General features: G+C 44.4%; 53 protein-coding genes and 1 tRNA gene (1 of these 54 running past the window's edge). 21 read left to right on the top strand and 33 right to left on the bottom strand.

The features are described from left to right. The 4 genes from F0261_RS13795 to F0261_RS13780 all read left to right on the top strand — a co-directional run. A protein-coding gene (locus F0261_RS13795) for a BapA/Bap/LapF family large adhesin (RefSeq protein ID WP_367613866.1) crosses the window boundary here: on the top strand, positions 1 to 203 show its final stretch. Its footprint begins 15,742 nt before the window's first position; the window shows 203 of its 15,945 coding nt (coding positions 15,743–15,945); the start codon falls outside the window, past its left edge; its stop codon occupies positions 201 to 203. A 332-nt stretch (positions 204 to 535) separates the two neighbouring features. Next, a complete protein-coding gene (locus F0261_RS13790; RefSeq protein ID WP_171338249.1) occupies positions 536 to 1,291 on the top strand; it encodes a hypothetical protein in 756 nt (251 codons plus the stop codon). A gap of 211 nt (positions 1,292 to 1,502) precedes the next feature. After that, the gene (locus F0261_RS13785) at positions 1,503 to 1,775 is read left to right on the top strand and encodes a hypothetical protein (RefSeq protein WP_171338248.1); all 273 of its coding nucleotides are present in this window, start codon (positions 1,503 to 1,505) and stop codon (positions 1,773 to 1,775) included. A 98-nt stretch (positions 1,776 to 1,873) separates the two neighbouring features. Then, positions 1,874 to 2,638, top strand: coding sequence for a phosphoribosyltransferase (locus F0261_RS13780; protein ID WP_171338247.1), 765 nt, complete (start codon positions 1,874 to 1,876; stop codon positions 2,636 to 2,638). A 394-nt stretch (positions 2,639 to 3,032) separates the two neighbouring features. On the opposite strand, the gene F0261_RS13775 is transcribed toward F0261_RS13780, so the two are convergent. The 3 genes from F0261_RS13775 to F0261_RS13765 all read right to left on the bottom strand — a co-directional run bounded on the left by F0261_RS13775 (position 3,033) and on the right by F0261_RS13765 (position 5,762). Continuing rightward, positions 3,033 to 3,108, bottom strand: a tRNA-Arg gene (locus tag F0261_RS13775). 294 nt (positions 3,109 to 3,402) lie between these two features. After that, on the bottom strand, positions 3,403 to 4,524 hold the full coding sequence (locus F0261_RS13770) for a beta family protein (RefSeq protein WP_171338246.1): 1,122 nt from the start codon (positions 4,522 to 4,524) through the stop codon (positions 3,403 to 3,405). After that, a complete protein-coding gene (locus tag F0261_RS13765) occupies positions 4,521 to 5,762 on the bottom strand; it encodes an ImmA/IrrE family metallo-endopeptidase (protein ID WP_171338245.1) in 1,242 nt (413 codons plus the stop codon). Before F0261_RS13765 ends, F0261_RS13770 begins: the two co-directional genes overlap by 4 nt. A gap of 671 nt (positions 5,763 to 6,433) precedes the next feature. Here F0261_RS13765 and F0261_RS20135 point away from each other — a divergent pair. Then, positions 6,434 to 6,559 (top strand): hypothetical protein, encoded by a 126-nt coding sequence (locus tag F0261_RS20135; protein WP_301338817.1) that lies wholly within the window; start codon positions 6,434 to 6,436, stop codon positions 6,557 to 6,559. A gap of 161 nt (positions 6,560 to 6,720) precedes the next feature. Then, positions 6,721 to 7,308: a DNA endonuclease SmrA gene (gene smrA, locus F0261_RS13760; RefSeq protein WP_171338244.1), complete on the top strand. Its 588-nt coding sequence runs from the start codon at positions 6,721 to 6,723 to the stop codon at positions 7,306 to 7,308. Between the two features lie 170 nt (positions 7,309 to 7,478). On the opposite strand, the gene F0261_RS13755 is transcribed toward smrA, so the two are convergent. Then, the gene (locus F0261_RS13755) at positions 7,479 to 7,619 is read right to left on the bottom strand and encodes a hypothetical protein (RefSeq protein ID WP_162889815.1); all 141 of its coding nucleotides are present in this window, start codon (positions 7,617 to 7,619) and stop codon (positions 7,479 to 7,481) included. 259 nt (positions 7,620 to 7,878) lie between these two features. Next, positions 7,879 to 11,766: a phosphoribosylformylglycinamidine synthase gene (gene purL, locus F0261_RS13750; protein ID WP_171338243.1), complete on the bottom strand. Its 3,888-nt coding sequence runs from the start codon at positions 11,764 to 11,766 to the stop codon at positions 7,879 to 7,881. A gap of 176 nt (positions 11,767 to 11,942) precedes the next feature. Here purL and mltF point away from each other — a divergent pair, with 176 nt between their 5' ends. Both mltF and F0261_RS13740 read left to right on the top strand, forming a co-directional pair. Further along, complete coding sequence (gene mltF, locus F0261_RS13745) at positions 11,943 to 13,346, top strand: membrane-bound lytic murein transglycosylase MltF (protein ID WP_171338242.1); 1,404 nt, start codon at positions 11,943 to 11,945, stop codon at positions 13,344 to 13,346. A 162-nt stretch (positions 13,347 to 13,508) separates the two neighbouring features. Next, the gene (locus tag F0261_RS13740) at positions 13,509 to 13,664 is read left to right on the top strand and encodes a hypothetical protein (protein ID WP_014975860.1); all 156 of its coding nucleotides are present in this window, start codon (positions 13,509 to 13,511) and stop codon (positions 13,662 to 13,664) included. 101 nt (positions 13,665 to 13,765) lie between these two features. On the opposite strand, the gene tadA is transcribed toward F0261_RS13740, so the two are convergent. Then, entirely contained in the window at positions 13,766 to 14,389 is a 624-nt protein-coding gene (gene tadA / locus F0261_RS13735; RefSeq protein WP_014948572.1) for a tRNA adenosine(34) deaminase TadA, read from the bottom strand. Between the two features lie 323 nt (positions 14,390 to 14,712). Here tadA and F0261_RS13730 point away from each other — a divergent pair, with 323 nt between their 5' ends. Further along, the gene (locus F0261_RS13730) at positions 14,713 to 14,940 is read left to right on the top strand and encodes a hypothetical protein (protein ID WP_014975858.1); all 228 of its coding nucleotides are present in this window, start codon (positions 14,713 to 14,715) and stop codon (positions 14,938 to 14,940) included. A gap of 75 nt (positions 14,941 to 15,015) precedes the next feature. On the opposite strand, the gene F0261_RS13725 is transcribed toward F0261_RS13730, so the two are convergent. Further along, a complete protein-coding gene (locus tag F0261_RS13725) occupies positions 15,016 to 16,983 on the bottom strand; it encodes a cation:proton antiporter (protein ID WP_171338241.1) in 1,968 nt (655 codons plus the stop codon). A 263-nt stretch (positions 16,984 to 17,246) separates the two neighbouring features. On the opposite strand from F0261_RS13725, the gene F0261_RS20235 reads away from it, so the two are divergent. Continuing rightward, a complete protein-coding gene (locus F0261_RS20235; protein ID WP_171338240.1) occupies positions 17,247 to 18,146 on the top strand; it encodes a GGDEF domain-containing protein in 900 nt (299 codons plus the stop codon). A 126-nt stretch (positions 18,147 to 18,272) separates the two neighbouring features. On the opposite strand, the gene tilS is transcribed toward F0261_RS20235, so the two are convergent. The 17 genes from tilS to rpsB all read right to left on the bottom strand — a co-directional run bounded on the left by tilS (position 18,273) and on the right by rpsB (position 38,144). Further along, positions 18,273 to 19,598, bottom strand: a complete 1,326-nt coding sequence (gene tilS, locus F0261_RS20230; protein WP_171338239.1) for a tRNA lysidine(34) synthetase TilS — start codon at positions 19,596 to 19,598, stop codon at positions 18,273 to 18,275. A gap of 282 nt (positions 19,599 to 19,880) precedes the next feature. After that, positions 19,881 to 20,837 (bottom strand): acetyl-CoA carboxylase carboxyl transferase subunit alpha, encoded by a 957-nt coding sequence (gene accA / locus F0261_RS13710; RefSeq protein ID WP_014948567.1) that lies wholly within the window; start codon positions 20,835 to 20,837, stop codon positions 19,881 to 19,883. Positions 20,838 to 20,905: 68 nt separating this feature from the next. Continuing rightward, entirely contained in the window at positions 20,906 to 24,370 is a 3,465-nt protein-coding gene (gene dnaE / locus F0261_RS13705) for a DNA polymerase III subunit alpha (RefSeq protein ID WP_171338238.1), read from the bottom strand. 4 nt (positions 24,371 to 24,374) lie between these two features. Beyond that, on the bottom strand, positions 24,375 to 24,947 hold the full coding sequence (gene rnhB / locus F0261_RS13700; protein ID WP_014997575.1) for a ribonuclease HII: 573 nt from the start codon (positions 24,945 to 24,947) through the stop codon (positions 24,375 to 24,377). Further along, positions 24,940 to 26,088, bottom strand: a complete 1,149-nt coding sequence (gene lpxB / locus F0261_RS13695) for a lipid-A-disaccharide synthase (protein ID WP_171338237.1) — start codon at positions 26,086 to 26,088, stop codon at positions 24,940 to 24,942. Before lpxB ends, rnhB begins: the two co-directional genes overlap by 8 nt. A 2-nt stretch (positions 26,089 to 26,090) precedes the next feature. Then, positions 26,091 to 26,861, bottom strand: a complete 771-nt coding sequence (gene lpxA / locus F0261_RS13690; protein ID WP_014948563.1) for an acyl-ACP--UDP-N-acetylglucosamine O-acyltransferase — start codon at positions 26,859 to 26,861, stop codon at positions 26,091 to 26,093. 1 nt (position 26,862) lies between these two features. Then, positions 26,863 to 27,312: a 3-hydroxyacyl-ACP dehydratase FabZ gene (fabZ, locus tag F0261_RS13685; RefSeq protein WP_014948562.1), complete on the bottom strand. Its 450-nt coding sequence runs from the start codon at positions 27,310 to 27,312 to the stop codon at positions 26,863 to 26,865. Positions 27,313 to 27,505: 193 nt separating this feature from the next. Beyond that, positions 27,506 to 28,021, bottom strand: coding sequence for an OmpH family outer membrane protein (locus F0261_RS13680; protein WP_039230508.1), 516 nt, complete (start codon positions 28,019 to 28,021; stop codon positions 27,506 to 27,508). 62 nt (positions 28,022 to 28,083) lie between these two features. Further along, positions 28,084 to 30,561 (bottom strand): outer membrane protein assembly factor BamA, encoded by a 2,478-nt coding sequence (gene bamA / locus F0261_RS13675; RefSeq protein ID WP_171338236.1) that lies wholly within the window; start codon positions 30,559 to 30,561, stop codon positions 28,084 to 28,086. Positions 30,562 to 30,619: 58 nt separating this feature from the next. Next, entirely contained in the window at positions 30,620 to 31,972 is a 1,353-nt protein-coding gene (gene rseP, locus F0261_RS13670) for a sigma E protease regulator RseP (RefSeq protein ID WP_171338235.1), read from the bottom strand. After that, positions 31,966 to 33,153: a 1-deoxy-D-xylulose-5-phosphate reductoisomerase gene (gene ispC / locus F0261_RS13665; protein ID WP_171338234.1), complete on the bottom strand. Its 1,188-nt coding sequence runs from the start codon at positions 33,151 to 33,153 to the stop codon at positions 31,966 to 31,968. The genes rseP and ispC overlap by 7 nt, the downstream gene beginning before the upstream one ends. Then, positions 33,153 to 34,016: a phosphatidate cytidylyltransferase gene (locus F0261_RS13660; RefSeq protein WP_014948557.1), complete on the bottom strand. Its 864-nt coding sequence runs from the start codon at positions 34,014 to 34,016 to the stop codon at positions 33,153 to 33,155. Before F0261_RS13660 ends, ispC begins: the two co-directional genes overlap by 1 nt. Positions 34,017 to 34,070: 54 nt before the next feature. After that, on the bottom strand, positions 34,071 to 34,853 hold the full coding sequence (gene uppS, locus F0261_RS13655) for a polyprenyl diphosphate synthase (RefSeq protein ID WP_014948556.1): 783 nt from the start codon (positions 34,851 to 34,853) through the stop codon (positions 34,071 to 34,073). A 9-nt stretch (positions 34,854 to 34,862) separates the two neighbouring features. After that, positions 34,863 to 35,420 (bottom strand): ribosome recycling factor, encoded by a 558-nt coding sequence (gene frr, locus F0261_RS13650; RefSeq protein WP_014948555.1) that lies wholly within the window; start codon positions 35,418 to 35,420, stop codon positions 34,863 to 34,865. Positions 35,421 to 35,443: 23 nt separating this feature from the next. Then, on the bottom strand, positions 35,444 to 36,181 hold the full coding sequence (pyrH, locus tag F0261_RS13645) for a UMP kinase (RefSeq protein ID WP_014948554.1): 738 nt from the start codon (positions 36,179 to 36,181) through the stop codon (positions 35,444 to 35,446). A gap of 237 nt (positions 36,182 to 36,418) precedes the next feature. Next, positions 36,419 to 37,291, bottom strand: coding sequence for a translation elongation factor Ts (gene tsf / locus F0261_RS13640; protein ID WP_014978551.1), 873 nt, complete (start codon positions 37,289 to 37,291; stop codon positions 36,419 to 36,421). A gap of 121 nt (positions 37,292 to 37,412) precedes the next feature. Continuing rightward, a complete protein-coding gene (gene rpsB / locus F0261_RS13635; RefSeq protein ID WP_014948552.1) occupies positions 37,413 to 38,144 on the bottom strand; it encodes a 30S ribosomal protein S2 in 732 nt (243 codons plus the stop codon). Positions 38,145 to 38,556: 412 nt separating this feature from the next. Here rpsB and map point away from each other — a divergent pair, with 412 nt between their 5' ends. From map to dapD, 3 genes are all read left to right on the top strand, one after another. After that, the gene (map, locus tag F0261_RS13630; RefSeq protein WP_014948551.1) at positions 38,557 to 39,351 is read left to right on the top strand and encodes a type I methionyl aminopeptidase; all 795 of its coding nucleotides are present in this window, start codon (positions 38,557 to 38,559) and stop codon (positions 39,349 to 39,351) included. 320 nt (positions 39,352 to 39,671) lie between these two features. Next, entirely contained in the window at positions 39,672 to 42,323 is a 2,652-nt protein-coding gene (gene glnD, locus F0261_RS13625) for a [protein-PII] uridylyltransferase (protein ID WP_171338233.1), read from the top strand. Next, complete coding sequence (dapD, locus tag F0261_RS13620; RefSeq protein ID WP_171338232.1) at positions 42,320 to 43,144, top strand: 2,3,4,5-tetrahydropyridine-2,6-dicarboxylate N-succinyltransferase; 825 nt, start codon at positions 42,320 to 42,322, stop codon at positions 43,142 to 43,144. The genes glnD and dapD overlap by 4 nt, the downstream gene beginning before the upstream one ends. A gap of 131 nt (positions 43,145 to 43,275) precedes the next feature. Here dapD and F0261_RS13615 read toward each other — a convergent pair whose 3' ends face one another. The 3 genes from F0261_RS13615 to F0261_RS13605 form a co-directional block, all read right to left on the bottom strand. Continuing rightward, positions 43,276 to 43,725 carry a flavodoxin domain-containing protein gene (locus tag F0261_RS13615; protein ID WP_014978549.1) on the bottom strand — a complete coding sequence of 150 codons (450 nt, stop codon included), beginning with the start codon at positions 43,723 to 43,725 and terminating at the stop codon, positions 43,276 to 43,278. 66 nt (positions 43,726 to 43,791) lie between these two features. Then, the gene (gene truC, locus F0261_RS13610; protein ID WP_171338252.1) at positions 43,792 to 44,631 is read right to left on the bottom strand and encodes a tRNA pseudouridine(65) synthase TruC; all 840 of its coding nucleotides are present in this window, start codon (positions 44,629 to 44,631) and stop codon (positions 43,792 to 43,794) included. After that, positions 44,624 to 44,968 (bottom strand): YqcC family protein, encoded by a 345-nt coding sequence (locus F0261_RS13605; RefSeq protein ID WP_014978547.1) that lies wholly within the window; start codon positions 44,966 to 44,968, stop codon positions 44,624 to 44,626. Before F0261_RS13605 ends, truC begins: the two co-directional genes overlap by 8 nt. Before the next feature lie 210 nt (positions 44,969 to 45,178). Between F0261_RS13605 and F0261_RS13600 the strand changes: the two genes are divergently transcribed. After that, positions 45,179 to 46,228 (top strand): DUF3549 family protein, encoded by a 1,050-nt coding sequence (locus F0261_RS13600; protein WP_014978546.1) that lies wholly within the window; start codon positions 45,179 to 45,181, stop codon positions 46,226 to 46,228. After that, positions 46,229 to 46,531: a DUF3301 domain-containing protein gene (locus F0261_RS13595; protein WP_171338231.1), complete on the top strand. Its 303-nt coding sequence runs from the start codon at positions 46,229 to 46,231 to the stop codon at positions 46,529 to 46,531. Positions 46,532 to 46,654: 123 nt separating this feature from the next. Here the strand turns inward: F0261_RS13595 and F0261_RS13590 are convergent, their stop codons facing one another. After that, positions 46,655 to 47,053: a response regulator gene (locus F0261_RS13590; RefSeq protein WP_014950500.1), complete on the bottom strand. Its 399-nt coding sequence runs from the start codon at positions 47,051 to 47,053 to the stop codon at positions 46,655 to 46,657. 179 nt (positions 47,054 to 47,232) lie between these two features. Between F0261_RS13590 and aceK the strand changes: the two genes are divergently transcribed. The 3 genes from aceK to F0261_RS13575 all read left to right on the top strand — a co-directional run bounded on the left by aceK (position 47,233) and on the right by F0261_RS13575 (position 51,366). Then, positions 47,233 to 48,963: a bifunctional isocitrate dehydrogenase kinase/phosphatase gene (aceK, locus tag F0261_RS13585; protein WP_171338230.1), complete on the top strand. Its 1,731-nt coding sequence runs from the start codon at positions 47,233 to 47,235 to the stop codon at positions 48,961 to 48,963. 325 nt (positions 48,964 to 49,288) lie between these two features. After that, positions 49,289 to 49,969: a response regulator transcription factor gene (locus F0261_RS13580; protein WP_014950502.1), complete on the top strand. Its 681-nt coding sequence runs from the start codon at positions 49,289 to 49,291 to the stop codon at positions 49,967 to 49,969. Next, complete coding sequence (locus tag F0261_RS13575) at positions 49,966 to 51,366, top strand: HAMP domain-containing sensor histidine kinase (protein ID WP_101565649.1); 1,401 nt, start codon at positions 49,966 to 49,968, stop codon at positions 51,364 to 51,366. The genes F0261_RS13580 and F0261_RS13575 overlap by 4 nt, the downstream gene beginning before the upstream one ends. A 107-nt stretch (positions 51,367 to 51,473) precedes the next feature. Here F0261_RS13575 and F0261_RS13570 read toward each other — a convergent pair whose 3' ends face one another. The 3 genes from F0261_RS13570 to F0261_RS13560 form a co-directional block, all read right to left on the bottom strand. After that, complete coding sequence (locus F0261_RS13570; protein WP_171338229.1) at positions 51,474 to 52,112, bottom strand: RpiB/LacA/LacB family sugar-phosphate isomerase; 639 nt, start codon at positions 52,110 to 52,112, stop codon at positions 51,474 to 51,476. Positions 52,113 to 52,325: 213 nt separating this feature from the next. Then, positions 52,326 to 52,886, bottom strand: a complete 561-nt coding sequence (locus F0261_RS13565; RefSeq protein WP_014950505.1) for a DUF3833 domain-containing protein — start codon at positions 52,884 to 52,886, stop codon at positions 52,326 to 52,328. Positions 52,887 to 52,946: 60 nt separating this feature from the next. Next, the gene (locus F0261_RS13560) at positions 52,947 to 53,603 is read right to left on the bottom strand and encodes a chalcone isomerase family protein (RefSeq protein ID WP_171338228.1); all 657 of its coding nucleotides are present in this window, start codon (positions 53,601 to 53,603) and stop codon (positions 52,947 to 52,949) included. A gap of 107 nt (positions 53,604 to 53,710) precedes the next feature. Here F0261_RS13560 and F0261_RS13555 point away from each other — a divergent pair, with 107 nt between their 5' ends. Together F0261_RS13555 and F0261_RS13550 are read left to right on the top strand one after the other, a co-directional pair. Continuing rightward, positions 53,711 to 54,640 (top strand): 1-aminocyclopropane-1-carboxylate deaminase/D-cysteine desulfhydrase, encoded by a 930-nt coding sequence (locus F0261_RS13555; protein ID WP_014980120.1) that lies wholly within the window; start codon positions 53,711 to 53,713, stop codon positions 54,638 to 54,640. Between the two features lie 172 nt (positions 54,641 to 54,812). Next, positions 54,813 to 55,058 carry a DUF4282 domain-containing protein gene (locus F0261_RS13550; RefSeq protein ID WP_014980121.1) on the top strand — a complete coding sequence of 82 codons (246 nt, stop codon included), beginning with the start codon at positions 54,813 to 54,815 and terminating at the stop codon, positions 55,056 to 55,058. A gap of 77 nt (positions 55,059 to 55,135) precedes the next feature. On the opposite strand, the gene F0261_RS13545 is transcribed toward F0261_RS13550, so the two are convergent. Together F0261_RS13545 and F0261_RS13540 are read right to left on the bottom strand one after the other, a co-directional pair. Continuing rightward, a complete protein-coding gene (locus tag F0261_RS13545; protein ID WP_049586010.1) occupies positions 55,136 to 55,948 on the bottom strand; it encodes a sterol desaturase family protein in 813 nt (270 codons plus the stop codon). Further along, the gene (locus F0261_RS13540; RefSeq protein ID WP_171338227.1) at positions 55,935 to 56,363 is read right to left on the bottom strand and encodes an SRPBCC family protein; all 429 of its coding nucleotides are present in this window, start codon (positions 56,361 to 56,363) and stop codon (positions 55,935 to 55,937) included. The genes F0261_RS13545 and F0261_RS13540 overlap by 14 nt, the downstream gene beginning before the upstream one ends. A 99-nt stretch (positions 56,364 to 56,462) precedes the next feature. Between F0261_RS13540 and F0261_RS13535 the strand changes: the two genes are divergently transcribed. Further along, positions 56,463 to 57,497, top strand: coding sequence for an AraC family transcriptional regulator (locus F0261_RS13535; protein WP_216600813.1), 1,035 nt, complete (start codon positions 56,463 to 56,465; stop codon positions 57,495 to 57,497). The last annotated feature ends 174 nt before the right edge of the window (positions 57,498 to 57,671 follow it).

Here is a 57,671-nt window from a genome sequence, read left to right as displayed (position 1 = left end):
ATCTTCCTCCAGAAGATTTAATTCTCCCCTCTACTGAGCCAACATCGCCTGACTCTGATAGCGAGAGTATTTCCACTACCAGTTCAAGCGACTCAGCAGTTGACGCAACTAAAGAAAGCGGAAGTGACGTGGGCGCGACATCTCCTACCGAGTCAGAGGTACTGAAAACGGCGATTGATAAACTTCCACCTACGGATATTTAAAAAATACGCTGACCATAGCCAAAGCCCTCGTATCTACGAGGGCTTTTTATATGCATTAGAAAAGCAGGCCATGGGCTCATTACTTTCACGTCAATGACAGAGACGTTCTTCTCATAGCGCTGCACCTTGTTAACAAAGGGTTTCGTATTTTCCCGAACTACGTATAATAAAACTCCCTACGCATTAGGTCCCCATAGTTTAATGGATAAAACAAGGCCCTCCTAAGCTTCATATCCATCTAAAATTTTATATTAGCAAACTAATTAAACACAGTCACAGCAACACTTTCAGGCACCATCCGCCCTCCTAGAAAGCTCAAAATATTTGCAACAATGAATATTAAAACGACTATAATTAATAAAATCGACTACAATTATATGCCACATCGCAGTTTTAATGACGCATCCATCCGTACTATCCCACTTTCGAAGAACGGAGTAACTGACTACACTGACAAATCGAGGAAATATAGAGGATTAGTGCTTAGAGTTGGTAAACGGTCGAAAGTTTTTTATTACAAAGTGCACACTGCAACCCCAACTATCAATAGAGGGTTTCATTTTATTGCCGACGTAACGAACTATCTTAGTTTTGAGAAGTTTGTTGTTCCTGAATACGATAAATTTAGAGCTAAGATTAACACGTCCAAAACGGTTACTGCTGGTTTCGCAAGCGTCACAATGAGGGATTATCTTGAAAACCAGTATAAGTTTGATGCTACCTCTTACGAAAAAACAGTAAGCGATTCAAATATTGAGAAACTAAAGCGTTATTATGCCCATTGCTTAGATGAAAAATGTATACGGTTGTCAGATGAGGACTATGTAAAATACATTAAAGCTTGGCCCCACCATTCAAAATCCACGAGACGTAAAATCTACTATGCGTTTAGTGCGATGTTAAATATCCTCGTTTTATGTAATAGACTCCCCTCCTCTCCTTTGAAAAAGCGGAAATTTAAGAAAGAACAGTCAAAAGGAAAAATAAACACACACGAATTGTCCTACTCAAAGTTGTACGAAGAAATTTTTGATGAAACTTTTGGTAAGAGAACCAAATATTCTCGTGGATATTCATTTGCAACATAACTGATGTTTTGCCTTATTGTCGACTCTGGTGCTCGTCCAAGCGAAGTTAGGCTGAATAAACAATCTAGTTATATATTAGAAGAAGGCAAAGAGTCTATAGTATTTGAGGAATGTACCGTCAAAACTCTTAAGTATAGAAAAGTACCTCTGAGGTCAGATTTTCTTATCTGTAAATTAAGGGAATATATGCAAAGTAATCACCTTATTCCTAATGAACAAAACTACCTTTTTTTTTAATAAGTCTACACAAAAACCATATGCGATGGGCTGCTGGAGAGCATTATTTAAAGAGGTCTGTACCCAGTTTGAGCTGAAGGGGCGATACTATGATTTCAGACACACCTTTGCTTCTAAAATTTACGCTGCTACTGGTGACATCAAACTAGTTGCTGACTTAATTGGCGATTCGGTGACAACTGCCGCTGAATACTATGCAAACAATATTATTGACGAAAACAGAAAAGCTCTAAAAGTCATTGATTAGCGCATATTTGTTAAAAAGAAAGCGTTATGTACCCGAATGTATGCATCAAACGTACTTTTTAGTAGAATGCCGAAAGATTTGATGTAGTAGAAGTTTGAATGCCTAGTAAAGTTGTATCTCTCGCAGAATACCGGGAACGATTAAAAAAAGAAGAGACTAGAGTTGCATGGGCTAATTTTCCACCAGTTTTCACCTTTTGTCCTCTTGGTTCGGCTAAGGAGCATGAAAGGTATGAGGATGCAAAGAAAAATGGCAGCAATGACGCAGCATTGCAACTAGTTAAAGATATTGTTCCTAAAGAAAAAATTGCAGAACTACGAGCTATTGTTCAGGAAAGTAATGCCTTGATACTCCCTGTTCATGCTATCGAAGAGTTTGGCACCAATAAAATTCCAGCGGCTCTAGCTTATTATTTAGCCGTAACTCTAAAGCTTGAATTGTGCGATGATATCGTTCAAGCGAATAAGCCACAGAGAACAGGTAAAGGTGCATTTTATCGTCTGTCTCAATATCCTTTCTTCGATGGGGCTGTACAGCAAGGTCGTAATTATGTTATCTTGGACGATACTTTATCAATGGGTGGAACTTTAGCTTCACTTAGAGGTTACATAGAGAATAAGGGTGGTCACGTTATATTGGCAGTTGCCTTGACGGGACACGAAGGAGCTGCTTCACTTAACATTAAAGAAGCGATGCTCAAAGCAATACAAAACAAGCACGGAGACGAACTTGATGAATGGTGGAAGAGTGAAGTTGGCTTTGGTGTGGACAAACTCACACAAGGTGAAGCAGGACACCTCAAGAAAGCCCCAAGCGTTGAAGAAATTCGAAATAGAATCCTTGCGGACAGACCTGAAGAATAGTTTTTCAGATTTTGCACAACTCGACTCTGAGTTAGCAGAAGCTTAATAGAGTTATGTTTATCTAAAGCCCACTTTTGCACGTGGGCTTTTTTGTATTAAAAATATACATAACAAGTAAGGATTAAGATGCTGTAAAGCCAACACTGAATCCCTAGTGTTGAACAAGCCCGAAACTCATTCCTGTCCAGAAACGAGCTACAGCGAGCGTCGTTTGTTCGCTCGTAACTCCATGTCATGTGAGATATTAACCTAATCATCAAGACTGTAAGCTCAGGTTTGAGCTAACTTTAGGGCATTATTGGTTCTTTAGCTTTCTGATTAGCTTCAAATAAATCATCTCACTTGGGATGGCTAAGCATGGTGAAATTATTTTACGAAAAAATGTATACTTCAATGGCGTCCCCACGAGGACTCGAACCTCGATTAGCGGCTTAGGAGGCCACGGTTTTATCCGGTTAAACTATAGGGACCAAGAATCAAAGCTATTGTATTCACTTAGTGAGTCATTGTTAAGAGCTTCAACTACATCATTTCTACTTTGAGTTGAGATCTGTAGCTTGACACTCTCAAGCTCTAAGACTTCTTTTGGAGTTAGCGGGGTGAAATCGAAAAAACGCACGGCCCCTTAAAAGGTGATAAGTTTCGCATAGCATGTATGCTTACCAAGTTTTCTATCCCTAATGAAGTCTTATCCAACATGTAATCTTCCCCCCACAAGTGATGTGGGGGAGTTATCTATAGTTACCCAAGAGTAGATTGCAGAGTTACGAATGTTCCTCCTCGTTACGAACAAGTAGCTCTCTTTCAAACTCAGTCACACTCATTGTGACAAACTGCAAGTGGTGGGAAGTATCGATAGCAACCCAATCCTTCAAGTTACCCTTCATTTTTCGGTTAGCGCAGTCGTCTATGCGGCCGTCACCCCAGCTGAATGGAGGAAGTAAATAGTGCCCCGAATCAATCACAGCCTGAGAAAGGTCGTACATCTGCGCACCTTTGTTACCATGCATTCGAGAATGCCCTCGCGCAACAAAATAGTTGTCTGGTATCGTATAACGAATTTTACCATTCGCGTGTGGAGTTCTAATTTCGGCAGAGTTTGGATTCACCACTCCATAGTCGGAAAACCCTATATCCATAGAGTCCCGAAGACTTTTCCATGCCACATACTCTCTTCTTAAAATCACCTCGTTTGTATCCGGCTCTGGAACCATATCGGTTATAAATGAAGTCAGCGAGCAACCTGACATTGAAATGTGATCAAACTGAAATGGCAGCAATAATCTATTCGCCATCTCTACTTTCTCACAAATATCAACTACGGAAGTATTGGAGACATCCCCTAAATCCAGAATCACGTTGCATTTTTTTGGATTTAATTGCAAAGTTTCTAATATCTCAGTTACTACTTCCTCAAAGTGTTCCCCGTCATACATATCCTCAAATGCGTATGATTCAAGGCGAAGACAAAACGAATCAGATCGAAGTCTAATCGCTTCAAGGGCTTTTACGTACTCGATATCTTCCCATCTGTCATATCCGACTACGGTCGTGACTCTTGCGCCCCGTGAAACCAGATAATTATAGGAAAAGTTCAGTATATGCTCGCCACTTTCGATTGTTGAATCAGGCGACCATTTGAAAATATCGATCATAAGAGGCTGACTTCCTCGTACAGCCGAAATCTTACCCAAAGTGTCAGTCAAATATAACCGCTTTGGCATCGGCTCATTTTCATACTTCTTTCTTTTTAACAACTCATCTGAAAAAACCGGTAACTCAAAGAGTGGAAAAATGGCTCCATTTGTCTGAGGTTTTATATGCGTAAGAGCATCAAACTCACCTTGCTTCGCATTCAATATTGGTATGTACTTTGGTTTACTCACGACTTTTCCTCCACAGAAAATTTAGAAAAGTGTTTTCTAACCTCACCATAACCGACTAAATCAGCAAACACTTTGTAATTACCAGTTTCTCTCCTGATTCTACCTGCGACTATCGCAGGATGAATTTTCAAGTCTTTAGCAAAGGCTTCAATACTATCTCGCGTTGGCTTTAAGTAAGCTTCGCTTCTTTTCCAAGCAGCCCTAGGGATAAACGTATCACGCGCAATTCTATTAGCCTCAGATTCGATTTTGTCTTCTGTGGATCGCTCTAAATCATCTACGAAGGTGGAGCCTGTGTCCATGTGTTTCCAGATGTGAACCATCTCGTGCAACAGAGTAAACCAAAAATTATCTAGTCGGTCTTCTCTTAATGTAAGACCAATAACCGGATTGCCAGATGGAGTTGTTAATGCTGCTCCATCTAGGCTCATTCCCTTCAAAGCTGGTTCAATAACTACTTTGACGCCATGCCTTTCAACAAATTGTACGGCCAGCTTTGGGCCTTCTTCAAACCAACTTAAGTGGGCCAATTCTTTGAGTGTTTCCTTACCAAAACTCTCCCTTTTAAACTGCGTTGTAACTGGAGTGTTACCTGCTTCTTGCACTACCTTCGAAAGCCAAGCAAATATACTGTACTTTTTATTCGGTGAATAAGCTTCGCCATGTAGTGTTCTTTTGAATGCAGCTGTTGGACGGTGATTTTCTGAACTCAAAATCCCTATAAATTGTTTCAGCCTATCCTCAACACTGCTTTCGCCTTTTGATTTTTTGCGAATATTAGAAATCCATCCCCTAGAAATCATTTCACTCAATGGAAAAAGTTTCCAATCCACAGAATCAGAAGTTTTTGCAGATTGGTTTTCATTAACGTGCAATCCAACTAACGTTTCAACAGAAATTCCAAGCCCTATCGCTAATGCTTTTATCATTTGCACTGTTAGAGGACGCTTTCCAGAAAGCACCTCCGATACACGACTCTTAGTACCAAAGTAAGGAGCAAGATCTACCTGCTTAAGACCTTGTTGGTCCATTCTAAATTTTATCGCGTCGATTGGATGAACAGGCTCAATAGCGATATTTTGTTCTTCATACTTTTCGATAAGAAGAGACAGCATGTCTATTCTGTCACTCTCCGGCGAATTTGGTGCAGGGGCTTTCTCAATTAACCGCTCACATTCTTGAAGATAGGAGTCATACTGCTCCTCTGTTCTAATAAGCTTTAAAGGTTGCTCATTCATACGAATTAATCACATCCGAAATTACAGCGACGCGCTTTGTGAAACAAAGGGTTAAGCGAATTGAACTACCTGAATCGCTAACAGCAAAAATAAATACACTCGGTTCAAGATACTGAGCTGATGGATAACTCTTAATTATTCGCTGTGCGTCAAGCCAAGTGTTGGTTTTCATTTCATTAATCCATGCTGACAACCAAATGTCAGTTTCAGGGGTCTTGCCCAAAAGGCAATTTATCCGTTTCAATCCAATTAGTCGCATAACTTGTTCTCGAATTGGGAACATTATTCAGTTAACACAATTGCATGTCAACAAAAAAGTTCCCAAATATGGAATTTGTGTAATTTTCGTTCTAGCTATTAGGTAGGGTCTCAGATACAAGAATTAAAGCTAAAAATTAAATTAATAGTAAAAATGAATATTAAAACAACTACAAAACAACTATACACGTAAATAAACACTTAACAGTCAGAACGATAGAATAATAGATCTTGCGCCTCCTAAGGCTTAGATGTTGGTTCGATTCCAGCTGGGGACGCCATTAATTGCGCAACGTTTCTGCTTTTTAGTAAAGATGCTTATACACACCGTCGCCTGTAATATTGAAGAATTTATTATACTTTGGTTGTAATTTAGCCAATTTAAGTAATACTCTTCAAAACAGGAGAGCATTATGACTTTCGATTTCCCCCCACCCGAAAACGCTGATAGTTGTGCCGAAACAGCTGAGCAGTGCCCATTTTCTGAAGAAGAGTGGGATGCTATTGAAGCTTTAGCGGAACCCGGTGCCATTTACTAAACGATGATTTTTAGAATTTAATCCCCACTTTATAATTACACTGCAATCGACGGTGCTGCTGTTCGTTGCGCCCGGTGATATATCGAGCGGTTATGCTCCATAGACCAACGGGGCAGAAATAGCGTATAAAAGATAGAGAAGTAGCTTATACGGGGATTAATATGAGCCAATTTGAAAACGACGATATCGATTCGTTTTTTGCAGAAATGCAAGATGTAAAACCAATCGCTTCAGATGATAAGGCTTTATTACACGATCCTGTAAAGGCGCTCGCTGAAAAACAAAAAAGAGCAGCTATAAAGTTAAGTGTTCGCGAGAAACTCGCTAATCCACTGAGCATGGAAGGTGTAAAGCCGGTACCCCCTGATGATTTCATACACTTCCAGCAGCCCGGTATTCAAGACGGCGTTTTTAAAAAACTTCGCCTTGGTAAGTACCCTCTAGAGGCCAACATAACACTTTCAGGGAAAACCTTAGAACAAAGCCGAGACCTGGTTTATAGCACCATTAAATCTAGTCACGAACGCGGGGTTCGCGCACTGCTCATAAAACATGGAACAGGTGAAAATAGCAAACCCTTTCCCGCTTTGAAAAAAAGTTATGTTAACCATTGGCTAAGAGAACTAGACGAAGTCATTGCCTACCATACGGCTCAACCGATGCACGGAGGCTTTGGTGCTACATATGTGCTTTTGAAAAAGCATCCGCAGCAGAAATTAATTAACAGAGAAAAAAATAAGAAAGGATAAAATGAGGGGCAAGAACTCGTTGAGTCAGCTTTGCTTTTTTGGGCTTGTCTTCAGGTGTAGCTTTTAGGCTTTTCTCATGAAGCGCTATATGCTGAACGTTTTTGTTGTCCCCTAATGATTAACGCCCGTATCAAGCAACTTGATACGGGCGTTAGAATTTTTCTTTCAGACTACTTAACTGAAGACTGCACACTTAGCGTTGTTGGAGCTTCGGCAGACTTCGCAGATGTGCTAAAAACAGCAGTTACGAACATCAGCACTACAGCTACAGCCACTCCGGTTAAGCCAAACCCTTTAGAAGAACGATTCATCGGTCGTCTCTTATTATTTAAACCAGCTGGCACATGCCTTTCACTGGTACAACCCTAACTCAACTCCTGTAACCTAATCGCATTCCTTGCTTGCACTACAATAGATCAGTGACAAACTGATGACAAGGGCAAAAATCAGATTTTTGACACTTTGCCAAAGCTTTGACACCTATTTATGGTATGAACGTTTATTAAACAGTATTTTTTCGAAAGATAAACAGGGGTTTCCCCCTGTTTTTATCGAACTAACAGTGCTTTGTTACCCAACAAATTTACGGGCATTTCTGAAGATACGCATCCACGCACCATCTTCTTGCCAATCGTCTGGACGCCACGAGTTTGCCACGGCTCTGAATACACGTTCAGGGTGCGGCATCATGATGGTGCTGCGTCCGTCTAGTGAAGTTAGACCTGTGATCCCCTGCGGTGAACCATTCGGATTTGCCGGATATTGCATGGTTGGCTTGCCGTAGTTGTCTACGTAACGCATCGCCACCTGCGCGCCTACTTGTGACAGCGCGTTGTCATTGGCAAATTCAGCCTGACCTTCACCGTGCGACACTGCAATAGGCATACGCGAACCTGCCATGCCATCAAGCAGCACAGACTTAGACTCCATCACTTCGACCATTGCAACACGAGCTTCAAATCGCGCCGACTGGTTGGTCACGAAATGTGGCCAATGCTCAGTACCTGGAATCAGTGATTTAAGGTTCGATAGCATCTGACAGCCGTTACACACACCTAAGCTGAACGTATCGTTACGGTTGAAGAAGCCTTCAAACTGGTCGCGAGCCATGCTGTTGAACAATATAGATTTAGCCCAACCTTCACCTGCACCTAATACATCGCCGTAAGAGAAACCGCCACAAGCCGCAAGGCCCGCAAACTGTTCAAGGGTAATGCGGCCAGCCAACACGTCACTCATGTGCACATCGATAGCATCAAAGCCTGCACGGGTAAATGCAGCCGCCATTTCTAGATGCGAGTTTACGCCCTGCTCTCTTAATATCGCCACTTTTGGCTTAACGCCTTTGGCAATATAGGGCGCTGCTACGTCTTCGTTTACATCATAAGACAACGCAGCATGCAAACCTGGGTCGGCAGCATCTTGCTTTGCCGCGTGTTCTTGTTCAGCACACTCAGGGTTATCGCGAAGCTTTTGCATTTCAAACGTGGTTTGTGCCCACGTTGTACGCATTGATACGCGGCTATCTGCAAGTACAGCAACGCCACCGCGACTAAACTCAATCATGTCGGTGCTATTAAGCGTACCGATATCGTGAGTCAATTCAGTTAAACCGAATTCAGTCAGTACTGCGTTAACGGCATCCATATCCCATTCAAGCACTTGGATTACGCCACCTAGTTCTTCATTGAACAATACGGCAATGTCGTTTCCAACTAGGCTATCAAGGTTAATGCTTACACCTGTTTTACCAGCAAAGGCCATTTCAGCAACGGTGGTAAACAGGCCACCGTCTGAACGGTCGTGATAAGCACACACCAAGCCTTTTTCAATTAACGTCTGCATTGCGTCAAAGAAGGCTTTAAGGCGAGTTGCAGAGACCACATCTGCTGGGCTATCACCAAGCTGAGTATAGACTTGTGCCAGGCAGCTCGCGCCCAAGCGATTTTTACCTTCGCCCAAATCGAGTAGCAGCAAGCGGCTTGCGCCTTTGTCTGTACGTAGCTGAGGCGTTAGGGTCTTGCGAATATCTTTTACTGCGCCAAAGGCAGAGATAACGAGTGATAGCGGAGAAGTCACCGCTTTATCTTCACCGTTTTCATTCCATGCCGTTTTCATCGACATAGAGTCTTTACCCACAGGAATGGTTAGGCCTAGCTCTGGGCAAAGCTCCTCACCCACGGCTTTAACCGCTTCATATAGACCTGCATCTTCACCGGGGTGTCCGGCTGCTGCCATCCAGTTTGCAGACAGTTTAATGCGCTTAATATCGCCGATGTTTGCTGCGGCAATATTGGTTAACGCTTCACCCACAGCAAGACGCGCAGACGCGCCGTGCGATAGTAACGCGACAGGCGTACGCTCACCCATCGACATCGCTTCACCGTGGTAGGTGTCAAACGCTGTTGCAGTAACCGCCACATCTGCCACTGGCACCTGCCATGGGCCCACCATTTGATCACGACTTACAAGGCCGGTAACTGAGCGGTCGCCAATGGTGATAAGGAAGGTTTTCTCTGCCACAGTAGGCAAAGATAAAATGCGATTTGCTGCATCACTTAAGGTAATGCCTGCCTCGTTTAGCGCTGGCGAGCTAACCTTGGTCGAGCTTACGTCGCGGTGCATTTTAGGCGGCTTGCCTAAAAGTACATCAAGAGGCATATCGATTGGTTTGTTGTCAAACTGGCTGTCGTTCAGGTTGAGGTGCTGCTCGGCAGTGGCTTCACCAACCACAGCAAACGGCGCACGTTCGCGGGCACAAATTGCTTCGAACACTGGCATATTTTCAGGCGCAACAGATAAAACATAGCGCTCTTGGGATTCGTTACACCATAGCTCCAGAGGTGTCATACCTGGCTCATCTGACAATACTTTTCTAAGCTCAAAGTTACCGCCACGACCACCGTCATTAACCAGTTCAGGCAGTGCATTTGAAAGACCACCTGCGCCCACATCGTGGATAAACTGGATAGGGTTGTTATCCCCTAGCTGCCAACATGCATCAATCACTTCCTGACAGCGACGCTCCATTTCAGGGTTGTCTCGCTGTACTGAAGCAAAATCTAAGTCTTCGTTTGATTGGCCAGACGCCATAGATGATGCTGCACCGCCGCCAAGACCAATATTCATTGCAGGGCCACCAAGCACAATAAGCTTAGCGCCTACCGTGATTTCGCCTTTTTCAATATGCTCGCGACGAATGTTACCTAAACCACCAGCTAACATAATAGGTTTGTGATAGCCGCGCACTTCAACACCGTTGAAGCTATTTACTTCTTGCTCAAAGGTACGGAAATAACCCAGTAGAGCAGGACGACCAAACTCGTTGTTAAACGCAGCGCCACCTAGTGGGCCTTCAAGCATAATATCAAGAGCGCTTACAATACGCTGTGGCTTGCCGTATTCAAATTCCCAAGGCTGTTCAGCACCAGGAATACGCAAGTTAGATACGGTAAAACCAACCAAACCCGCTTTAGGTTTTGAACCACGACCAGTAGCACCTTCATCACGGATTTCACCACCAGAGCCTGTTGCCGCACCTGGGAAAGGTGAAATTGCCGTTGGGTGGTTATGGGTTTCTACCTTCATCAAAATATCAATATTTTCATGATGGTATTCGTATTGGTGTGACTGCGGGTTCGGGAAGAAGCGACCTGCTTGCCATCCTTCCATTACCGCTGCGTTATCTTTGTAAGCTGAATACACGTGATCAGGTAACAACTCGTAGGTGTTTTTGATCATTTTAAACAGCGACTTCTCTTGGTCCTCGCCGTCAATGGTCCAGCTAGCGTTAAAAATTTTGTGACGACAGTGTTCAGAGTTTGCTTGCGCAAACATGTAAAGTTCAACGTCAGTCGGGTTTCTGCCTAGCTTCGTAAAGCTATCAAACAGATAGTCAATCTCATCATCAGCTAAAGCAAGGCCTAACGACACATTTGCATTAACTAGCGCGTTTTTGCCTTCGCCTAATACATCTACACTGTTAAAAGTATTAGCTTCGGTGTGAGCAAATAAAACCGCCGCATCTTCAGTATTCGTAAACACTGACTCTGTCATTCTGTCGTGTAAGAAGCTGGCAACAAGCGCAAAGTCATCTTCGCTCAGAGCGTTGTCTGTTTCGATATAAAACGCGCATCCACGCTCTATGCGATTAATACTTTTTAAACTACAGTTGTGAGCGATGTCGGTGGCTTTAGAAGACCAGGGAGAGATAGTGCCGGGGCGAGGAGTAATAAGGAAGAAGGTTCCAGAAGGGGTTTGTGCTTGCCTCGCGGGGCCGTAAGTGAGCAGCTTCTCGAGTATCTCTATTTGCTGCTTAGACAAGTCACCTTGGGAATCGACTAGGTGAACATATTCGCTATATAGGTTTTTAACCCTAACGCCGGATTGACCCAGCTTTGCAATCAGTTTAGTTTGGTTAAACTCTGATAGTGCAGGAGCGCCTCGAAGGACCAACATATTGATTTACCTGGTTTGTTAGAAACAACGACCACCAATGCGACGCGTTGCCTCTTGGATTGATGAGTATTTCGGCGCGGATTATAGAGTAATTATGCGCAGTAAGTAACCTCATAACGCGCTTACATGAACTTTTTTTTAAACTTAGATGGTTTAATGACAATAAGTAAAGGTCTATGCAGTCACAAGACTATAAAAAACGATTAAAACTACAATTAATAATCATATTATCTATTGCTGTTATAAGTTGTGGTGTTCCTTCCGTACCCACTGCCCTTTCTTCATTATTGGAACGAGAATCTATTCGGGTGGGAACCGTTTATGGTGCAGGGACATTTTATAACGGCGCAGGAGGCCCACAAGGTTTTGAATATGAATTACTGGCAGGATTTGCCGATTACCTTGGCGTGACGCTCGACCTTTACCCCTTCTACAGCTATGAAGTCATGTTAGAACAGTTAGAAGAAGGTAATCTGGACATTGTCGCGACAGGCGATGCGGTAACGCCTTCACTTAAAAGTCGTTTTGCTTACGGTCCAGCCTATCAACACGTTCAACAAGAGCTCGTCTTCCAAGCAGGGACATCGAGACCTAGAGACTTATTAGAACTTGATGCCCCTATTGTTACTGTGGCGGGTAGCAGCCAAGCTCACTTACTGTCTAGTTTATTAGGCCAGGTAACCGACCAAGCAAGTGATAGTGAAAGCCCAATAATAAAAACCCAACTTGTTACCACCGAAGATTCTGACTCCGAAGAACTGTTACAACAAGTTGCCAATGGCGACATTGCTTATACGGTAGCAGACAGTAACCGTCTAGCCCTTCAACGCAGGCGATATCCTAACTTAGCCGTGGCAAAAACCCTTAATGAAGATATGCCGATGGCGTGGGCGCTCCCATTACATCAAGATGACTCAGTGAAAGCAGCGCTGATTGAATATTTTGGTACTGTACATCAGTCAGGCTGGTTTACGGTGTTAGAAGACAAGTACTTTGGCCATATTCGCCAGTTTGATTACGTCGACAGTCGTGCGTTTAATTATGCCGCCGAGACAGCACTTGCCCAATACAAACCCTTATTTCAACAGTATGCAGGTGAATTAGACTGGCGACTGCTTGCGGCCATGAGTTATCAAGAAAGTCACTGGGACAGTGACGCTATTTCAAGAACTGGCGTTCGCGGTCTAATGATGCTCACCATGGATACGGCAAGTGACTGGAACGTAGATGACAGAACCGATCCTGAACAAAGCATTCGCGGAGGCTCTCGTTATTTTGCCAGTTTGCTCAATCGCATACCTGCGCGAATTAGCGAGCCAGATAGAACCTGGATGGCTATGGCGTCGTATAATATTGGTATGGGCCATTTGGAGGACGCACGCATTCTTACCGAGCAACAAGGTGGCAATCCAGACCTTTGGGTAGATGTAAAGCGTCGCTTGCCACAGCTTAGGCAAAAGAAATATTACCGTACTACTCGCTATGGCTATGCAAGAGGCGATGAAGCGTTACAGTATGTGGAAAATATTCGTCGTTATTATGACAGCTTAGTATGGTTGGACGAACAAGGAAAAATTTAGAGTAACTCGTTATTCACTGTCTTGAAAATTGTCATTTCGATGTCATCTTTGTACCGTACCCTTAGAAACAGTTAGCCAAATGCTGGCTCACTTTCTCAAAGACAAAAAAGAGCACTCAACGTGAATACGTGTCTACGACAGGAAAAAGAGAAAGGAGAACAAATGAAAAAAAATCGATTTATGAAAAAAGGAATAAAATTGAAAAACAACAACAGACGCAGACTTATGCTCAAGCGTTGTCACCAAAAAGTACTTCAGCGCCGCAAGCTATTTGTTACCAGCGATATGTTCACTCAGTTAACCCGTACGCCTGGCTAAGTCACCTCTATGCCATCTGGTTCACAATGATTGACCATGTAACCGGTACATACCAAATGGGCGAAAACACGAATAAGCACAACTTCAGGCAACGCTATAAATTAGCTTGAAGCATCACCCTCTAGCAGTCTTTTCGCCTTTTTGGCAGCCTTTATTTCTTTCCTGCGCTTGCGAAAAAAATCTGACAATTTGTTAGCACATTCGTCAGCTAATACGCCAGATACAACCTCAAGTTGATGATTAAGCGCAGGATGTTGCAATAAGTTCATGACCGAGCCCGCAGCGCCTGTCTTCGCATCCTTTGCGCCAAACACCACCCGCTTTACCCGTGCATGTACCAGCATACCTGCGCACATAGAGCAGGGCTCTAATGTCACATACAACGTAGCATCAATAAGTCGGTAGTTTTGCACCGCAGCTGCTGCTTCTTTAACAGCGCGTAGCTCTGCATGCGCAGATGGGTCATTATCCGTTATCGGCGTATTGAAGCCTTCACCGATAAGCTCACCGTTTAATACTACGCAGGCGCCGACTGGCACCTCACCAATCGACTCAGCCTTATCGGCAAGCGTTAACGCATGCCTCATCCACATTATGTCTTCTTCTGTCGCGATGTCTTCCATTGCGATTTCAGTCAACGGCTCCTGCACAGCCTCTTTTTCTTGCGTTTGCTTGTTTGCAAGGTCGAAATTTGGTGTTGGACGGTTGCTATTTTGGTCACTCATTCGTCAATTTTGCTACTTTACTTGGTGAAATTCATTAACATTTATTTTGTATTAGCTTAGGTAAACATTCTAACTTCTTAGAAAGTAATGACTTTTGTCACTTGGCAACCTACTTGCAATCTCTCATTATAACACTGCTAGTGTGATGGACTTAACAGGTTACATTTTTTACTAAAAAGTATGTTAGATAACCGCTATAGTACCTGAAGCGAAGCAGTAATTTTACCGATAAGTATTTAACTAAATACGGGGTGAATTAGGCAACAGGCCAAATTTTCACCTACACTGTTTTAAAGCCATTTGTGAGGGATACCACCGTGAATATGACCGCGATTGCAATAGTAGCCATTTGTGCCTGGGCCTTAGTTACCATTGTCGAAAGTGCAAAAGACAAAAGTAAGAAGAAACTTAGCAGCAAAGAAACCGATGCTTATAAAGCCGAAATTGCAGAGCTTAAGGAACGAGTTTCTGTGCTTGAGAAGATAGTGACAGACGAGCGCTACGACCTAAAAAAGCAATTTGCAGACTTAGAAAGCGACCGCGTAGCGTAGGCTTAAACTCACGTAATTCAACACACGTTCCATGGCAAGCGCGCTAGATTAAACAACGCTAAGTTTAACTGCGTGCTAGCTCCCTTCTAATAGTTTTCGCTCAGCTCGCTCTACACGCCGGGGTTTACCCGCAATCACTAGCACGTCATGGGCTTGCAAAATAGCGTCTTGGTCTGGGTCTTTAACTTCATTTCCATCCCGTCTTAGGCCCTTAATCGCTACTCGCATTCTCGAGAAATCGATATCTTTTATGGCTTTGCCAATACAGGAAGCGTGTTCGGACAACACTACAGCATGGATAAATTCTAACTTGTCTTCTGTGCCATAGGTGATCTCTGTTGTTTCTCCCGGGTAAAAGCCGTGCATATGATCGTAGCGACCTTTTCTCTCAGCACGAACCCGTTTCAAAATGCGAGACATCGGCACGCCGGCGTAATGCAGCACCTGCGATACCAACATCAAGCTCCCCTCTTGCAGCTCTGGCACGACTTGATTGGCACCCGCGCTGTATAGGCTTTCAAGCTGGTAGTCTCGTTTGGTACGCACCATAACATCTGTGGTGCTCGTAATGCTTCGGGTCTGCGTTATCACCTGCTTGGCCTTATCGACTTGATCAAACGTAACAAGCACAAGCTTGGCACCTTCTACATTGGCAGTAATCAATATATCTTTTTGACTCGCATCACCGAAGATGACGGGCTCTCCCGCGTTTCGACTCTCGTGTACTCTGACAGGATCCATATCTATGGCAACAAAATGAATGCCTTCCATTTTCAGCATGCGAGCTACCGACTGTCCAACGCGGCCAAACCCACAAATAATGACGTGGTTGGTTAACGGCTCTGCATTACCAAAGCTCACATTGTCATCGAACGAGATATCCTTGTTAACAATACGCCTTGCTATAGTGACGCTGTTATTCATAAGCCACGGGGTTAACGCCATACTGATTACACCCATACACACAATCAGCGATGACTGCTCTGACGTTAACACGCCGTGTGTCGTAGCAAGCGCAGCAATTACAAAACTAAACTCGCCAATCTGACAAAGTTTAACCCCAGCAGACCAGCCATCTATTGCATCGGTTTTAACTAATAGAGATGCGCCTCTTACTAAAATGACTTTAACTATCATCAAAGCAAAAACGCCAAAAATAATCTCAAACAGGCTGTTCCACAGTACAGTGAGTTCTAACTGCATACCCACGGTAACAAAAAATAACCCCATTAAAATATCTCGAAACGGACGAATGTCGGCTTCAAGTTGATACTTGTATTGGCTTTCCCCCAACATCATACCCGCCAAGAAAGCGCCTAGCGCCATGGATAGCCCGAAGTAATAAGTTAGCCCTCCTGCCAATAGGGCAATCAATATAGTGGTCAGAACAAACAGTTCGTCAGTCCTTGTTCTTGCTACCTCTCTAAACACCCAAGGTAGTAACCACTTACCCACTGACATTAGAAACGCAATGACAAACACACCTTTAAGCAACGCCTCGCCTAAAGCTAGCGCAATACTTACTTCACCAGTCTGGGCTAAAAGAGGAATAGCAATTAGGAACGGAACCACCGCTAAGTCTTGAAAGAGCAAGATACTTACCGCTAATTGTGTACGCCTGTTATTAAGAATGCCCATTTCGGTTGCTTGCTTAATTACAATAGCGGTTGAGCTTAACGCCAGCGTACCACCAATAATGATGGACGCACTCATTGGAATGCCGAGAAACAGAGGAACACAGGTAAACACTGCCGTGGTAAACACCATTTGCCCTAATCCTACACCGAATACTAAAGAGCGCATTGCCAACAATTTAGGTAACGAGAACTCAAGACCAAGTGAAAAGAGCAAAAACACTATGCCCACTTCAGCGAGCAGGTGCATTTCTTCTGGGTGGGCAAACACAGATAATAGTTGTGGACCCGCGAGTACGCCGGCAAACAGATAAGCAAGAATAGGAGGGAGATGAATGCGTTTAAATAATGCGACCGCGCATACCGATATGAACATCAATATCACGATATTTAAAAAGCTCGTCCCCACACTACCTCCTAAAGCTACATAAACTTCCATTTGTAAAACAGGCGCGATAAATCACGCGATTTTACGCTTTAAACTAAAGACTAGTGCCTGAAACACTTTGTTGGCATCTAGTTTGCAAAATCCCCTGTGTAAATGCAGATCCGGCAAGTTTTGCCGCTGTGATCGCCATAAATTCCGCGAAAATGCAGATGTGGCCACAGAAACGTCAGGGCTTTGACACTTGTTTCTTTGCATATCAACGCATTTTGTATAGGGGCACTACTGTGGATTTTTCAACGTCAGTCTACGATAGCACACAACATAACAATTTTTACCCTGCTGAAAGCACAGGCAAATCACTCTCTTTTAGTGAATTATCAGGCTTTATCACGCAGCTACTTTCTACTCTTGAACTACAAGAGTTAGGTGGCGTGTATTTTCAGCAGCTAAACACGTTGTTACCTATTGTCGGGTTTAGCTTGTCTGACTTTGACTCGCGTTGGGTGTACGGTAATGCAAAGATATCGTCAACACTCATTGATTTACCACTACAAGGTGCCAATGCCGTTAATGGCGATCAAGCTCATGTCTATTACTACATTAGTTCACCCTTGTCGTTATCGCAACGGGAGAGTCTATTCCAACTGCATGATTTATTTGGAAAACAAGTAAAGCACGCTCTTTCATTGATGCGTGTGCAACAGATGGCGACTAAAGATGTGTTAACTGGCTTAGGTAACCGAGCGGGCTTTGAGCAGTCAATGACAAGACAACTCGGCTGGGCGCAAAGACACGATGATCCTTTCGCACTTTTGGTGATCGACTTAGACAACTTTAAGTATGTGAATGATAATTTTGGTCATGGCGAAGGTGACAAAGTACTTGTCCATGTTGCATCACATTTATCTAATGTTCTGCGGGATGAAGACGAAGCATTTCGCTATGGCGGCGATGAGTTTTGTTGTTTGTTAGACTGTCAGTCGCAACAGCAACTAGCTTGTGCAGCCCAGCGTATTCAAATGAGTATCAATAGCTCTAGCTACTTATCTCGCTTAGGCGTATCAAGCAGCCTTGGCGGCGCGATTTATCGCGACGGCGATACGATGAGTAGCCTATTTGACCGTGCTGACAACGCCCTGTATCGCGTGAAAAATTCTGGCAAAAATAGCTATCACGCAGCGTAACGTCGCGATTCGAATTTATTAGGATGGCGGCAAAGCAATGCCGCTTTTGCACATTATTGCCATGGATACCATAAACAAGAGTATCTAGCCCTTTTAAAAAAAAGGCACTTTTAGTGCTACATAGATTCAGTCGAGACTAAAGGTTATTTCTATATCTGGCGCTTTGGGCTGCAGATAAACACAACGTCCTTCAACAATCAGTGCGACAGGCTCGTCGTTAATCAAGATTGCCGGCACGCCGTTTCGCTCCCATCTTGGCACGCGCCATACCTTAAACCATTCTTTCAGCAACTTAGATACGTTCGCATTTTCTGGCTTTACTTTAAGGTTGCGAGCATTGGTTTGCAGAGAAACGGTATCTTCTTCTCGCGCCTTTGGTACTGCAATTCGAATATGGCCTCTGAGCCAAGGAAGCGCGATATTTTGGTTGGGCACTAATTTTAGGTTTTGCGGTACTTCATGAGTAGCGTTCACCACCCAATAAAGGTCTTGGTCAAACCGTATTACCCTGCCCCATTTAAAATTCACTTCAGGGGTTGCGTCATGCTTTGCTTTTAACATGGCAAGTACTTGGTCTGTCTGCGCTTTTGACGGCGACAGCTCGCCTTTAGCTCGAAACCACGCGCGAATGACCATAGCCTGCCACGGTAACGACAATGCAGCGAGCTTTGGCCCGTTTAGCCTTAAATCTGAACGTTTACAATCTTCAAAATATTTTTGGGCAGAATCGCTGACTAGTGCGCTTTGTTCAGCACAAAGCTCGGCGCTGCGCCCCACGGTTTTGGTTAACTTAGGCCATCGCGCCAGCAAGTGAGGTATAATTTCGTTCCTTAAGAAGTTCCTATCAAAGCTATTTTGCTGATTAGATTCATCCTCAACCCACTGCAACATTTCCTCTTCGGCATAAGCTACAATCTCGGCTTTCTCTAGTGCTAGCATAGGGCGCATTATCAAGGTGTCACCTCGGCACTGAACTTCTCCCATACCCGCTAAGCCTTGTGGACCAGCACCGCGTTTAAGCTGAAGCAATACGGTTTCAAGCTGATCTTCGGCATGTTGTCCTAAAAGCAATACACCGCCTATTTGGTCACACACTTCTAACAATGCGTTGTATCGAACCTTACGCGCTTCTGCTTCCAGGCTTTTTCTCGACCCCGTATCAACATCAACTCGATACAAATGAAATGCTACGTCTTCAAGACGACACTGTAATTCGCAGTGCTTTGCCCACTGTTCGGCATTATCACTTAAACCGTGATGTACATGTACAGCATGAATTGGGCTATCAAACTGCTCCCTATACGCAATAACGGCTTGGAGCAGAACTGTCGAATCCACACCACCGCTGTAAGCAACGACGAGTGGCGTTTGAAGTGGTAGCTCTACATCAGTGAGAGATGTCGCTATGCGGTTGACGATATGTTCGATTGTTGGGGATTGTAGAGGGGTCACAGACCGGTAATACCTTATTCTTTCAACGCTATATTTTACTGAGGTTTAACTTTGTATTTGGCTAAGCACTGGCTTTCTAATAACACACTTTCTAATAACACAAGGGGGTTGGTTACCTTTGGTAAACAACCCCCTTGTTCGTATACGACATTACATGACCGACATGAATTAAGCCGCCGCTCGCTAGTTTTTATAGCAAGCGTTTAAACTGATAGAACGCAGCTGTACATAACGGCTAAATGCACCTTTCATGCTAGTTTTCTTAATGAACTTATAATGAGCTTAGCAATAACCGAACGACATCAAACGCTGGTAACGCTCTTCCATCAATTTAGTCTTATCTAGCTCTTTAAGCTGGTTAAGCTGCTGCTTAATGACCGCCTTCAAATTAGCCGCCATGCCATTATGATCGCGATGCGCACCACCTAAAGGCTCTTCAACAATGCTGTTAATCAGGCCTAGCTCTTTAATTTGTGGCGCACTTACGCCCATCGCTTCAGCAGCGAGTGGTGCTTTTTCTGCGCTTTTCCACAAAATAGACGCACAACCTTCTGGTGAAATAACCGAGTACGTAGAATATTGAAGCATATTAACGCGATCGCCAACACCAATCGCGAGTGCACCACCTGAACCACCTTCACCGATTACGGTACACACGATTGGAACAGTAAGCTCAGCCATTTCGAATAAATTTTTCGCGATTGCTTCACTTTGGCCACGCTCTTCAGCGCCAACACCAGGATACGCTCCCGGCGTATCGATAAAGGTGATGATAGGCATATTGAAGCGCTCGGCCATCTTCATAAGACGCAAGGCTTTACGGTAGCCTTCTGGTTTAGGCATACCGAAGTTACGCTTAATTTTTTCGTTGGTGTCACGCCCTTTCTGATGACCAATAATCATCACCGGCTGATCATCTAGCATTGCTGGGCCACCAACAATCGCTTTATCGTCAGCAAATGCGCGATCACCAGCAAGCTCGTCGAATTCTGTAAAAATACGAGGAATGTAATCTAACGTGTATGGACGCATTGGGTGACGTGCAAGTTGAGAAACTTGCCATGCGCCAAGATCAGAAAAGATCTTTTTAGTCAGCTCTGCGCTTTTACCGCGAAGCTTATTGATTTCTTCTTCAATACCAACGTCAAACTCGCCACCTTGATTCACCAACCTAAGCTCTTCAATTTTTGCTTCTAGTTCGGCTATTGGCTGTTCAAAGTCCAAAAACTGTATACTCATTTCATGTCCTATTCGTACTACGCTCGTCTATGCAAACGCGAGATGTCCAATCTATCGAACTCTTACCCTTAATGGTAGAGAATTGAAACGGCTTTGTCTCCCAAACATTGTTTGAGATCGTGCAAAAGTTGGTCTTCAGGGGTAACGTACCATCTTGCACCACACGCTAAGATTACTTCAGCGTCTGGATGGGTTACCGCTAACTGAACAGGACAACTTCCACCGTTAAATGCCTGCAGGATAGATTGCATCTGACTCATTTTCTTCGGTTCAAGCAGCTGGGTATCAATATTAAGTGCCAGCGCTCTCGCGTTTTTCTCTCGTGCCTGAACAATGTCCATTACATCACGGGCGGTGATTGTATTGCCCCCAGAGAAATCATCAAAGCTGACCTGTCCCTTTATAAGCAATATTCTGTCAGTTTCTAACACACTTTCGAACTGTTCGTACATATCGGGGAAGAAACGTACGTCTATTCTGGCACTCTTATCATCCAGTGTCACTATGGCCCAGCGACGACCCCGCTTGTTCGTCATAACACGCACGCCAAGCACCAGTCCTACTGCACTGGCCATTTGATCTTTATTGGTTGGTTTTAAATCAACTAATCGACCGTCGGTGTAGTAACGCAGTTCTTCCGCGTACTGATTGATGGGGTGGCCGGTTAAGTACAAGCCTAGGGTGTCTTTTTCACCTTCTAGCCATACTTTTTCAGGCCACTCAGGGACATCGGCAAACGCTTGCTTTACGTCTTCTGGCTCGGTAGTCAGTAGGCCAAACATGTCGGACTGACCAAAAGACTCGGCTTTTGCATGCTGTCCAGCGGCGGCAAGGGCCTCGGGTAAACTCGCCATAAGACTAGCGCGATGGGGGCCTAAGTTGTCCATTGCCCCCGCTAATACTAGCTTTTCTAACACTCGCTTGTTTACCCGTTTAATGTCTATTTTGGCGCAGAAATCAAATAGATCCTTAAAGGCCCCTTGGGTCTCCCGCGCTTCAATAATCGCTTCAATTGGGCCTTCACCTACCCCTTTAATCGCACCGATACCGTAAACAATGCGGCCTTCGCTATCGACGGTAAATTTGTATTTACCTGCATTTAAATCTGGCGGCAGTATTTCGATGCCCATGCGCTCACATTCATCGACAAGCGTCACGATTTTATCGGTGTTATCCATATCCGCCGACATTACCGCAGCCATGAATTCCGCAGGATAATGCACTTTCAGCCACAGGGTTTGGTAAGACACCAAGGCATAAGCGGCAGAGTGAGATTTGTTAAACCCGTAACCCGCGAACTTTTCTACCAAGTCGAAGATTTTCATTGCTAGGTCTGGGTCAATATTATTGCCCTTCGCACCCTCGGCGAACGTGCCGCGCTGCTTAGCCATCTCTTCAGGTTTTTTCTTACCCATCGCTCGACGAAGCAAGTCAGCGCCGCCCAGCGAGTAGCCCGCCATTTCCTGGGCTATCTGCATTACCTGTTCCTGATACAAGATAATGCCATAGGTAGGCTCTAGAATTTCCTGCAAGCACTCGTGCTGATATTCAGCATCGGGGTAGGAAATTTCTTCACGCCCGTGCTTACGGTCAATAAAGTTATCTACCATGCCTGATTGCAGCGGGCCCGGACGGAAAAGGGCCACCAGTGCGATAATATCTTCGAAGCAGTCAGGTTTAAGGCGCTTAATTAGCTCTTTCATACCGCGAGATTCCAGCTGGAATACCGCAGTTGTCTCGGCGTTTTGAAGGGTTCTGAAACTCTTAGGATCTTCAAGAGGAATAGCGCTGATATCGACATCAACGTTCTTCCCTTCTTTGATCATATCTATTGCCCACTGAATAATAGTCAGCGTACGAAGACCTAAGAAGTCGAATTTTACCAAGCCTGCCGTTTCAACGTCGTTTTTGTCGAACTGGGTTACGGGGTTTTTACCTTCGTCATCACAATACAAAGGCGAGAAATCAGTAATTGTGGTTGGCGCAATAACAACACCACCGGCGTGTTTACCAGCGTTTCGGGTAACCCCTTCAAGTATTCGCGCCATATCGATAAGGTCTTTCACTTCCTCATCGCTTTCATAAACTTCTGGTAGCTGTGGCTCTGCTTTAAACGCCTTTTCAAGCGTCATACCTGGATCTGGTGGAATAAGCTTTGAGATTCTGTCTACAAAGCCGTATGGGTGACCAAGTACGCGGCCTACGTCGCGCACTACCGCTTTTGCCGCCATAGTACCAAACGTAATGATCTGCGATACCGCCTGACGCCCGTAAAGCTCAGCAACGTGATCGATTACCTCGTCTCGTCTATCCATACAGAAGTCGACGTCGAAGTCGGGCATGGATACACGCTCTGGGTTCAAGAAACGCTCGAATAGCAAGTCGAATTCAAGTGGGTCTAGGTCGGTAATTTTTAGGGCATAAGCCACTAATGAGCCCGCACCAGAACCCCGCCCTGGTCCTACCGGAATTCCGTTATCCTTACTCCACTGAATGAACTCCATTACAATAAGGAAGTAGCCTGGGAAACCCATTTGGTTGATAACTTCAAGCTCAATGCGAAGTCGGTCATCGTACTCTGGACGTTTCGCTTTGCGCACTTCTTCATCGGGAAATAGAAATTCTAGACGTTCTTCCAACCCCTCTTCAGACACCTTAACCAAGAAGTCTTCGGTGGTCATGCCGCCGGTTGGAAATTGCGGTAAGAAGTACTCGTTTAACCGTACGGTAACGTTACAGCGCTTGGCAATTTCAACCGTATTTTCTATGGCTTCAGGAATATCGCTAAATAACTCAACCATTTCCTCCGCAGTGCGCAGATATTGCTGGTCACTGTATCGTTTAGGCCGGCGGTTATCATCAAGCGTGTAGCCATCGTGAATACATACACGAATTTCGTGAGCATCAAAGCCTTCACGGTCAATAAAGCACACTTCATTGGTGGCGACCACGGGTAAGCCGCGCTGCTCAGCAAGCTCCACGGCAAGGTGCAAGTAATCTTCCTCACCTTGTCTACCGGTTCTAATAAGCTCTAAATAAAAGCGGTCGGGAAAATGAGTTTGATAAAACTCAAGGGCACTGTCGAGAATTTTGGCGTTGTTTTTCATTAAACCCACACCAACATCACCATGCTGTGCACCCGATAACGCAATCACACCTTCACTGTGTTCTGCCAACCATTCTTGATCAATGACTGCTCGGTGTGAGAGGTGCCCGCGAAGATAGGCCTTGGAGATAAGAATAGTAATGTTCTTATATCCCTCATTATTCATCGCAATAAGGGTTAGTCTGAAAGGTTCATCGCCAAAGACTTCATTAGTAACCCAAAAATCAGTGCCGATGATGGGCTTAATACCTAAGTTATGTGCCTCGGAATAAAACTTTACCAAGCCGCACATATTCATTTGGTCGGTGATCGCCACGGCAGGCATGCCAAGCGCGGCCACTTTACCTAGAATAGGTTTAACCTTATTCAGGCCGTCCATCATCGAAAAGTCGCTGTGAACACGTAAATGAATAAATGGCGATGACATGATGTTATTTCTCTTCGAGTAGCGCTTTTACAGGTTTAAAACTTTTTCGATAGCAATCTAAGATGCCATATTCAGCGATGGCTTCAAAGTGTGCTTTTGTGGGGTAACCTTTGTGCCCGGCAAAGTTATATTGCGGGTAGGCCTCGTGAAGCGAAATCATATCGTTATCTCGCTCTACTTTGGCAATAATGGAAGCCGCTGAAATTTCTGCGTGCAGGCTATCGCCTTTCACTACCGCTTCAGACTCAAAATTCCACGCAGGAACCCGGTTGCCGTCTACACGCACAAAGTCAGGCTTTACAGGTAGACCTTCCACTGCGCGGATCATGGCGAGCATGGTAGCGTGCAGTATATTAAGCTTGTCTATTTCTTCTGGGCTCGCTCTGCCGATATTCCAGTAGAGTGCTTTTTCACGAATTTCTTGGGCAAGCGCTACGCGCTTTTTTTCACTCAGTTTTTTAGAGTCGGTTAGCCCTTCAATGGGATTTTCAGGGTCGAGAATGACCGCGGCGGTGACCACATCACCGACTAACGGGCCACGACCTACTTCATCAACGCCGGCAATTAACTTATGCAAACAATTCCTCCACGACAGCTTTTGCTGCTGTTTTATCAGCGTTGCATTTTAGCGTATGGTGGAGGTCGGTGAAATGGGAAATAAGGGCTGAATTATCACTTTCGAAGAAGTTGAGTAGCTGATTGCTCATATTCTCTGCATTTACTTCTTCTTGTAGTAATTCAGGAATAATAGCTTCATTAGCCAATAGATTTGGCAACGTGAAGAAAGGCGCTTTATACAAGCGCTGCATAATTTTATACGTGAGTGGTGCAAGTAAATAAGCGGCCACCATGGGGCGCTTACACAACATGGCCTCTAAAGTAGCCGTCCCTGAAGCAAGCAAGATAACATCACTAGCTATCATCGCATCTCGCGATGTGCCTTGCGTTACCTGAATGGGTAAACGTTCCTCTGCATTATTGGCTTCCAGCAAAAGTGCTTTTATTTGTGCAAGACGATGTTCGTTAGCAGCAGGGATAAGAAATTGAATGTCGCTGCGTTTAGCATGAATAGCTTCTATGGTCTCCAGAAATACTGGAAGTAGCGTTTCTACTTCGCCTCTGCGTGAGCCGGGAAGTACAGCCAATACGGAAGCATTACTATCTACACCTAATTCTTGGCGCGCCGCATTTTGGTCGGGCTCAATTGCTATAGCGTCAGCCATTGTGTGTCCCACAAAGGTATAGGGAACATGGTATTTATCGTAAACCTGCTGCTCGAAAGGAAATAAACCCAACACACGATTAGTCGCTTTCGCTATTTTATGGATGCGCTTTTCACGCCACGCCCACACAGTAGGACTCACATAGTGCATGGTTTTGATACCGCGTGCTTTAAGCGCTTTTTCTACTCTTAGATTAAAATCAGGCGCATCAATGCCCACAAAAATATCTGGCGGATTTTTCTCGAAGTGAGCAAGAAGCTGCTTTTTAACTTTCAAGATGGCAGGTAGATGGGAGAGAACTTCAACAAGCCCCATAACCGACAAGGTTTCCATATCGAAAAGACTATGAAAACCCGCGTTTATCATATTTGGACCGCCAATACCTTCGATAACAGCATCAGGGTATTGGCGTTTTAACTCTGCAACCATTCCGGCGGCAAGCACGTCACCAGAGGGCTCTCCGGCAACCATGCCGATACGGATAGGCGTAGACATAATTAGCGAATAATGCCTCGCTCAGAGTCTTGTAAGAACTTCACCATAAGGGCCACACCAGGGAACTCCTGTGCGGGTTCGGCAAGTTTTTCAATGGCTTCATCTACGGTATTGCCTTCACGGTATATTGCTTTGTAAGCGCGTTTAATGGCCATAACTTCTTCTTTGCTGAAGCCACGACGCTTAAGTCCTTCAGAATTAATACCCTGAGGAATATTTTTCTGACCGCTGACCATTACAAAGGGAGGCACGTCGCGCAGAATAATGCCGCCAGCGCCCAAGAACGAATGGGCACCAATCTTACAGAACTGGTGAATACCTGCGGCACCGCCAACAATAACGTGGTCGTCCATGTGAACATGGCCAGCAATCGCAACACTGTTTGCAATAATAATGTCGTTGCCAAGAACACAATCATGGGCAACATGAGAGTTGGCCATAAATAAACAGCGAGAACCGATTATGGTAATGCTGTTGTCTTGAATAGTGCCTCGGTGAACCGTTACCCCTTCCCTAAACTCGTTATCGTCACCGATGACAAGTTCAGTAGGCTCGCCCGCATACTTCTTATCTTGGCAGTCTTCACCAATTGAAGAAAACTGATAAAACTTATTGTTTTTACCGATACGCGTTGGGCCGCGTACCACCACATGTGATTTCAGAATACAGCCATCGCCTATGGTGACGTTGTCGTCTACCACACAAAATGGGCCAATGGTGACATTTTCACCAATCGTTGCACTTTCTGAAATTACCGCAGTTGGATGGATCACGTTAAGCTATCTCTCTCATCGCACACATAAACTCTGCAACACAAGCGATATCGCCATCAACGCTTGCAGTGCCTTTAAATTTCCAAATCCCTCTGCGCTCTTTAACTAGAGCAACATCAAACTCAAGCCTGTCACCTGGAACAACAGGACGCTTAAAGCGTGCGTTATCAATCCCTGCATACAAGTATAACTTATCATTGTTACCCATTGTCTTAAATCCTAAAACACCGGCAGCTTGTGCCATAGCTTCAAGAATTAATACCCCTGGGAAAATTGGCTGTTCAGGGAAGTGCCCCATGAAACACGGCTCATTGATAGTGATATTCTTATAAGCCTTTACAGACTCACCCAGAACATAGTCTGTTACACGATCAACAAGTAGGAAGGGATACCGATGAGGTAACAGTTCCAATATTTCCTGAATTTCGATGGTATTAAGTGAATTGGCCAAAAACTTTCTCCTGTATACAAGCATGACCTACAACTATTTTATACCAATACAGATGATTGATTGGCATTCTGGTCAAACTCGCCGTAAAAACTAAAAACGGCGGCAACCATACGCTGTTAAGCGCAAAAAACAAATCAGACCAACACCTTTGGGGAGTTGGTCTGATAAATTTTACAACTGACTAGTGCAGTTATTAGTTAGTTTTGCTTACTTGCTGAAGAACTTGCTCAGATAAGTCGTGCTCTTCTTTTGCAAACGCAACTGCACCAGAGTTAAGTACCAGGTCATAACCTTGCTTTGCTGCAACAGAGTCAATAGCTTGCTTGATTAGGCCAAGAAGCTTGTTGCGCTCTTCGTTGCTGCGACGTTGAATGTTTTGCTGCAAAGGTTGACCTTTTTTAGCTAGCTCTTCACGTACTGACAAGATTTTTTGTTCTAGTTCTTTCTTCTCTGCATCGCTCATTGTCGCTGCGTCGCGCTGAAGACGTTCTGCGTAGAACTGACCATCACGCTGCAGTTGATTCACTTCTTCAAGCTGATCTTTAAATTCAGCTTGAATAGCGTTTTGAATTTCAGCCGCTTGAGGCATCGCTTGGAAAATACCTTGCACATCGACAACTGCAACTTTCTGCTCAGCCATTACAGATGTACTAACTAAAGCGCTACCCAACATTGCTCCTGCAACGATATGTTTAACCAACTGTTTCAAAGGGAACTCCTTTTGTAAATCTTATTATAGAGCGCGCCTTAAAACGCGCCCGCTTTAATGTCTTAGAAAGTTTGACCAATGTTGAAAGTGAAGAATCTCGCATCGTCACCATCACGTTGCTGTATCGCTTTCGAGAAGCTGAATACCATCGGTCCCATTGGCGATATCCACTGGACTGATATACCTGCCGAGCTACGATACAGGCTCCAGTCAGAATAGTCCAATAGCTCGCCATTTTGCGATGATGCTATGTCAAACTGACGGTAATAGTCATAGTCGAACTCAGTATCCCACACGTTACCCACATCCACAAACAAACTTGTGCGAACTGAATTATCCATTTCTTCTTCAACAAACGGTGTAGGAACTATAAGTTCTACACCACCAAGGGCCATAGCGTTACCACCTAGGCTTCGCGTCGACCAAGATAGCTGAGCATCAGCTGGATCGCCTGGGAACACTTCACCGTCAGGCCCAACAATGGTACCCGTATTGCCTAAGAATATACCGCGAGGACCTACCGTGTTGTTTTCAAAGCCACGTAGTGAGTCTGAACCACCCGCAGTAAAGTTCTCTGTAAACGGTAATATTTGTTCATTACCGTTAATATCACCATAACCATTACCGTAGCCAAGACGTACACGCGCTAAGAAAGACCAACGCTGGTTACGAGATAATGGGAAGTACCACTTACCGTCAAATACTGTCTTGAAGTAGTTAACGTCTGAGTTAGGCGTTGTAATACTGAATGACGCACGCTGAGATGAACCGGCGGTTGGGAACAAACCGCGGTTAAGCGTACTTCTGCTCCAACTTATGCTAGCCAAATAGCTATCATATTTAATAGCCGCGTCTGGGTCTTCACCGTTAGTAAACTGATTATAGAACTGCTCAGTCTGCTCGTAGTAGCCACGGTTGAATAGCTCTACGTTGCTGTAGGTCAAACCGAAGTTAATACGGTTGAATTCGTTAATCGGATAACCAATGTTCGCACCAATAGACCAACGTTTTGAGTTGTACTGGATTACGTTAAAGTCAGAGCCGTCGAATTCACTGTAGCCTATGCTTCCACCCAAGCTGATACCATCAATGGTAAAGTAAGGGTCGTTATACGTGATTTGCGCACTACGCTGGTAAGATACCGTACTTAGGTTCAGGCCTACTCGTTTACCTGTACCTAAGAAGTTATCTTGTTGGATACCCGCCTGCAGGCTAAGTTTCGTTCTATCACCGTAACCAATACCTGCGTTGAACGAGCCCGAAGGCTGTTCTTTGACGTTAAAATTAACGTCTACTTTATCTTCCGACCCCGGAATACGTACCGTTTCAAACTCAACTTCTTCCATATAGGTAAGACGAGAAAGCTGGTTCTTAGAAGACTCCAGTAAGTTATTCGACAGCCACGTGCCTTCCATCTGACTAACGTTCTGACGTAGTACATTATCTGCTGTTACCACGTTGCCGTTAAACTTAATACGGTTGACGTATATACGCTTACCTGGGTCAACAGACAGCGTGAGCTTAACCGTTTTGTCTTCGTCATTAATTTCAGGAACCGTAGTTACTGTTGGGTAAGCGTACCCGAAGCGACCAAGATACTTACTGATAAATTCTTCTGTATACGTTACTTCGGCTTGGTTATAGAGTTCACCCGTAGTAAGTGGAAGCACGCGTTCAATATACTCTTCATGTCCGAGTACATCGCCTACCAATTCCACTTCAGAAATGGTGTATTGCTCACCTTCTGTTACGTTCATGGCAATGTAGATACCTGACTTTTCAGGTGTCATCGAAACCTGCGTAGAGTCAACGTTAAAGCGAAGGTAACCACGGTTTAAGTAATGGTTACGCAGCGTTTCCATGTCCCCTTGCAGCGTTTGCTGCTGATAGCGAGTTTCCGACAGAAAATCCCACCAAGGCGTGTCGTATTGTAGCTCAAAAGCATCCATCAGCTCTTCGTCTGAGAAGATTTCGTTACCTACAATATTAATTTGTTCAATTTCAGCCGCGTCGCCTTCTTCGAAAAGTAATTTCAAGTCAACACGATTACGCGGTAGCGGCGTTATGATAGCCGTTACATCAGCATTATATTTACCGATGCTGTAAAAGAAGTCTTTCAGGCCATTCTCAATAGAGGTTAGTACGGTCTTATCAAGCGGCTCACCAATGCGAACCCCGTTTCCGTCCAAGCTTTCCTGAAGTTGCTCATCTTTAATATCATCATTGCCATCAAAAATAATATTACTGATAGTTGGACGTTCAGACACACGTACAACGAGCGTATTGCCATCGCGAAGAATTTCAACATTTTCAAAGTGAGTTGAAGAGTACAACGAGCGAATAAGCTGCGTTACCCTGAATGTATTAAGCTCGTCGCCAACTTGAACGGGCAAGTAGGTTAAGGCTGCACCAAGTGCAACTCGTTGCAAACCTTCTACGCGAATGTCTTCAACGACAAATTCACTGTCTTGCGCCGCAGCATTGGCAAAGCTAGCACTGGAAAGAATGGCTCCGGCTGCTACTAACTGTTTTAACTTCATCTATTTTTCTTTTCCTGGCCGCGTTTTGTATTAGCTGTTTTGTACTTCCTGATTTGTATCAGGTTATGCGAGCGATATCGTTAAAAATTGCGATACCCATGATCATAAACAGAAGCACGCCACCTATTCTGTAACCCCATTCCTGTACCGCTTCAGGCACAGGTTTGCCTGTGATCCACTCCACGATAAAAAACATGAGGTGACCACCGTCAAGCATGGGCAAGGGTAATAAATTTATTATGCCTAAATTTACGCTTATTAAGGCAAGAAAACTCAAAAAGTACGCAAGTCCATACCCAGCACTTGTTCCCGCACCTTGAGCAATTGAGATAGGCCCACTCAAATTTTTCACTGACACGTCGCCCGTGATGAGCTTGCCTATCATTTCGACACTGAGTGTCATAAGACGCCATGTTTTATCTAGCGCCTTCCCAATAGCCTCTATAATGCCATATTGATGCGTAAACACATACCCTTCTGGCCAAGGCTCAAATGTTGGGCTTACACCGAGATATCCACTTTGCCCTTGTGGTGTATCGCGGCGCGCTATCGTGGCATCTAACGTCAGTTGTTGTCCATCCCTTTGTATATCAAGCGAGATATTCTCGCCGGGACTTTCAACGATAACGTCAACTAATCGCTCCCACGATGACAACTTAGCGCCATTTAATGCAAGAAGCTCATCGCCGGGTTTTAAACCTGCTTGCTGAGCCGCGCTTCCTTCACCTACAAACCCAACGATTAATGTTGCATCTGGACGATAAGGGGTTAACCCTAAGCTGCTTAAAGGAGACTCACTATCTGGGTCAAAGTTCCAAGAACCCAATGTAAAAGTCAGTTCTTTTTCGACATTTGACGAATTTTTAACCGTGACATTGGCTTTTTCGGCACCAATATTAGAGACTATTTCCAGGTTTACCGCTTCCCAATCAGGCGTATTCCTGTCGCCTACTTTGATAATCTCATCGCCAGGTTGTACACCAGCAATGGCTGCGATGCTCTCTGGTTCAACGCTTTTAACCACAGGTTTAACGGTTTCCAAGCCTACTAAATACATCAACCACAATGCGAAAAACGCAAAAATAAAGTTGACGCCAGGGCCAGCAGCAATAACCGCCATGCGCTGCAAAACCGGTTTATTGTTAAACGCTTTGTCTTCTAACTCAGGAGGTACGTCATCAATGCGTCCATCGAGCATGCGCACGTATCCACCTAATGGGATCATAGCGATGACATATTCTGTGCCTGATTTACTTGTTTTACGCCATATAGGCTTTCCAAAACCAATTGAGAAGCGCTCTACCTGCACACCGCATTTACGAGCCACATAAAAGTGCCCCCATTCATGTACAGCAACCAAAATACCTAAGGCTACAATGAATGCACCAAGGCTCCATAAAAATGCTAGCACTGGAATTTACCTCGAATAATCTCGTTAGCTTTTGCTCTTGCAAGGCTGTCTTGCTCTAGTATTTGCTGAATAGAATTCACCGACACATTGGGCATAGCATTAAGCGTGGCGTCATTTACTTTAGCAATATCACAAAACTGAATCTTGCCTTCTAAAAAGGCTTCGACAGCCACTTCATTTGACGCATTCACTCGCGTTGTTGCACATTGCCCTTCTTTACACGCATCAATAGCCAGCTTCAAATTCGGATAACGCTCAAAACAAGGGGTTTGAAAACTGAAATTGCCAATGTCAGAAAAGTCGAGCGGCGTCACGCCCGCTTCGATTCGCTCAGGATGCGCCAAACCATAAGCAATAGGGGTACGCATGTCAGGATTGCCCATTTGTGCGATCACGGAGCCATCAACATATTGCACCATAGAATGAATAATACTTTGCGGGTGAATAACCACATCAATATCATCTGCACCAGCACCGAACAACCAACAAGCTTCAATGAACTCGAGCCCCTTGTTCATCATAGTTGCAGAGTCGATTGTAATTTTTCTGCCCATCGACCAGTTAGGGTGTGTACTGGCTTCATCGATTGTAATTGACGAGAAGCTATCAAGCGGTCTTTCTCTAAACGGACCACCAGAACCCGTTAAGAGAATTTTACGAATGCCGGATGCAGCAAAGTTACCGTATTCATAATCGTGCGGTAGGCACTGGAATATGGCGTTGTGCTCGCTGTCGATAGGAAGAATTTCAGCGCCGCTTTGGTTCGCAGCCTCGATAAATAAAGCACCAGACATGACTAACGCTTCTTTATTGGCAAGCAAAACCCGTTTACCCGCTTTTACTGCTGCCAGTGTAGGTAAAAGCCCTGCTGCACCCACAATGGCTGCCATTACAGCATCAACTTCAGGTGCACTGGATACTTCTTCCAGCGCCTTAATACCAGCGAGAATTTCTGCATCCACACCGTACTGGGATGCTAACTCACAGGCTAGTTTGTAGTTTGCGTCATCAGCAATTACCACATAGCGCGGCGCGCATTTCTGAGCCTGCTCCATAAGCAATTCAAGCTGTGAGTTGCCAGTAATAGCAAATACGCGATATTTGTCTGGGTGGCGGTTTATTACGTCGAGTGTATTACAACCAATGGAGCCTGTGGCCCCTAACACTGTTACTGTTTGCATTACGCCATCCAGGTTACATAGCAGAACGCAAAAACAGGGAATGCCGCAGTTAAGCTGTCGATTCTATCGAGTACACCACCGTGCCCAGGGAGAATTTTGCCGCTGTCTTTAATGCCCGCACAACGCTTAAGCATGCTTTCGTTTAAATCGCCAAGGGCGGAAACAGCCACCGTAATACCGCCAATAGCAAGGTGAAGCCAAATACGCGAAGGCTCTACCTGATAGTGAAGGGCCGCAAAAGCGATAATAGCGAATGAAGCTGCAATACCGCCCAACAAGCCTTCTAAACTTTTACCTGGCGATACGTTAGGGCGTAACTTGTGGCGTCCGAATTTTACGCCAACAAAGAATGCACCTATATCTGCAGCCCAAACAATCCCCAGCACATAGAAGATGAGTGAAGCGCCGTAGAAAGGATCAACATCGTGCAAGCTCGTGCGAAGCGCAACAACCGCTACCCATGTGGGTATAAGCGTAAGTGCTCCAAATAGGGTTCTAACGCTGCGACTGTCTTTCCAGAACTTGGAATATTTGGGATAGGCTAGCACCATAAATAAAGACGCTATCCACCATAATACGGCAACCGTTAATATGGCACGGTATAAACCATGTAATTGGCCTTGATACCAAATCGTGCTGGCATCAACAATAAGAGACAAGGCTATACATATGGCAAAGGCACCTGCCATATAAATGAGCTTTTTAGGACGTTCACATACACCTGACATATTCGCCCATTCATAAGCGCCAATGCCGACAACACCAGCAATGGCTATTTCAAACCAAAAAATAGGAAGAAAGAGAATAGCGTAAAGCGCCAGTGGCGCGAGGATTAATGCAGTTATTATTCGTTGTTTTAGCATAATTTGCCCTTGGCTATCGTTACCAGGGCAAGCCTGATAATTGCCTGTATGGTGTTAACCATCGGCTGTGACCACCTGTTCACCGGTTAAACCGAAGCGACGTTGGCGAACGTTAAAATCGTCTACGGCCAATTGAAACACGTCTTCGTTGAAGTCGGGCCATAGTACGTCGGTAAAGTACAACTCTGCATAGGCACATTGCCACAGCAAGAAGTTGCTAATACGGTGTTCGCCACCTGTGCGGATAAGGAGGTCTAACTCAGGAAGGTTAGCTGTTGAAATGTGCGCATTCAGTGCGTCTTCACAGATGCTTTCCACATCAAGTTCGCCGCTTTTCACTTGCGTAGCAAGCTGCTTAGCCGCGTTTACAATGTCCCACCTACCACCGTAATTTGCGGCGATATTCAAGACCAAATCTTTGTTGTCTTTGGTCATGTCTTCAGCTTTACGAATTTTTTCGACAAGCTTGGCATCAAACGCCTCAACATCACCAATAACCTGTAGACGTACACCATTTTTGTGTAGTCTTTTTGCTTCGCTATTGAGGACAAGATTGAACAGCTCCATTAAGACACTGACTTCTTCCTCAGGACGTTTCCAGTTCTCACTTGAAAACGCGAATAGCGTAAGTGATTCAATACCGTTTTGACGTGCAAAGCGCACAACAGAACGAACAGACTCTACCCCGGCTTTATGACCAAAGGTACGAATTTTCCCTTTCTTTTGCGCCCATCGACCATTGCCATCCATAATGATTGCAACATGCTTCGGGCCAGCAGATTCTGCTGGCACCTCTGCTTTTGTCGATTTGGCTGCGCTTAAACGCTTTCCAATCATAATACTTACTTATACTTCCATTAGTTCTTTTTCTTTGTCAGCAAGCATGCTGTCAACTTTCTTAATGAAATCGTTAGTAATAGATTGAATGTTCTCTTCAGCAGCGCGGCTCTCATCTTCACTGATTTCTTTTTCTTTAAGAAGATCTTTGATGTCACCGTTCGCGTCACGACGGATGTTACGGATAGCGACACGACCACCTTCCGCTTCATTGCGAACAACGCGGATAAGGTCTTTACGACGCTCTTCAGTAAGTGGAGGAAGAGGAATACGAATTGAACCACCTGCACTCATTGGGTTTAAACCCAAATCAGACTGCATAATGGCTTTTTCTACCGCTTGAATGGCGCTTTTATCAAACACAGTTAACGCTAGAGTACGACTGTCTTCTGCAACGACGTTAGCCACTTGCTTTAGCGGCGTGTCTACGCCGTAATAAGGTACCATGATGCCATCTAGAAGGCTTGGATGCGCACGACCTGTGCGGATTTTGCTGAATTGGCCCTTAAGAGAAACTAGGCTTTTTTCCATGCGCTCTTGCGCATCTAATTCAATTTCATCAATCACGATTTGTATCCTATTGTTCTTAATTAATCGTTGTCAGCGTGGCGAATAACAGTACCTTCTTTTTCGCCCATCACAACACGCTTCAGGCAACCTGGCTTATTCATGTTGAATACGCGAATTGGCAAGCTGTGATCGCGCGCCAAAGTAAACGCTGACAAGTCCATCACTTTAAGTTCTTTTTCTAGTACTTCTTGATAAGTCAGTTCTTCATAAAGCGTTGCTTCTGGATTTTTCACCGGATCATCGCTGTAAACACCATCAACTTTTGTCGCTTTCAATACCGCGTCGGCTTCAATTTCGATACCGCGTAAACAAGCCGCTGAGTCTGTGGTAAAGAAAGGGTTGCCTGTACCGGCAGAGAAGATAACAACACGGCCTGACTTAAGAAGGCTAATGGCTTCTGCCCAGTTGTAGGCATCGCAAACACCGTTTAGCGGTATTGCTGACATCATTCGCGCATTTACAAATGCACGATGAAGCGCATCGCGCATGGCTAAGCCATTCATTACGGTAGCCAGCATTCCCATGTGATCGCCAACAACGCGGTTCATTCCCGCTTTTGCTAAGCCTTCGCCACGGAACAAGTTACCACCACCGATAACAAGACCAACTTGAACACCAAGTTCAACCAGCTCTTTAATTTCTTGTGCCATTCTATCTAGCACTTTAGGGTCTATGCCAAAGCCTTCCGCCCCCATTAGGGCTTCACCACTAAGCTTTAACAAAATGCGTCGGTATGCTGATTTTGGTGTGATACTCATAGTTTGAATTGTCCTCGTAAACCCGTTTTGTCCTATGTCTTTCAACAAGCCACCGATGTAAAAAACATAGGACAAAGCGCTTTCGTTTGTCAGGCAGGCGCGTACTTAATCTCGCCTAGCTTCACACTTACGCATTGCAATGGCAACACTAAAGACGTTCAGCTATAAAAAAGCACCTCCTAAGAGGTGCTTTGTAGTTTATCTAACTATTGCTTAATGCAAAAGATAAACACTCAATTATTTCTTAGCAGCCGCCATTTGAGCAGCTACTTCAGCAGCGAAGTCTTCAGTCTTCTTCTCGATACCTTCACCAACTTCGAAACGTACGAAGTTGATTACGTCTGCGCTGTTGTTCTTAAGAAGCTCAGCAACAGAGATTGAAGGATCTTTTACGAAAGGCTGACCAGTCAAGCTCACTTCGCCAGTGAACTTCTTCATGCGGCCTGCAACCATTTTCTCAGCGATATCAGCTGGCTTACCAGACTGGATAGCGATTTCGATTTGGATTTCTTTCTCTTTCTCAACAACTTCTGCTGGAACGTTTTCAGGCTTAACGAACTGCGGACTTGCAGCTGCAACGTGCATTGCAACGTCTTTCGCTAGCTCTTCGTCACCGCCAGTAAGGATAGAGATAACACCAATACGGCCGCCGTGTACATACGCGCCTAGTGTATCGCCTTCAACGTTGATAACGCGACGAGGAGAGATGTTTTCGCCGATTTTAGCAACAAGTGCGTCACGAACTTCGCTTACTTTAGAACCGTTAAGTTCTGCATCGTTAAGCGCGTCGATGTCGTTGATGTTGTTAGCAGCAGCTACTTCTAGTAGCTCGTTACCAAACTTAAGGAAACCTTCGTCACGTGCTACGAAGTCAGTTTCACAGTTAAGTTCAAGCATAGTCGCACGACCTGCTTCAACCTTAGTAAGGATTACACCTTCAGCTGCGATACGGCCTGCTTTTTTAGCCGCTTTCGCTTGGCCTGATTTACGCATGTTTTCAATGGCTAACTCAATGTCACCATCCGTTTCAACCAGGGCTTTTTTACAATCCAGCATACCTGCGCCAGTACGTTCGCGCAGTTCTTTAACTAGTGCTGCAGTCACTGCCATTTTTCAATTCCTCAGCATTAAATATAAATTCGTTAGGTAAAAGGGGCGATGTCGCCCCTCTCAATACGTTTCGTATTGTAGTACTGCCATATTATTAAGATATGACAGTAAGCAATCAGAATTACTCTGCTGCTTCTACGAAGTCGTCTTGCTCAGCTTGTACTTCAAGGTTGCTTTCGCGACCTGAGTTGATAGCGTTTGCAGCAGCATCCAAGTAAAGTTGGATAGCGCGGATAGCATCGTCGTTACCAGGGATGATGTAATCAACACCGTCTGGGTTAGAGTTAGTATCAACAACACCAACAACAGGAATACCTAGGTTACGAGCTTCTGTTACAGCAATGTGCTCGTGATCTGCGTCGATAACAAAGATCGCGTCTGGAAGACCGCCCATGTCTTTGATACCGCCAAGGCTGTTTTCAAGCTTGTCCATTTCGCGCTGAAGCATAAGTGCTTCTTTCTTAGTTAGCTTCTCAAACGTACCGTCTTGGCTTTGCTGCTCAAGATCTTTAAGACGCTTGATTGACTGACGTACTGTTTTCCAGTTAGTCAGCATACCACCTAACCAACGCTTGTTTACGTAGTACTGGTCGCACTTAAGAGCAGCATCTTTAACTGCTTCGCCAGCTGCGCGCTTAGTACCAACGAAAAGGATTTTACCTTTCTTAGACGCAACACCTGAAAGGTAGTTAAGTGCGTTGTTGAAAAGTGGAACCGTTTTTTCAAGGTTGATGATATGAACTTTGTTACGAGCGCCGAAGATGAAAGGCTTCATCTTTGGGTTCCAGTAACGAGTTTGGTGACCGAAATGCACACCTGCTTTCAGCATGTCACGCATAGAAACATTAGCCATTTTATTTTCCTCTTGGGGTTAGGCCTCCATATACCCCTTGTATCGATTCAGACCAACCTAAATTGAACTGAACACCCCGATACGAAGTGTCGGTATATGTGTGTTTTAATAAAATAAATTTACCCTCTAAAACGGTGCCAAATGCACGTGGCAAAATGAGCTTTCCGTCAGGGCGCGCGCTTTATATCACAATACCACCTAAGCCTCAAGTTTTGAGGGTAAAAAGCGACAATTTGAAGTATTTAGGTTAAAGAAAGTATAGAACCCTTAATGAGCTCGCTTTCCACCTCTGCCTTTAGCAGATAAAAGCCAACAGTATCATAACCTTACTAAGAATGACCTGAATAGTGTTATAATGCGTAAGTAATCAAAATTCTTCATCAAACTAGTTTCAAACGATTTGAGAGGCGCTGTGACAGCTATTATCAAAACCCCAGAAGAAATCGAAAAAATGCGCGTAGCCGGTAAATTGGCAGCCGAGGTGCTTACTATGATAGGGCCTTACGTAAAGAAAGGCGTTACCACAGATGAGCTAAATACTATTTGCCACGACTACATTGTGAATGAGCAAAAAGCGGTACCTGCGCCTTTAAACTATGGCCATCCGCCTTTTCCAAAGTCTATCTGTACGTCGGTAAACCACTGTATTTGCCACGGTATTCCTTCTGACAAAAAACTGAAAGACGGCGACATCATTAATATCGACGTGACAGTTATTAAAGATGGCTATCATGGCGATACGTCAAAAATGTTTGTGGTGGGTAAGCCTTCTATTCTTGCAGAACGCCTAATTCGCGTTACCCAAGAATGCTTATACAAAGCTATTGAGCAAGTGAAACCGGGCATGCGTCTTGGCGATATCGGTCATATTTGTCAAACCCATGCTGAAGCGCATAACTATTCAATAGTTCGTGAATACTGTGGCCACGGTATTGGCGCTAGTTTCCACGAAGAACCACAAATTGTTCACTACGGTAAGCCAGGTACGGGTGATGTGTTAGAGCCAGGCATGTGCTTTACCATCGAGCCTATGGTCAACGCAGGCAAGCGCTACTCAAAAGTGCTACCAGACCAATGGACGGTGGTAACTAAAGACAGAAGTTTAAGCGCCCAATGGGAGCACACCCTATTGGTCACTGAAACCGGCGTTGAGATTCTTACGCTTCGCGAAGAAGAAACCTTGGAACGCATCATTTCTCACGGATAAATCGACTTCGACAATATTGATAACGTTTCAAATAATCGCGTTAAAAATATGATTTCAGAAGATTGAGTCTATCGAATTATGCAAAGCAGCCGTTGAATTCGCGGCTGCTTTTTATTGGCTCGTTAGCTCAAATTCCAACTATCAAAGTTCGGCATCGTGTGCCCACTCCCCTCATATTTACTGCGCTACACACCTATAACAAAAAACCATAAATATTCACAATTCAACCTAACTTATGCATTAATTTGCTACTGCGAACTACTAGCAATTCATGCTATTGTTCTTAGCGTCTAAAAAGAAGTCTATTTCAAAGGTGTATTTTGACGCTGCAATCACTGATAAAGAATATCGACACAATTAGCTCTGTTGATGAAATTCCCGCCATTAAATCATGCGTGGAAGCCAGTTATGTCTGGATAACGGAGTCCTTCGACGCTACGCCGGTTAATCAGCTCGTTACCGGTCGTGCACAGTTCGTCGATGCATTGCTTTGTCATCTTTGGCAACTTTATGGTTTAGATACCGTCGACGAATTATCGCTTTGCGCCGTTGGTGGTTACGGCCGTGGTCATCTGCAACCTCATTCAGACATCGATTTACTCATAGTTAGTAAAAAGAAGCTTAAGCCCGATGTGCAAGAAAAAATTGGCATGTTCATCACCCTTTTATGGGATATCAAATTAGATGTTGGCCAGTCAGTTCGCACTATCAAAGAAACGGTCAAGCTAGCAAGAGACGATATTACGATTGCGACCAATTTAGTGGAAAGCCGATTACTTTGCGGCAGTGAAGCCACCTTTGATAAATTGTGGGATGAAGTTAACGGTCGAAACTCATGGTCGAGCAAAGCGTTTTTCTCAGCCAAGTACGACGAGCAGAAAAAACGCCACGCCAAATTCAACGGTACCGCTTATAACCTTGAACCTAACATCAAAGAAAACCCCGGGTGTTTGCGTGATATTCAATCTATTGGCTGGGTCGCCAAAAAGCATTTTAAAGAATATGACGGCTGGAATTTAGTAGGCCACGGCTACTTTACAGAACAAGAGCACAGTGAATTAATTGCTTGTCGCATGCACCTTTGGAAAATGCGTTGTGCACTGCACCTGGTTGCAGGCAGAAGCGAAAACCGACTGCTGTTTGATTACCAACCTGACGTTGCAAAAATGATGGGGTATGGTGAAGAAGGTAAATCGTCTGTCGAAAAAATGATGCGGGACTTTTTCCGCACAGTGGCGCGGGTGTCTGAACTGAATCAAATGCTGCTTCAGCGCTTCAAGTACGACATGCTGAACCAAAGCGTTCAGAAAAGCGTGATCATAAACGAAGATTTCGAGCTGCTCGATAATATGATATCGCCACGACACGAAACCGTGTTCTCCTCTCCCGAAGCAATCTTGGACTTTCTGCATTTGGTGGCCAACACGCCAGAGGTACAAGGCCTCAGTACGATTTGCATACGTCAGCTGCGCAACGCTCACCGCGCTTTTGAAGCAGAATACTATGTTGAGCGCCCGCTGTGCCGCGAAAAATTCATGCGCTTAATGAAACAGCCTGAGTTCTTTGATTTTGCATGGGACATCATGCATCAATACGGCATTTTACAAGCTTATCTTCCTGAATGGGATGCGATTGTAGGTATGATGCAGTTCGACTTGTTTCACGCCTACACGGTGGACGAGCACACTCACCGATTAGTGAAGCATGTTAACTACTTTTTCTCAAAGGCAAATAAAGACTTTCCGCGCTGTGGCAGAATTTGCAGAAACCTCGATAAACCAGAAGTGCTTTATATCGCTGCTATTTTCCACGACATCGCTAAAGGTAGAAATGGCGATCATTCCACGCTAGGGGCCCAAGATGTAGCAAAGTTCTGTCAGCAACACGATGTTCCCAGCGACGATGCTGAAATGATTGCATGGCTTGTAGAAAACCACCTACTGATGTCAGTGGTAGCCCAACGCCGCGATATTTATGACCCAGACGTTATAAGCGAGTTTGCTGGCGCGGTAAGAAGCCACAATCACCTTAATTTGCTTTATACGCTCACCCTTGCCGATATTCGTGCCACCAATGACAATCTTTGGAACGACTGGAAAGCATCTTTACTTCGCGAGTTATATTTAATGACGCAAAAGGCATTGGATAATGGACTACAGTGTCAAGTAACATTGAGCGAGCGAGTAACTACTCACAAACACCAAGCAAGGCAAATTTTGCAAGAGCGCGCTATTGAGCCTGTTGCTATTGATGCACTGTGGGCCCGCCTGGACGACGATTACTTTGTTCGCTTTAAGCCTACGCAAATCGCGTGGCATACTGATGAAATTATTAAAGCTCAGAATGAATGGCTTACACCAGAGCACGATGGCCTGTTAGTAAAAGCAAATGATAACAGTGCGAAAGGTGGCACTGAGGTGTTTGTTTACGGCAAAGATAGAAAGGCCTTGTTTGCGCAAGTCGCGTCAGTGCTGGACAGTCGCAACTGTTCAATTCACGACGCCCACGTTACCGTAACTAGAGACGGCTATGTGTTCGATAGCATGCTTATTCTTGAAAATGACGGCAGTCGTATAAGCTCAGAGTCTCGCATTGCCTCCATTGAAAATGCTATTTCTGCCCAACTTGAAAAGCCGGGGCGTTCGCACGAAAATAAGCGTAAATTGCCTCGGCAAATGAAACAACTTGACGTGCCTACTAAGGTACGCTTTTTCAATATCAACGATGAAGCCACGCTTATTGAGTTAGAAGCCCTAGACGCTCCGGGCATTTTAGCTAAAATTGGTCACGCATTCGTTGATACTAATATGACACTTAAGCTTGCGAAAATTGCCACCATTGGCGAGCGAGCCGAAGATATTTTTATCGTCAGCAATGAGGCTGGCAAAGCATTAACCCAAGAACAACAGGTGAACCTTAAAAAGCGTATCCTGTTCAAACTCGACCAACTTGAAGATATCACAATACCATGAATGAATTGAAAGCCATCATTGAAGACGCCTTCTTAAATCGCGATAGCATTAGCCCTTCATCTGCACCAGATGAAGTAAGAGATGCAGTAGCACAAGCTATTGACCTTTTAAACACAGGTAAAGCGCGCGTTGCTGAAAAAATTGCTGGCGAATGGGTAGTACATCAATGGCTTAAAAAAGCTGTTCTACTTTTCTTCCGTCTTCACAACAACGATGTGATTGAAGGCGCCGAAAGTAAGTTTTATGACAAAGTACCGCTTAAGTATACAAACTATACTGCTGAACAGTTTGCGGCTGACGGCGCGCGTATTGTTCCACCAGCAGCGGTACGTACGGGTACATTCGTAGGCAAGAACGCGGTTGTTATGCCTTCTTACGTAAACATTGGTGCGTTTGTTGACGAAGGTACTATGGTTGATACATGGGCGACAGTAGGCTCGTGCGCGCAAATTGGTAAGAATGTTCACCTTTCTGGTGGCGTGGGCATTGGTGGCGTATTAGAACCGCTTCAGGCTAACCCCACCATTATTGAAGATAACTGCTTTATCGGCGCGCGTTCTGAAATCGTAGAAGGCGTGATTGTTGAAGAAGGTTCTGTTATCTCAATGGGCGTTTATATCGGTCAGAGCACTCGTATTTATGACCGCGAAACCGGTGAAGTTCACTATGGCCGTGTACCAGCAGGTTCAGTAGTCGTGGCGGGTAACCTGCCAAGCGCAGATGGAAAATACAGCCTTTACGCTGCTATCATCGTGAAGAAAGTAGATGCGAAGACCCGCGCGAAAGTAGGTATCAACGCGCTACTTCGCGGCGTAGAATAAGCAGTATTTCTGGCTTATCGCTAACGGCTCGGGTTAATTTTCAATTAGCCGAGCCACATGCTGAAAGACTCACAAATTAAAAGAGGCGCTTATGCGCCTCTTTCTTTTCGTAATCAGGACACTCCTAAGACTTAAGCCAACAGCTTATCTTTAATGGTGTTGACCCACTCTACTACGTCTTTTTCGGGCTCTAGGGTTTCAATCGCGTCAACCTCTAACATATCGGCAACTGCGTTACCTTGTAGCTCGATCAGTAACGCTTGAAACTGTTTACCCGCACCACAGAAACTATCGCCATAGCTGCTATCGCCTAGCGCTGCTACCGCGAATGGCTTGCCGGTTAGCATAGGTGATTCGTCTTTCAGATCTGAAAACACAAACTCAAGGTTTGGTGGTACATCGCCCTGCCCTGTTGTAGAGGTAATGATCAAAAGTGCGTCAGCATCAGTAAAATCTGCAACCGACGGGTCGCTTTCTAGTGAGCAATCCACGCCCTGTTCAGCTAAGTTCTCTTCCACCTGCTCAGCTACGTGTTGCGCATTGCCGTAAACTGTACCCGCAATAATTTTCAATGTTGCCATTTTTACCTCTTAAACCAATGATCGTCGCCTTTGTCGACAGGCGGAAATTCTTACTATTTTATCAACCTAAACGCAAAACGGCGCTAATTTTTCGAGCCATAGTCGCATTTCACCGTGCATCTGTGAATTAATCGTTACCCACTTTCCAGTGATAGGATGAGAAAAGCCCATTTGAGTACAACTTAAGGCCAAATTGTTAAAATTAAAGTGCTGCTTGGCGAATTTGTTTTGTTTGCCGTCCCCGTGGGTCGTGTCGCCGATAATGGGGTGACGAATATGAACCATGTGCCGACGAAGCTGATGTTTACGACCGGTACTAGGAGAAAGCTTAACTAGCGAATATCGTGCACTTTGGTATTTGCCCACAGGCTCAGGCACTTCGAATTTTGCCACTGACTGATACATAGTTGATGCTGGTTGTGGCGGCTGCTGCGGGCGCTTATGCTTGTCGGCTATTTTGTCGTAGCGGTATTTTAGGGCGTAATCGATATACCCTGTGTGATGCACAAAACCGCGAACTATAGCGTGATACGTTTTTACTACCTGCTTGTCCATCATCTGCTGTCCAAGCTTTGCTGCAATTTCTGAGCTAAAGCTAAACACCAGCACACCTGAAGTGGGTCGGTCTAAACGATGAGCAGGATAGACGTGCTGGCCTATCTGGTCTCTCAGTGTCTGTACTGCGAACACCGTTTCATGTCTATCAATCGGGCTTCTGTGTACTAGTAGGCCTGGCGGCTTCTCAATCGCGATGATATGTTCATCTTGGTACAACACAGGCAAATGAAGAGCATTAACACTCTCTTCCTCACCAACGCTTGCCTTTCCTATTATTTGCTCATCTGAATGCACAGTTAATTGGCCTTTTAAATCGTTCTTCATAGTGCGTTGTGTTTGCTCACCCAATGTCTCCATTGGCAATATTATCAATAACTTGAAGCTGGGACAGAGTGCGCTGATGCGCCGATGACAGATATATTTCTGCTGCTGGCGTAATTTGCATGGGTGGTAAAGGCATTTCCTGTTTCAACAAAATGCGCATTTTGGGAATAAAAATAAAAGCCAACCAACTCTCAAACGCTAAACAGTCGACCGCAAAAGGAACCGCACTTTCCATAGCATTATTTAGGTCTTGTTCCGCAGGCTCTTCATTTGGCCAAATACCATCCTGATACATGTCTGTTTCTAATTGTATCAATGCTTTACTTAATGCTATGTGATGAGTGCTATTCGTTTTAATCACATCCTCTCCGCAATTCAAAAACGCTTCTATTTCGAAGCGCGCAGTATATCAGGGGCTAAAGGTCAACATAAGTCCGCGTGTCTTATCGTTGAATTTCTTCTGCTGTGATACCATTATCCGTCTTTGTTGGCGGTATCTCATCGACGTGCCCCTTTAAATAGATGTGACAGCCTGGCAAATTTTGATTAAAGCAGTATTTTGGAACGAGTTATGAGCGCTAACAGTATTAATTCTATCAGCGAGTTTTTGTTACATGCAGGCACTGAATACCATGTTTTTGATTTAGGTCGTCGCCTTGAACCCACAGATAGTCAGACTTTTCTAGAAATAGAAAACGGCAGTGCTTACGCGCCCTACCCTCGTCAGCAGCACGCGTGGTTCGGCATCGTATTTTGGAATAAAAATGCCTCTACGCAACACTACATTTGGTTTGTGAAACTGCCACTTGATGAGCAAGGCTTAGTGGTTGCCGCAGCAAGAAATCATTTTCTAGAGATTATTGTTGATGCACTAGGTCAGTCTGTTGCTGAAGATACTGAAAACGCGCAAACACTGCCTGACAATCCTTATTCGTTTGTTCCCAATCAATCGCAGCTCGCTCAATTTAACGCACTAGTTAAACGCACCCTAAACCAACCTTTAAGTGAAGAGGCGCAGAAAGTTGAGGCCTACATTCAAGCCCCACAACTGGTTGACTGGCAGCAAATATCCATGCAAAGCGTAGCCGACTTTGTACAAAGCCTAAGCCAACACCCCAAACAAGACGGATTAACGCAAGCAATTGAAACCAACACTTCACTCTACTCACAGGTTTTTCTTAACACATTGATGGAAATGAGCGAAAGCGTTTCTCTGCCTGAAAATCTATTAGCGGCGTATTTAATTGAGATAGATAAAAGTGACGACATCAATTTAGCGGCGCTGAGAGGCACGTCAGAAGGTAGTTTCCACCCGACCATTAACAACAAACTACTCGAACTATTAAAAAGCGAAAAGTCGCAGAGACTTGATATTTTAAGCGTTATTGCAGCACGTCATTTCGAGCAAATGGAGCCACTACTGCTTAGTGCCTTTTTAGAGCAGGCGGCAAACGTTGATGAAAAAGAGGGTCATAAGGGCGCCTTATTCGCAGGCTTCTTTTCAGATTTAGTACAAGTCCCGAAGTTACGCAGACAAGTGCTAACACTCCTGCATTCCAAAGCCAACCCTCAGATTCTCAGCAATGCATTTCAACAATTGTTTGCACAAGCGAGAAAGTAAATGACGTTACTTGAGTTAGTGGTGTGGATGGTTATTGGGTTTACTGGCTACCAGTTTTGGCGCATTCGAGCCATTTCTGAGCAAACAAACACATACCTTAAGCAATACTGCGATAAACACGGTTTACAATTGCTTAGTGTGGCGAGAGCTAAAACACGATTTTCATTCAAATATGGAAAGCCTGACTGGCACAGTGTATTTAACTTCGAGTTTTCGAGTAATGGTGAGGATCGATATACTGGGGAAGTTGAATTGGTAGGTGTAAGGGTTATGCGAACAGAGGTGCCGCCGCATAGGGTTTAAGCTTCTATGTCAACGTATTTCAGGACGGGACACGCATATAAAAAAGGGCGAACCACAGTTCGCCCTTTTTCGTCAATTTTTCTCATCAACCTTTATCAACGCTTTTTATAAGTCGTTAAAATCTTAAACTGCAATCGCTGGTTTGTAAGTATCGGGAAGAATAAAACCAAAGCGCTGCAAAACTGACGTTAGCACATCCCGTTTTATTGGCTTTTCTATAAAGCCCAGTGCACCTAAAGACATCACTTTTTCTTGCATCATTGGCTGAATATCGCCAGACACGACGATAACAAACGTTTCTAGCTGACGGCGTTTTATTTCACTCAACACACTGATACCACCAAGAACAGGCATGGTCAGGTCCAGTAAAACCAAGTCTATTGTGTGATGAGCCAATACTTCCAACGCGTCCATACCATTTGACACTTCGTAAATAGTTTCAGCAAAGCCATCTGGCAAATTGCTTCTCGCCATTTTTCGTGCCAGCGCCGAGTCATCACAAATAAGAATATTAAAACCCATCAAATACAAACTTATAATTGGTTATTAATCCGCCAACAGAATACATTAAACGAAAGTATAATAAAACAAAAAAGTGTCTGATAATTGGTAACTTAATCGCTATCTGCGCCAAACTTCACTCTTCAAGCTATCTATTTTGTGGTAGATATAGCGAGTAACAAAATAAGGAACACACGACCATGCAAGAGTTAGCTACTAGCCAAGATAAGAGTTTGGTAAGAAAAGTTGCTTATCAAATTCTGTCTCATTTCGATAAGAGTTATCGATGGTTCACCCGTATCACCCGTGGCGCTCAAGAAAGGTTCGAAAAGGGAAATTGGAAAGAAACTCAGCTTGCCTCTAAAGAGCGAATAACCATTTACGAGCAAAGCCTGTCAGACGCTGTCGCCGAAATTTATCAGCTAACTCAAGTACATCAAAAAGACGACGCTTTCTGGCAAGAGCTTAAGAAAGTATTTGCATTACAGCTAGAAGGCCACCCCCAGTTTGAGCTAGCCGAAACCTTTTACAACTCTGTAATTGGCCGCTTGTTTAAACATAGAAAAATCGATAACGATATGATGTTTGTCTTGCCCAGCCGCTGTTTCTTACCCGGGCAAGACAGAGACAAAGTGATTAACAGCTTCGACACCACCACCACGGTGCGTGAAATGTACGAGTCAATTTTTAAGATATATCGATACAACATTCCGTTTGAAAACTTCGAGCGAGACCTACAGAACCTTGAAAGCGCGCTTCGCGCTCGATTGAACAAGGAGCAGCTAGCCAGCGTTCAAGCTGTGGAAATCCTTAAGCCTACGTTTTTTAGAGGAAAAGCCGCTTACCTGATTGGGCGAATTTGCATGCCCGAAGAAACGCTGCCGTTTGTTATCGCCATGAGACGCTATAACGACCCCCATATGTTTGTGGATGCGCTGCTAACAGATCGCAAAGACTTAAGCGTTATTTTCGGTTTTGCTCGCAGCTACTTTATGGCTGACACTCAAAATCCTGCGGAAGTTGCCGCCTTTCTTCAAGAGCTTCTCCCCAATAAAAAGCACTTCGAGCTGTATATGGCAATGGGACACTACAAGCACGGTAAAACAGTGTTTTATCGCAACTTCTTGCAGCACATGGACGAGTCAGACGACAAATTTGAGGCGGCCCCTGGCATTCGAGGCCTAGTCATGATGGTTTTCCATCTTCCCTCTTATGGCGTGGTGTTCAAGATTATTAAAGACGAGTTTGCAGAGAGTAAAAAAATCACGCGTGAGCACGTTAAGGAATGCTACAAACTCGTAAAAATGTCAGACCGTGTGGGCCGAATGGCCGACACTCATGAATATGTTAATTTTAGGTTTCCGCTAGACAGAATTGAGCCTGAGTTAATTGATGAACTCAAAGAGACGTGTGCATCGAGCCTGGAGTTTACGGAAACAGAACTCATTATAAAGCACATGTATATTGAGCGAAAAATGACGCCGCTTAATCTGTATCTACAAGAAGAAACTGATGAAGAGAAAATTACCCGTGCACTAGATGAGCTTGGACTGTGCATTAAGCAAATTGCCATGGCCAACATATTTCCTGGCGACATGCTACATAAAAACTTCGGTATTACCCGTCATGGCCGCGTTATTTTCTACGACTATGATGAAATTTGTTTAATGAATGAGCGCAATTTTAGATCCCTGCCGAAATCTGACGATCCTTATGCTATTGATACGCTCTCGGTAGCGCCTAACGACGTATTCCCCGAGCAGTTTGAGCACTTCATTGTAGGTAAACGCAAGTTCAAAGATATACTTAAATCGTTACACGGTGATTTGATGACCCCTGAATATTGGCACGAAGTTCAGGAAAAATGTGCACGAGGCGATGTTCAACACTTCACGCCTTACAACGCCAGCATGCGTTTTGACAGAGGCTAACTAAGTTAAGTGTTTGATCAAGGTGCACGTTGACCGGGGCCCCAGTACAGTTCAAGAGTACAGTTTGAGAGCGCAGTTCAATAGTGTAGAGCAAGCCAATGCACTGTGCATGCGCCCCCTAGGGCACTAGACACCTGAACAAATTGTCGCTACATGCGAAAAAGCTTAAAAGTGATCGTTTCGTTACTTAACGCTCGTAAAAGCATGTGAAAGCGATACTGCTTTGCGACTGCTTGATTTTGCTTGCTGACGATGAATCGCCACATAATGGCGACAGCAACGCCAAACAAGTGTGTGAATGTTGATAAACAAAAGAAGCGTAATAATGAAAGTGCTACTTGTAGAAGATGATCCAAAGGTTGCCTCGCACATTGCAAATGGACTATTGGGTGAAGGGCATGAATGTATTACTGTAGGTGATGGAACATCAGGCTACCAACAGGCGTCAAGTAACGAATTAGACGCCGTAATTCTGGATGTGATGCTGCCCGAACTCGACGGTTTTTCTGTTTTAGAAAAACTTCGCGAAGAAGGCAACACAACGCCCGTTTTATTACTGAGTGCAAAAAGTCAGGTTGAAGACAAGGTCAAAGGCCTTCGCACAGGCGCTAATGATTATTTAACTAAGCCTTTTGCCTTTGAAGAGTTACTTGCTCGCGTTGAGGGCCTTGCAGGTCGTAACAAAGAAGGTGAAGACAAAACGCTGATAAAAGTAGGCGACCTCACTCTAGACCTGGTTAACCGCAAAGTATTGCGTGGCGATCAAGAGATTGACCTGCAGTCTAAAGAATTTCAATTGCTTGAATGCCTGCTCCGTCACAAGGGTAAAGTTGTGACGCGAAGTATGCTGCTTGAGCAGGTTTGGAATTATCATTTCGACCCGCAAACGAATGTGATAGATGTTCACATTAGCCGCTTGCGCCAGAAAGTGGATAAAGCGTTTAATGTCCCGCTCATCGAAACCGTAAGAGGCACAGGGTATCGAATAGCGGATGGGCTTGCATGATAGCAATACGCGACTTTACGCGTAGTTCAAGTTTTCGCGTAGGCGTATTGCTCACCACTCTAGCTTGTATTGCCATTGTTTTAATTGTTTATTTTTGGCGATTAACGAGCAGCGACTTGTTTATTTCGGAATCGAATGCTGCCGTTAATGCCAAAACAAACGCGCTGATTACTCTCTATGAAAACCTCGGTATTGACGCGGTTAAGTTAGCGATAGCCAAAGACAATGGCCAACATTCGCCAAATGGCTCAACAATCACCTCAGCGTCCGACCACCTACGTTCATTTGTTGCACTGAGTAAAGATGAACAAGTAGTGGCTGGCAATCTGTCGTCAATTCCCCTTGTTCTTGAGCGCCACAAAGGCGCCAGTTTTGCTACCGCAGAAATAGTTATCACCCGCCCCAATAGCACAACGAGAAAAACGCTGCGCCAAGCACTTATGAGAGAAGTAACCCTTGGCGATCACGTGCTTTACGTTGGTCGCGGCATTGACGATTTATACAGCGCACAGTGGTTTGGTAAAACGTTCAGCTGGATCATTGTGGTGTTGCTTTGTACCTTGAGTGTGCTGAGCTTCGCTATAGCCGTTTACGTGGTTAATCGAATTAACCGCATGTCGCAAACGGCAGATAAGATTATCAAAACGGGAAACCTGCAAGAGCGTTTAGAAATTGACAGTAATTGGGACGACCTGAGCAGTTTGTCATTTGTGTTTAATCAAATGCTCGATACTATCGAAAGTTCAGTCAACAATATAAAGTCAGTGACCGATAGCATCGCCCATGACCTTCGCACTCCATTATCTCGACTTCGCAACACGCTAGAAAAAATCGAAGACACTCAACTAAGGGAAGATACAACCCAAGAAGCCGACAATCTTCTAAACATGTTTAACAGCTTGTTACGCATAAGTGGACTTGAAACCACCAATAAGAAAGAAGGCTTTTGTTCCACTGACGTACGCGCCATCGTAGAGGACGTGGTTGACCTGTATCACCCCCTTGCAGAAGAGCGCGACATTACCCTTTCGAGCGAGCTCGATGCAGTTACAATGCTTGCCGATCCTAACCTGCTATTTCAAGCTGTAGCTAACGTGTTAGACAACGCCATAAAGTACTCTAACGAAAAAAGTGTGGTCACCGTACAGCTCTCTACCACAGCAAGTCATATCGTGATTGCCGTGAACGATGCGGGAATTGGCGTGGGTGAACATGAAATTGTGAATCTGGAGCGCCGATTTTATCGGGCAGACGGCAGTAGAACCAGTAAGGGAAATGGGTTGGGCTTATCGCTCGTGTCTGCCATTGTGAAGTTACACGACGGCCACATTTGGTTTATTCACGACCCGCTAGTTAAAGGGCACGGGTTAGGTGTGGTATTTACGTTTAAGCGTTAAGCTTTGGACTATTGCTTTTGTCGACAAAAATAAAAAACGCTGACGCTTTTTTCTTAGCATCAGCGTTTTTATCCTACATTTTCAACGTTGTGATTTGTGCCAGTCGCTTACGCTAACAGCGACTTCACGTACGCTTTAATCTCTTCATCTTGACCGTGGTCAAATAGACACTGCTGGAAACGCTCGCCAGATACGGCTGTTTTAACCAGTTCAACGTCCATTTTTTTCAGTGAATCGACGTAGCTCTCTGGAGCCAACGCACGTTTCAAATCTGCGAGAATACCAGCGTTTCGTACTTGAGGTTCTTTACGTTCAACGGGATAGCCCGCGCCACGCTCGCCTGTTAACGCTTTCTCAAAGATATAACGCGCATTAAGTTCAGCGCCCCATCCAAAGCCTTTTGCAAAAGGTAACGCTAACGCATTTCCATTGTTAACTTGGTTAAACAAAAATGCATCTGAAGGGTCGATACAATAACCGCAGAATATGCCTGGATGAGCATTCAACGACATCATAGCCCCTTGACCCGTACCACAGCCTGAAATCACAAAATCGACAGCTTTCGAGTTGAGTAGAATAGCTCCCATTATGCCTAAGTGCACATAGGTAAGATGGTGATCAGTTTCGCTGTTCATACCCACATTGAATACAGCGTGTCCCAGTGAGTCCGCCACGCTTGTGAGCTCATTTAATATTACCGGATTCTTAGCCGCCTGACTGTTTTCCATTATCAATGCAACTTTCATGAACGCTCCTAAGCATAGAAAAATAACGAATTAAACGCTTACATTAGCATGGAACGAAATGCCACCTCACGGGTAATGCCAAAGTAAATGTCGATTAGTTTCAAATGTGAAACGAAAACGGAAATATATGAAGATGGAGGGCCGACGAGTAACAAGTCACTGACCAGTAAATCTACTGGCCAGCATTTTTCAAAAAACGAGGTTAATGGCGTATTAGTCTGTTTGTTTTTGCATAAATATGGTGACTTCTGCCATCACAATGCCAAACTTACGAATATACGAACGGTTCATCATAGTACTGTCGTCAAATGCCCAAAACCAATCGTCAAACGTCACTGAATAGGTAGTGTCATCCACCGGCAAATCCATCTCGTAATGAAAGTTAAATGCGTTGCCAAAGCTCGTGCCTTTGGCTGGACCATCAATGTCACTCGCGCGACCCACATAGCTATTATCACTTTGCTTTACGATGGTCCAAGTACGGGACGTTGGACCGTCGCCCACACCGTAATTAAAGGATTCATCAAGGGTTAACGTATCGCCATCTACTGAACCATCGATGTCTACTACGAACCTTTGCACCACCTCGCCCGAGCGGTTCTGAACAATGCCCCAGGCTTTAACGTTCCCATCAAAAAATTGCTCAATATCGAAAACAGGCGATACAGATCTGTAGTCTTCACCATCGACTGAAACAGAGCATCCGGATAGCCCTGCCACCGTTAAAGCGGCAATTCCGATTCCTAAAACAAACTTCACCGTATTCTTTATCACTTTCGTAACCTTAATCAATTGACGAGATAGACTTGGCGTAATGCTAATAAAGCGTTGCCCTTATCCGTTTCCCAATAACTTCTTTCTAAATTTTGGCTCAGACGTTTTATCGCTTAGCCAGATATCAAAAAAACGCTGTGTAAATACTTTGTCTTCAATTTCATCAGCCTTTTCACCGTTCACGTAAAACACACTCGTGCCATCTTTCGTAGCGATACCGGTAATGACGTCGCCCTCGCTGACGTCAGGAAAGATACTATTCATTAAGGAAAACCACTTGTCTGAATCATCAGCCGATAGGTCTCCTTGCTTTTTCATTTCATCAATAGAACGCTGGGCAATTTTCTTGCCTTCCAAGTCTCGCTGGTACGTTAACTTTAGTGCAAAGGGGGGCTGGTTGGCGTATTCACCTTCAGGCGCATAAAGCTCACCGGTATACACATCCCAGAAGTAGTAAGAGAACATTCCTTTTCCAACGAGCTTTGCATTGGGAACATAATTACTGATGTGCTTAACATCTGGCTCTTGCGCAACCGCATTCTTTGACATGATTAGCCCGCTTGTCGATATCGAAACAAAAAGAATGATGGAAAACATCTTCGCAGCCATGCTAGCGCTATACATCGAATATCCCCACACACCACTGGCACTTTCTGGGCGCATTGGTAAGGATTTAGCTCTCAACTGGCGAAATAGGCCATACATTTTGATAACCATAACTATGCTCTTATTAGCGTAATAAACATTACAGGTCTTTTTTTGAATTTCTATCTGGTTATACTCTTGCCTTCACACATTTGATCAACTGACACTAGGCTCTCGTTGTGCTTCCCCTTGATGCATTTAAATCGTTATTAACTCTGCCCTCACCGCTAATCCCATTTAAGCCAAATTGGGAAGGTGCCAGCAAGGTATCGCTATTTGTTAAACGTGATGATGCTATTCACCCTGTAATGTCAGGTAATAAATGGCGAAAGCTAAGTCATGCGCTCACCAGCCCGTTGCCAAAAACGATAGTGAGTTTCGGCGGCGGTTTTTCTAACCACCTGCATGCACTAGGCTTTGTTTGTTATAAATTGGGCATTCCTTTTAACGCCGTTATTCGCGGTGACTACAGCGCTGCACCTACACCCATGATTGAGGATCTGAAGAGTTGGGGCACCCGTATCGACTATGTAGACCGAGTCACTTACAAAAAGCGAAACGATAGCGCATATCTACTTCATCTTAGGCAGCAGCAACCTGACGCGATGATCATTCCTGAGGGCGGAAGCCAAGCACAAGCGCTTCTAGGGATAAAGGACATGGTTGATGAAATCGACATAGACTTTGATTTTATTGTCGCTCCTGTCGCTAGTGGAGCCACTTTGGCGGGAATAGTCAGTGCATTAAATAAACGTAATGAAAATAATGCGAAAGACACTCTCCATCACACTGGTTGCAACGCTGTCGGTGTTGGCGTGCTGAAGGGTGAAGACTACTTAGAAGGATTAGTCGAACAATTTCTTCCAGCCTCGCTTGGGCGATCAAATTGGCATATTGACCACAACTACCACTTCGGTGGTTACGCCAAAGCGCCAAATGAGCTTCAAGCCTTCTGCAACGATTTTAATAATACTTTCGATTTTGATATCGAGCCTGTTTATTCCGGCAAAGCCTTTTGGGCAGTTAAAGATATGCTGGCCAAAGGTATGTTTGAAGACGGGTCACGCATTGTTGTACTGCACACAGGCGGCTTGCAAGGCGCACGATAAACCCCTTTTATAACAGAGTGTTGCGCTCACTACCTTTCGGTGTTACAACTATCCCTGTGAGCTTGCTCACAATTCTTTTAAACACTAAACAACGATAACAACAAGAAGTTTGTCGCAGGATGCGGCATAAACATTAGCGCTTGCTACCTGCAAACTTCATCAAGGAATGATTATGAAAGATATTTTCTTCTTCGACTCAATGTTAACCCCTAAGATTATCACTTTCGTGTACTGGCTATTGCTTCTAGGATCTTTGGTAAGTGGCGTAACAACGATGTTTGTAGGGTACGACGCGAGTTTTGTATACGGCCTATTTATTATCGTGTCTGGCTGTATTGGCGCAAGAATCTGGTGCGAACTGCTTATCGTACTTTTCAAAATTCACAGCAACCTTCAGAAAATTGCTAGTAAAGAATAGTGCCATACCAAGGCTAGCGCTTCTCTAGGTAGCGCTAGCAATCCATCTAGTACTTTGATTGTGTAAGACCATTACTATCAATCTGCGACAGGATAACCAAACAACCTCTTTAACTTTGCTTTTATCCCTTTTGCGTGCTGAAGCTGTTCACGAAGCACACCTATTTGACTGAAGTTGGCGCTAAGAGGATTGTCCTCAGGCATTTTTCCTACAATGCCGTATTTTATCGTTATCGTTTTGTCTTCTTTAGCGAAAGTGCCGAATAACTTATCCCATATAATAAGTACGCCACCGTAATTCTTATCGATGTATGGTTTATTCGTTGCGTGATGAATACGGTGATGCGTCGGCGTGTTAAAGATACGCTCTACCCAGCCTAGGTTTCCAATTGTCTGAGTGTGTACAAAAAACTGATAAGCCAGATTGATGGCGACAATGGCAAAGACCAGACTTGGCGAAAAACCAATAAGAATCATCGGTACCCAGAACAGCCACATGCCCACAAAAGGATACAAAACGCTTTGCCTAAAAGCCGTTGTGAAATTCATTTTTGTCGAGCTGTGATGTACCACATGCGCTAGCCAAAACCAGTGTATGTTGTGTGAAGCACGATGAAACCAGTAGTACAAAAAGTCTTGAAGGATAAAACCTGCAAAAAGTGACAGTGCACTAAGCTCTATTTTAAATAGTGAAAACTGGTGTAACCAAATAAAAAAAGGCATTAGTAGAAGCAAGACCAAGGCATCAGAGCCCTGATGCAATAGTGCAAGTAAAGCATTGTTCACACTGTCTTTTACATTGTAAAACTGTCGCGCTCTTTTAAATTCAATAAAGACGCAAAGTAGAAAGACAGGGCTTAACCCTAGCAAAATAAGTTCAACGGGGATCAAAGCGTGCTCCTAACTTATCTAGACATTTCTCAATATCGTTTTGCAACAGGCGCGTCAGTAACCAGTTTGGTATATACCAGGGCGCCCGACAGGTAATGCGATAAGAAACCTTAGTAACATTTTCTTGTGACGTAAACGCAATAGCGCCCCTGTGCGCCTTCACTGGGAAGTCATCAACCACTCTATACTCGATGCCGTTGGTATCTGCACGAACAATTTCTTCTTTAAAGCGTACTCCCAGAATAGTGACTTCTCTTACGCAGCCCTTTCCGCCGCTAATCTCATTATCATTTTCTGCTTTCAATACCTTAAACGACGCGTTGAAAAAATCGCTTAAATTCTGGTGATCAAGCAGCGTATCGCGCAGATCTTTGGGCGTTGCAGCAATATTTTTTTGGTAGTAAACATCAACCATCTACGATATTTCCTTTTCTGATGACTCCTAGCATAAATTGACATTTTTATTTTATCTTGCGTTAATGCGACAGTATTTTTGTTATTTTGCGACAAGCATATGCCATCAGTTTCCTCAGCCTATATCCAAAGTACGGTGAGCTATTTAGTTAGCTTTGGCGTTAGCGCCGACAATGTTTCGTTAACTACCCAGAAGCATGACTCACTGTCTGGCTCTTCACGTGTTGATATGAATGTATACGTTGAGCTGTTAAACCAAGGGGTCGCATTAACCAACAATTCGCTATTTGGTTTTGAGTTGGGTAAACATATTCAGGCGAAAGATTACGGAGTACTGGGTTACCTTGTTGAAAGTTGCGAAAACTTGGCTCAAGCCATTAATGCGCTAATCCGCTTTGACGCTTTAGTCGCTGACATTGGCACCACTAGCGTGTTTTTCGAACCTGACAATACGCGCGTTGAGTGGGTACCCAAAAGCGCCGATTGCAAGCAGATGGTATTGCGCAACACCACAGCATGGGTAGCAACCGTCTACAAGATATTAGGTTCTGCCTGTAAACTGAATGCCGTCACTTTTACGTTTCCTTTGAGCGATTCGGAAAAAGCCATGCTAGCGATGTGGTTCAATTGTGAGTTGGTTGATAACGCCAACACCAACGCCATTATTTTTCCTCAGCATCTTTTACATATTCCATTTACCAGCGAGAACAAAGCGATGTTTAGTGCGCTCGTAAAAGTATCCGAAGAAGAACTAATGGCGAGCAAAGGCGGCGACCGTGTTCAATTTGCCAATAGCCAGTTCTACGCCAATCAGCATGAAGACATAAGTCATAGAGTCGTTGCGCTTTTAAAAGCCAATCCAACCTTAAAAGGCTGCGATCAGCAACGCGTAGCCAATGCACTTTTTATCAGTCCGCGCACCTTACAGCGAAAATTGAAGCAAAGTGGCACTAGTTTTCAACAAATTCTCAATAGCGAACGCAAAGCCCGCTTAGATGATTTGCTGAAACATCACTCCATCGCTGATACCGCAGATTTATTGGGGTTTCAGGAACAATCATCATTTACCCACGCCTTTAAAAAGTGGTACTCAACAACACCACTGAAATACCAAAAACAACTTTTAGCGCCTTAAAGCTAATGTCCACTTCCTCATCGCCGAACTATTAAGTCGCGTTGAAAAACAACCGATAAAAAGCAATCGCCCTAGGGCCTGTATATGGTCTCCCCCATTATTGCAAGAGTAAACATGCTGTTTTGACTAAAATGGTTTGCGTCCGTATATCCGGCTTCTCGTTGAAGTATTTTC

Source organism: Alteromonas sp. 07-89-2 (assembly GCF_013113925.1).
Lineage (GTDB): Bacteria > Pseudomonadota > Gammaproteobacteria > Enterobacterales > Alteromonadaceae > Alteromonas > Alteromonas macleodii.
Note: the sequence above shows the minus strand (reverse complement) of the source record. Positions and strands in the feature narration are given on the sequence as shown.

Coding starts and splice junctions, on each gene's coding strand:
- F0261_RS13790 (WP_171338249.1), top strand. CDS start 536: ATGAATATTAAAACGACTATAATTAATAAAATCGACTACAATTATATG.
- F0261_RS13785 (WP_171338248.1), top strand. CDS start 1,503: ATGAACAAAACTACCTTTTTTTTTAATAAGTCTACACAAAAACCATAT.
- F0261_RS13780 (WP_171338247.1), top strand. CDS start 1,874: ATGCCTAGTAAAGTTGTATCTCTCGCAGAATACCGGGAACGATTAAAA.
- F0261_RS13765 (WP_171338245.1), bottom strand. CDS start 5,762: ATGAATGAGCAACCTTTAAAGCTTATTAGAACAGAGGAGCAGTATGAC.
- F0261_RS20135 (WP_301338817.1), top strand. CDS start 6,434: ATGACTTTCGATTTCCCCCCACCCGAAAACGCTGATAGTTGTGCCGAA.
- smrA (WP_171338244.1), top strand. CDS start 6,721: ATGAGCCAATTTGAAAACGACGATATCGATTCGTTTTTTGCAGAAATG.
- F0261_RS13755 (WP_162889815.1), bottom strand. CDS start 7,619: ATGAATCGTTCTTCTAAAGGGTTTGGCTTAACCGGAGTGGCTGTAGCT.
- purL (WP_171338243.1), bottom strand. CDS start 11,766: ATGTTGGTCCTTCGAGGCGCTCCTGCACTATCAGAGTTTAACCAAACT.
- mltF (WP_171338242.1), top strand. CDS start 11,943: ATGCAGTCACAAGACTATAAAAAACGATTAAAACTACAATTAATAATC.
- F0261_RS13740 (WP_014975860.1), top strand. CDS start 13,509: ATGAAAAAAAATCGATTTATGAAAAAAGGAATAAAATTGAAAAACAAC.
- tadA (WP_014948572.1), bottom strand. CDS start 14,389: ATGAGTGACCAAAATAGCAACCGTCCAACACCAAATTTCGACCTTGCA.
- F0261_RS13730 (WP_014975858.1), top strand. CDS start 14,713: ATGACCGCGATTGCAATAGTAGCCATTTGTGCCTGGGCCTTAGTTACC.
- accA (WP_014948567.1), bottom strand. CDS start 20,837: ATGAGTATACAGTTTTTGGACTTTGAACAGCCAATAGCCGAACTAGAA.
- dnaE (WP_171338238.1), bottom strand. CDS start 24,370: ATGTCATCGCCATTTATTCATTTACGTGTTCACAGCGACTTTTCGATG.
- lpxB (WP_171338237.1), bottom strand. CDS start 26,088: ATGTCTACGCCTATCCGTATCGGCATGGTTGCCGGAGAGCCCTCTGGT.
- bamA (WP_171338236.1), bottom strand. CDS start 30,561: ATGAAGTTAAAACAGTTAGTAGCAGCCGGAGCCATTCTTTCCAGTGCT.
- ispC (WP_171338234.1), bottom strand. CDS start 33,153: ATGCAAACAGTAACAGTGTTAGGGGCCACAGGCTCCATTGGTTGTAAT.
- F0261_RS13660 (WP_014948557.1), bottom strand. CDS start 34,016: ATGCTAAAACAACGAATAATAACTGCATTAATCCTCGCGCCACTGGCG.
- uppS (WP_014948556.1), bottom strand. CDS start 34,853: ATGATTGGAAAGCGTTTAAGCGCAGCCAAATCGACAAAAGCAGAGGTG.
- pyrH (WP_014948554.1), bottom strand. CDS start 36,181: ATGAGTATCACACCAAAATCAGCATACCGACGCATTTTGTTAAAGCTT.
- tsf (WP_014978551.1), bottom strand. CDS start 37,291: ATGGCAGTGACTGCAGCACTAGTTAAAGAACTGCGCGAACGTACTGGC.
- rpsB (WP_014948552.1), bottom strand. CDS start 38,144: ATGGCTAATGTTTCTATGCGTGACATGCTGAAAGCAGGTGTGCATTTC.
- dapD (WP_171338232.1), top strand. CDS start 42,320: ATGAATGAATTGAAAGCCATCATTGAAGACGCCTTCTTAAATCGCGAT.
- F0261_RS13615 (WP_014978549.1), bottom strand. CDS start 43,725: ATGGCAACATTGAAAATTATTGCGGGTACAGTTTACGGCAATGCGCAA.
- F0261_RS13600 (WP_014978546.1), top strand. CDS start 45,179: ATGAGCGCTAACAGTATTAATTCTATCAGCGAGTTTTTGTTACATGCA.
- F0261_RS13595 (WP_171338231.1), top strand. CDS start 46,229: ATGACGTTACTTGAGTTAGTGGTGTGGATGGTTATTGGGTTTACTGGC.
- F0261_RS13590 (WP_014950500.1), bottom strand. CDS start 47,053: ATGGGTTTTAATATTCTTATTTGTGATGACTCGGCGCTGGCACGAAAA.
- aceK (WP_171338230.1), top strand. CDS start 47,233: ATGCAAGAGTTAGCTACTAGCCAAGATAAGAGTTTGGTAAGAAAAGTT.
- F0261_RS13580 (WP_014950502.1), top strand. CDS start 49,289: ATGAAAGTGCTACTTGTAGAAGATGATCCAAAGGTTGCCTCGCACATT.
- F0261_RS13575 (WP_101565649.1), top strand. CDS start 49,966: ATGATAGCAATACGCGACTTTACGCGTAGTTCAAGTTTTCGCGTAGGC.
- F0261_RS13570 (WP_171338229.1), bottom strand. CDS start 52,112: ATGAAAGTTGCATTGATAATGGAAAACAGTCAGGCGGCTAAGAATCCG.
- F0261_RS13560 (WP_171338228.1), bottom strand. CDS start 53,603: ATGGTTATCAAAATGTATGGCCTATTTCGCCAGTTGAGAGCTAAATCC.
- F0261_RS13550 (WP_014980121.1), top strand. CDS start 54,813: ATGAAAGATATTTTCTTCTTCGACTCAATGTTAACCCCTAAGATTATC.
- F0261_RS13540 (WP_171338227.1), bottom strand. CDS start 56,363: ATGGTTGATGTTTACTACCAAAAAAATATTGCTGCAACGCCCAAAGAT.
- F0261_RS13535 (WP_216600813.1), top strand. CDS start 56,463: ATGCCATCAGTTTCCTCAGCCTATATCCAAAGTACGGTGAGCTATTTA.